We start from the raw sequence: 57,169 nt of genomic DNA, 5'->3' as shown, positions 1-57,169 counted from the left end.
GTGGAACAATGTGTTGCCGACGCGGATCGCGCCAGAGCAGCCGATGGTTTCGGACGGTTTGACGCCCGCTTCCAGCAGCGCCAGCGCCACCATGGGCTTGACCGTCGATCCGGGGGGATAGAGGCCCTGGAGCGTCTTGTTGCGCAGGGGGACGTGATCGTCCTTCGACAGCATTTCCCATTCCAGGCGGCCGATGCCGTCGGAAAAGCTGTTGGGATCGAAACTGGGCATCGACGCCATGGCGAGGACGTCGCCATTGTGGCAGTCGATGATGACGACGGAGCCGCTCTGCGTGGCGAGCCGCCGCCCGGCATATTCCTGCAACCCGGCGTCGATGGTGAGCTTGATGGGGTTGCCCGGCGTGTCGGGCCGGGTGGTCAGTTCGCGCACGATCTTTCCGCGCGCGGTCACCTCCACCCGTTTCGCGCCGGGCTTGCCCGTCAGTTCACGGTCGAAGGATTTTTCCAGCCCGTCCTTGCCGACCTTGAACCCCGGCGTGATCAGCAGCGGGTCCTTGCGCTCCTCATAATCCTTGGCCGATGCCGCGCCCACATATCCCAGCAGATGGCCGACCGTTGCCCCTGCGGGATAGTAGCGGGAAAAGCCCTGGCTGGGCGACACTCCAGGCAGGTCGGGCAGGCGGACGCTGACGGCCGCGAACTGGTCATAGGTCAGCTTTTCGGCGACCTGCACCGGGCGGAATCCCGCCGACTTGTCCAACTCTGTCTTGATGCGCTCCACATCTTCGGGCGAGAGCGAGAGCAACTGCGCCAGGCTGCGGATCGTGCCTTCGGGGTCAGTGACGCGCTCCGGGATCAGGTCGACGCGAAAGTCGGTGCGGTTGTTGGCCAGAGGCCGCCCGTTGCGGTCGATGATCCATCCGCGCCGGGGCGGGATGAGCGTCAGGTTGACGCGATTGCTTTCCGACAGAAGATTGTATTTCTCATTTTCCGCAATGCTGATCCAGGCCATCCGCCCGATCAGCATCGCCCCGAAACCGGCCTGAATGCCGCCGATCACCATCGCCCGGCGCGTGAATGTGAAGGACAGGGCGGCTTCGTTGACGGTCTTCTTCTTGAGCCTGGGCAGCTTCATGCCATTACACGCCAGCGGTCGATCCGGGCGCATTGCCGCACCACGAAGGGGAAAAGCAGGATGGTCCAGAGCATCTGTGGCGCGACAAGATACAGGTTGATGTCTCCTCCGCCAGCCATGCGCGCGAACAGCACCCCGCCCGCGATGCAGAAGATAATCGCCAGCGCCGCGATTAGCCAGTCCTGCCGGTAGCTTCGCCAGACCATGCGATGTTCGATGGCGTCGATCCCGATCAGCGTCACCGTCCACAGGAACATGGCCGATCCGATCGGCTGGCCGCTCATCATGTCATCGAACAGGCCGAGGGGCAGGCCGATCCAGGTGCGCCACAATTCGGGCCGCAGCAGCCGCCAGGACAGCAGCAGCAGCAGCCCGAAGGGGGGCATCACCGGCGCCTGCGCGATCACTGGCAATATTGTGACGGCCGAACCCAGCATCACCGTGATCACCGGCGTCCCGTTCAGGCGGAAAGCCGATGGCTGGCGGCCCAGGCGCGGAACATGGCGTAGGTGCGGGTCGATCATGGCGTGATGGCGTTGGCCGCTGCCCCGGCGTCCACGGGCACCGCGTCTGCCGCCGGATCGGTCCGCGTCACGGCCTCTTCAAAGGAACGTTCGACCACCACCGCATCGACCTTCGACGGGTTGGCGAGGGGAACGCCATAGGCGATCTCGCCCTGCGTCCGCACGACGACGGCGACGGGTATGTTGGGTTGGTAGACGCCGCCGACGCCTGACGTCACCAGCAGGTCGCCCGGATGGAAGGGATTGCGCCCCGCTGCCAGCGCCCTGATTTCCAGCGTGCCGTCGCCCAGCCCCGTGGAAATGGCGGGAACGCTGTCATTGGCGCGGCGCACCGGCACGATATTGCTGGTGTCGGTCAGCAGCAGGACTTCCGCCGTGTTGGGCGTTGTGTTGTGGATGCGGCCGATCAGCCCTTCGGGCGCGCGCACAGGCATGCCCATCCGCACGCCCTGCCAGCGCCCGGCATTGAGGCGGGCGAAGCGGCGCGTGCTGCTGGACGAGGAGGCGATCAGCCGGGCGGTCAGCAGTTCGCTGTCGTCGGTCTCCACCAGTTTCAGCAGCTTTTTGAGGCGGATATTTTCCTGTGCCACCGCCTTGGCTTCGATGATGCGGTTGCGATCCGCCTCCACCTGACGGCGCAGCGCGATATTCTGGGACCCGGCGCGCCAATAGGCGGCCAGCACTTCGTCCAGCGAGCTTGCGCCGCTCACCATGTTGCGCATCGCGATCGACGCCGGACGCGTGATTTCCGCCGTCGCGGTGCGGATCACCGCGAAACCCGTCGGATCGAATATGGCGACAACCACCAGGAGCAGGCCGACGGCGGCGCCCGTCATCGCCACCACATAGCTGGCGAAGAGGCTGTATTGCGCCTTCCGGTTGTGCCCGGGGCGTCGGCTGGGTGGCCGCGCCATCCTGTTTCCCCCTGACCTTAAGCGGTCTGCAACACGCCCCGGAAGATCGGGTCTTCCATCGCCCGGCCCGTGCCGATGGCGACGCAGGTCAGCGGATCTTCTGCGATGGTGACGGGCAGGCCGGTTTCGTCGCGCAGTTCATCGTCCAGCCCTTTCAGCAGCGCGCCGCCGCCGGTCAGCACGATACCCTGATCGACAATGTCCGCCGCCAGTTCCGGCGCGGTATTTTCAAGAGCGATCCGCACGCCTTCCACGATGGTGCTGATGGGTTCCGCCAGCGCATCGGCGATCTGGCCCTGGTTGATGGAGATTTCCTTAGGCACGCCGTTCACGAGATCGCGGCCCTTGATGTGGATCGTCTCGCCGACGCCGTCTTCGGGCGGCTGGGCGACGCCGAACTGCTTCTTGATACGCTCTGCCGTGGCTTCGCCGATCAGCAGGTTGTGATGGCGGCGCACGAAGGACACGATGGCTTCGTCCATCTTGTCGCCGCCCACGCGCACCGATGTCGTGTAGGCGAGGCCGCGCAGCGACAGCACGGCGACTTCGGTCGTGCCGCCGCCGATGTCGACCACCATCGAACCGATCGGCTCCGTCACGGGCATGTCCGCGCCAATGGCGGCGGCCATGGGTTCCTCGATCAGGAAGACCTGGGAAGCACCCGCATTGCTGGCCGCATCGCGAATCGCGCGGCGTTCGACGCTGGTCGAGCCTGACGGGACGCAGATCACGATTTCGGGGAAGCGCCAGGGGCGCGACTTGCCGCCATGCACCTTGGTGATGAAATGCTTGATCATCTGTTCGGCGACGTCGATGTCGGCGATCACGCCGTCGCGCAGGGGGCGGATGGCCTCGATCGAATCAGGGGTCTTGCCCATCATCAGCTTGGCGTCGTCGCCGACCGCCTTCACCCGCTTCACGCCGTTCAGCGTCTCCACCGCCACGACAGACGGTTCGTTCAGCACGATGCCGCGCCCGCGAACATAGACGACGGTGTTCGCCGTGCCGAGATCGATAGCCATATCCTGGGAGGAGAGTTTGAAAAGTCGCGAGAAGATCGACATGCCTGTTCCTGTTCAGCCCGGTCATCCCGGCGACGCGAACCGGGGCGTTCGGAGGTGCCTGCCACGTTCCGCCGCCCCTGTCATCATTCCCTGCGGCGAGGTAAAATTTTCGGGGGGTAACGGCTCGCGGAATGCGCTCGCTTGGGCTAGTCACTAATCAATGTCAATACGCCGTCTGCCCGAACATCTGGTCAACCGCATCGCAGCGGGCGAAGTGGTCGAAAGGCCCGCCAGCGCGCTCAAGGAAATCGTAGAAAATGCGCTGGATGCCGGTGCGCGCCGCATCGCCATCCGCCTGAGCAATGGCGGGCTGGACCGGATAGAGGTGAGCGACGACGGCTGCGGCATGACGCCGGAGGAGATCGCGCTGGCGGTGGAGCGCCATGCGACATCCAAGCTGCCCGATGACGCGATAGAGAATGTGTCCACCCTGGGCTTTCGCGGCGAAGCGCTGCCTTCCATCGCCAGCGTCGCCCGCCTGTCGATCGACAGCCGCCCGGCGGGCAGCGACGGATGGAACCGGACGCTGGACAATGGCGTGCTGGTGTCCGAAGGGCCTGCGGCCCTGCCGCCCGGCACCCGCGTGACGGTGGAGCGACTGTTCGCCCGCGTGCCGGCGCGCCGCAAGTTCCTGCGATCGGCCAAGGCGGAATATGCCGCCTGCATCGATTGCGTCCGCCGCCTTGCCATGGCGCATCCGGCGGTCGCCTTCAGCGTGGAGCATGACGGCCGCCGCGCTCTGGGCGTGCAGGGCGGCGAGGGCAGGGAGGACCGGGTCGCGGCGCTGACCGACCGGGCGCTGGCGGACAATCATGTCGTCGTCAGCCTGGAGCGGGAGGGTATCCGCCTGTCGGGCGTCGCCTCGCTCCCCACCTATAATCGCGGCGTCGGGGACCATCAGTTCCTGTTCGTCAATGGCCGCCCGGTGCGCGACCGCCTGCTGGTGGGGGCGGTGCGCGGAGCCTATGCCGACATGCTGGCGCGGGACCGGCATCCGGTCGTCGCGCTGTTCCTGGACGTTCCGCCGCTGGAGGTGGACGTCAACGTCCACCCCGCCAAGACGGAGGTGCGCTTTCGCGACCCGGCGCTGATCCGTGGCATGATCGTGTCCGGCCTGCGCCGGGCGCTGGATGCGGAAGGATTTCGTTCCGTGCAGCAGGCCGATGCCGCCGGGCTCGCGGCCTGGAAGGCTGAACCCGTGTCGCCAACGCCGATCAGCGCCATGCCGATCTTCGCGGCGGCGGAGGCTTATGCGCCCGTTTCCGCGCCGCCATCGCCGGGGGTTGCCGATCGCCGCGCGTCCTTTCTGACGCCGCCGCCCCAGGCGCGCGCGGAACCTGCGGCCGCGCCCCCGCCGGAAGGACAGAGCTTTCCGCTGGGCGTGGCGCGCGGCCAGGTCGCCCGCACCTATATCGTGGCGGAGGCGGAGGATGGGCTCGTCATCGTCGACCAGCATGCCGCGCATGAACGGCTGATGCTGGAGCGGATGCGCCGTGCGATGGACGGGCAGGGCGTCGCCGCCCAGGCGCTGCTGCTGCCCGAAGTGGTGGAGCTGGACGAACCGGCCTGCGACCGGCTGGAGGCGCGGATCGAGGAGTTGAAGGCTTTTGGTCTGGAGCTGGAGCGCTTTGGCCCTTCCGCCATGCTGGTGCGCGCCACGCCCGCCATGCTGGGGCAAGGCGATGTGCAGGGGCTGGTGTCGGACCTGGCCGATGACCTTGCCGCCTATGACAGCGCGCTGTCGCTCAAGGAGCGCATCGATCTGGTCGCGGCGACGATGGCGTGCCACGGATCCGTCCGGGCCGGGCGGGTGCTGAGCGTCGCGGAAATGAACGCATTGCTGCGCGAGATGGAAGTCACGCCCCGCAGCGGCCAGTGCAATCATGGGCGGCCGACCTGGGTGAAGCTGGGGCATGGGGATATCGAGAAGCTGTTCGGGAGGAAGTAGGGGCCTCGTAATCCTCGCTGCGCCGCAGGCGTCGGAAGGGGGAGGATTTTATCTCCGTCTATCGATGGGCAGGATTTTGGGGCATAGCAGTGGCATGAAACGCATCCTGTTCCTGCTTGCCCTTTGCGCGCTTCCGTTTCCCGTTTCGGCCGCAGCGCCAGCCGCCGATCCGTGCAAGGACGCGCCGTTTCCGCCAGAGCCGTGGACAAGCTGGATGCAGAGCGGTGCGGAAAGGGCGGCGGGAGAGGCGCATTCGGCGCCCCGGCTGATCCTGGGCAAGCCGGTCGTCGCGGCGCTGCGGCCTGCGGTGCAGGTTCAATATGCGGTGAAGCCGGAAAAGCTGCGGCCCAAAAGCTATGGCGGCCTCTTCACCCTGTCGGTCAAGACGGCTGCGCGGGTGGGAGTCGGGCTTTCGGGGTCCGCCTGGGTGGACATCGTCACCGGCGATCAGGCCGTTCCTTCCATAGCCCATGGCCATGGGCCGGAATGTTCCGGCATCCGCAAGATCGTCTGGTTCGACCTGCCCGCTGGCGTCCACCTTTTGCAGATCGCGGACTCGCCGGCGCGGGAAGTGCGGGTGATGGCGGCCGATGCGATCGCCAACCAGCCGCTGCCGCCGCCGCCATCCGGCCGGGATTTTTGACGGCGGAGCAGCCGCTTCGGTCAGGCGGGGCGAGTGCGGAACATGGCGATCGGCATCATCGTCATCACCGTCTCGTCATTCTGGTTGATCAGCGCTGCCCTGCTTTTGACGATGCCCATTTCCGGGCGGCTGCGGGACAGCTTCTTTTCCACTGCTTCCGATGTGCCGCGCAGCGTGTCGCCCGGCCGCACCGGCTTTAGCCAACGCAATTCGTCGACCCCGATCGCGCCCAGACTCGCTTCCTGATGGCCGGACGCCTGCATATGGGTGACGAACATCTTCATGAAGAAGGCCGTGCTGTGCCAGCCGCTGGCGGACAGGCTGCCGAAATGGGTTTGCGCCGCGGCCTCGTCCGACAGGTGGAAAGGCTGGGCGTCATATTCGCGGGCGAAGGCGATGATTTCTTCCCGGCTGATGGTCAGCGGGCCGAATTCGACCCGGTCGCCGATAAGGACGTCTTCGAAATAGATGGTGTCGCCCATAGGCTGGTAACTCCGTTTCGTCTGAAAACGGTCTAGGCACGGCTTACGTTTACGTCAATGTGAAGCTGGGACAATCCACTGGCGCAGCACCCGCCATGCTTCCGCCTTCTTCTCCCGCGACAGCATGGCGTTGGCGCCGCTGCTGGAGGGGAGGTCGATCAGGGTAAGGGCCTGACCGGCCGCGCCGATCTGCCGCCGTCCGTGCAGTGACGCCGCCTTGCCGTTGAAGGCCACGGCGCGCAGCGCGGGGAGCCGGGCGATGAAGGCGTTTAGGTCGCGAAGCTCCGCGTCCCGGATCGCGCTGTCCAGGCTGCCGGGCCGGTCGGCGCTTTCGATGACATCCCACAGCCCGACGCCGCGCGCACGCAGGCGTTTGAGCCGCAGCGCATAGGGGAGGGCGCGCAGATCCTCGTCCAGCACGCCGCCCATCAACGCCCAGAAGGCGTTGCCGCGATGCGCATAATATTCGCCCTGCCTGATCGACGCGTCGCCCGGCAGGCTCCCCAGCACCAGCAGCGTCGTGCCCGCGTCGACGCTGGGCGGAAAGGCGGCCTTGCGCTGCGCGGGCATCTGGCCGGGACGCAGCGCCATGGGTCAGACGTTGAAGCGGAACAGCATGATGTCGCCATCCTGCGTCACATAATCCTTGCCTTCCGACCGCCACTTGCCCGCTTCCTTGGCGCCAGCTTCGCCGTTGAACTGGACATAGTCGGCATAGGCCATGGTTTCGGCGCGGATGAAGCCCTTTTCGAAATCGGAATGGATCGCGCCCGCCGCCTGCGGGGCCTTCGACCCCTTGGTCACTGTCCAGGCGCGCGCTTCCTTGGGGCCTACGGTGAAGAAGGTGATGAGGCCAAGCAGTTCATAGCCCGCGCGGATGATGCGGGCGAGACCTGCTTCCTCAAGGCCCAGCGCTTCCAGATATTCCGCGCGTTCCTCGACCGGCATGGTGATAAGCTCGGCTTCGATCGCGGCGGAGACGATCACGGCCTTGGCCCCTTCGGCCGCCGCTTTCTCGAACACGCGCGCGGAATGGGCATTGCCCTGCGCCGCGCTGTCCTCTTCGACGTTGCAGACATAGAGGACGGGCTTGGCGGTCAGCAACTGGGCCTGGCGGAAGATGCGGTCTTCCTCGTCATCGCGGGGCTGGGTGAGGCGCGCGGGCTTGCCTTCGCGCAGCAGGTCCAGCGCCTGGCCCAGCACGGCGGCGGCGGCCTTCGCTTCCTTGTCGCCCTGCGCAGCCTTCTTGGCGAAGGCGGGAACGCGCTTTTCCAGGCTTTCAAGGTCGGCGAGCATCAATTCGGTCTCGACCGTCTCCGCATCGGCGATGGGATCGACCTTCCCCTCGACATGGGTGATGTCGTCATCCTCGAAACAGCGCAGAACATGGACGATGGCGTCCACTTCGCGGATATTCGCCAGGAACTGGTTGCCCAGCCCTTCGCCCTTCGACGCGCCGCGCACCAGCCCGGCAATGTCGACGAAGGCCAGTTGCGTTTCGATGATCTTGGCCGATCCGCCGATCTTCGCGATCGTTTGCAGCCGCTCGTCGGGCACGGCGACCTGGCCGACATTGGGCTCGATCGTGCAGAAGGGATAGTTCGCCGCCTGCGCCGCCTGCGTCTCCGTCAGTGCATTGAACAGGGTGGACTTGCCCACATTGGGAAGCCCGACGATACCGCAACGAAAACCCATGGAACTGCCTTCACGTCAGAATGATGGGCGCGCCGATAGCCTGTTCCGCGCGCGAAGGCCAGCCTGTGGTCAGCGGCGGAAGAAGAAGGTGACCGCCGCGACGTGGTTCATGCGGCTGGCGCCGCCGCCCTGATGCACATATTGGTTGAGGTAGCCGATTTCGGCGGTGGACTTGCCCATCAGCCCGATTTCCGCGCCCGCGAAGCTGCGCAGTTGTTCAAAGCCCGCCCTTTGTCCCCAATCCGTGCTGTTGAGCGCGGCGAAGCCTTCGGCATAGACCAGCGCGTTGACTGCATCGCTCCCCGGCTTCAGCGGCTTTTCATATCGCAGCATTTCCCGCAGCCGCCATCCCGTGCCGCCGCCGTCGGATCGCCAGCGCTGCTCCAGCCGCGTGCGCGTGGACAGCTCGCCCTGCCATGGCTTGCCGATGGTCCAGCTCACCTGCTGGAAGCTGCGTTCCTCATTGACGTCGCGGCCGTCCCGCACCGGCAGCATCACATGGGCATAGCCCTGATAGACTGACAGGCTGGGCGACAATTTCCATCCGATCGCGCCCCTGAGGATCGTCTGATCGATGCGCGACACGCCGTTGCCGATGCGCGGCTGGATCTCCGTGAAATAGAGCAGGTCCCCCGATACAGGCCCCATCGCCGTCAGGTTCAGCCAGACCTGCTCATCCTGCGTCGTGGCGGCATGGGCAGGCGGCCAAGCCAGCGAGATGAGGCCAAAGGCTGACGTCAGGGCGCGGACAAGTCGAAAGCTGGGCATGGCGGAGGGCTTAGATATCCGGCCTTGCCCCGCCATGTCCCGAAAGTAACTTTTCGTGACGGATCAGGTGATGACGCTGGGGCGGTCCATGCCGGTATAGCCTGCAATGTCCGCCACCTCCTGCGCCGCGCGCACCAGAGGCTCCAGCGCGTCCGCCGTCTGCATCCCCAGATCGCCGTCCGTGCCGACATAACGCTCGATATAGACGCGCAATGTCGCGCCCTCCGTGCCGGTGCCGGACAGGCGGAAGACGATGCGCGATCCATCCTCGAACAGCAGGCGGACGCCCTGATTGCGGCTGACGGACTGGTCAGTGGGGTCGGTATAGGCGAAATCGTCGGCGGCGCTGATGACGCCGCCGCTGTTCGCCGTTCCGGGGAGGCGGGGGATGCTGTCGCGCAATGCCGCCATCAGCGCATCGGCGCGATCCTTGGCGATCGCCTCATAATCATGGCGGGCATAATAGTTGCGGCCATAGGCCGCCCAATGACCGGCCATGATCTCCGCCACGCTCTGGCGGCGGGCGGCAAGGATGTTGAGCCATAGAAGGACCGCCCAGATGCCGTCCTTTTCCCGCACATGGTCCGATCCGGTTCCGGCGCTTTCCTCGCCGCAGATCGTCGCCATGCCAGCGTCGAGCAGATTGCCGAAGAATTTCCACCCCGTGGGCGTTTCATAAAGGGGGATGCCCAGCTTTTCCGCCACGCGGTCGGCAGCGCAGCTTGTCGGCATGGAGCGGGCGATGCCCTTGAGCCCGCTGGCATAGCCGGGCGCGAGATGCGCGTTGGCGGCAAGCACCGCCAGCGAATCCGAAGGCGTCACATAGCAATGCCGCCCGATGATGAGGTTGCGGTCGCCATCGCCATCGGAAGCCGCGCCGAAATCGGGCGCATCGGGGGCCATCATGCGGTCATATAATTCCCTGGCATGGACCAGGTTCGGATCGGGATGATGGTGGCCGAAGTCGGGCAGGGGGATGGCGTTGCGGACGGTCCCCTGCGGCGCGCCCAGGCGCTTTTCGAAAATCTCCACGGCATAGGGCCCGGTGACCGCGCTCATGGAATCGAAGGAGAGGGTGAAGCCTTCGTCCATCATCCGCCGGATGGCGGCGAAGTCGAACAGCGTTTCCATAAGCCCGGCATAGCCAGCGACCGGATCGACGACCTCCACGGTCATGTCACCAAGGCGGCTGGTCCCCAGTGTGTCGATGTCGACATCATCCGCCTCAAGGATGCGGTATGTGTCGATGGAGAGCGTGCGCGCATGGATCGCGTCAGTCACCTTTTCCGGCGCCGGCCCGCCATTGCCGACATTATATTTGATGCCGAAATCCTCGTCCGGCCCGCCCGGATTATGGCTCGCGGAAAGGACGAGGCCGCCGAAAGCGCCCGATGAACGGATGAGATGCGAAGCGGCGGGCGTCGACAAAATGCCGCCCTGTCCCACCAGCACGCGCCCGAAGCCGTTTGCCGCCGCCATCTTGAGCAGGATCTGGATGACTTCGCGGTTCAGGTAGCGTCCGTCGCCGCCCGCAACCAGCGTCTGGCCTTCAAAGCCGGTCAGGCTGTCGAACACCGACTGGATGAAATTTTCCGCATAATGAGGCTGCTGAAAGACCCGGACCTTTTTGCGAAGGCCGGACGTGCCCGGCTTCTGGTCGGTGAAAGGCGTCGTCGCAACGGTCTGGATCACCCGCATCCCCCTGGGAAAATGGAAAGTCGGGTTCCTCTATGGCCCGTCAATGCGACACTGGGCAATCCGCCATTTGCGCTTCACCGCAATGGCGCGCCGGGCAGCCGCTTATTGGGAGGGCTGCCCATGTGGACAGCGATGATCAGGAGTCCGCCAGCCGCAACGCGACCTCGTTCATGAAACGGGCATCATCTCCCTTGGCGAGCCATTCGGCTTCCGCGCCGATCGCGCCCAGCATATCGGCGAGCGCATCCATCTCGCTCTTGTGATAATTGCCCAGCACATAACCATGCACCCGGTCCTTGTGGCCGGGATGGCCGATGCCGATGCGCACCCGCCGGAAATCGGGGCCGATATGCGCGTCGGTAGACCTCAGGCCATTATGCCCCGCATTGCCGCCGCCGCGCTTCACCTTCACCTTCATGGGCGCGAGGTCCAGTTCGTCATGGAAAACGGTGACGTCCTGCGGCGTCAGCTTGTAGAAGCGCATGGCTTCGCCGATCGACCGGCCGCTTTCGTTCATGAAGGTGGCGGGTTTCAGAAGGATGATCTTTTCCGGCCCGATGCGGCCTTCCTGAACCCATCCCTGGAATTGCTTCCTGGGCGCGGAAAAGCGATGCATGTCCGCGATCAGGTCGGCCGCCATGAAGCCGACATTGTGCCGGTGCATCGCATATTGGGTGCCGGGGTTGCCCAGGCCCGCCCAGATTTGCATCCAACATCTCCAAACAAGCAAATCCCCGTCCGCTCTGAGCCTGCCGGAAGCGCCTTCCCCTTCACGTGAGGAAGAGGGAAGGCCTCGACAAGCTCAGCCCGAACGGGGGTGAGCGAACCGCGATAACGGCTGGCGTTAAGCTTATTCGCCTTCCGCCGGAGTTTCGTTGTCGCCTTCGGCGCTCTTGAGCGCGGACGGGGCAACGATGGTGGCGATGGTGAAGTCGCGATCCTCGATCGCCGTCTTCGCGCCCTTGGGCAGGGTGACGGAGCTGATGTGGATCGATTCGCCAACCTCGAAGCCCTTGAGGTCGACAACGACATCATCGGGGATCTCGGCCGCGTCGACGACCAGTTCGATCTCGTGACGGACGATGTTCAGCACGCCGCCCTTCTTGAGGCCGGGCGAAGCGTCTTCATTTTCGAAGCGCACCGGCACGTTGACGCTGACGGTGGCATGTTCCGAAACGCGCAGGAAATCGGCGTGCAGCGGACGATCGGTCACGGGATGGAAGGCAACATCCTTGGGCAGGGTGCGGACCTGCTTGCCGCCGACTTCGACCATGACGACCGAGTTGAAGAAGTGGCCGGTGCCGAGCAGCTTGTTGAGGAGCTTTTCCTCGACATGGATCGACTGCGGTTCTTCATTGTTACCATAGATGACGGCGGGAACGCGGCCCTCACGGCGGAGAGCGCGGGAGGCTCCCTTGCCTGCCCGATCGCGTGCCTCGGCCGACAGCGTAAGCTGCTCGCTCATTGCGTGTCTCCAAAAGCAGATTATCTCAAACTTCCCGCAACGCCTCCAGGGATGACCATCACGGGAAGGCGGCCCTGTAGCAGAAAGGCGGCGGAAGGCAAGGGTAGGAACGATTTATTGCACGCGCGTGACCCGGTAGCCCGCCTTCTGGAGCAAGGTGATCAGATTGTCCCGGCCGGTCAAATGCCCAGCGCCTACGGCTATGAAAGGCCGCCCCTTGAGCCCGCCCACCACCTTGACCCAGTCGCGATTGCGGTCGATCAGCACGGCTTGCTCCACCGCCGGGTCAGGCTGCTCGCCTGCGTGATCCTCGCGCGCGAGAGCCGCCATGTCGCCTGCCAGCCACGCCTTGAGGATGCGGCCGTAAAGCGCCTGCATGCCGTCAGCCTCGCGGACCGTCTGGAGCAGCAGGTGCCGCTGCGCCGTTTCGGGGAGGCCGTCGAACGCGCCGAACTGCCGCGCCACCGTTTCCAGTCCGCCGATCGGCTTGCCCGCATCCCTGAACAGCGCGATCAGCGCCGGTTCGACGCCATCGGCCCCGCTGACGTGCAGCGGCTGCTGCGCGGCGGCGGACAGCAGCATGGCCGCGGCCCAGCTTTCATAGCCGGACAGCATTTGCAGGCTGGTCCCGCTCTGCTGGACGAGGCTCTGCAATTCGTCCCGCTCCCCGGCGGGCAGGCGCGTTTCCAGCGGCGGCAGATTGGGGCTGCGGCCCAGTTTCTCGAAGGCGGCGGTGGTCAGCGCCTGATCCTGAATCTCGGCGGTTTCCAGCACCAGCCGGTCCGCTTGCTCCAAGGCGCGATCGATCGTGGCCGTGCGCCAGGCGACGTTGCGGGGCAGCACATGGATCGTGCCGAACAGCCATCCGTCCAGCGCCTTGCCCTCGATACGCCAAAGGGCAGGGCCGCCCTGCGCCGGGGGGGCAGGCGGCTCCTTCCCGCAGGCCGCAACCAGCAGCAGCGCGCAAAGGCCCAGCCATCGCGCCAGAATGGACAGCAGATTCACTGGGCGACCCTGGCCGATGCTATGCCAAGCACTTTCAGTTGATCCTGCACGCTGCCCTTGCCCGCCAGATGGCCTGCGCCCACGGCCATGAACACCGTCCCCGGCCTCGCCAGCCGGTCCCGCACCCAGCGCGCCCAATTGGCGTTGCGCTGTATCAGCAGCACTTGCGCCAGTTCCGGCGTCGCTTCCAGCGACTCGTTCATTTCCTCTGCCAGCCGTTCGGGATCGCCCTGCTGCCAATGGCCGATCAGCCGCGCGAATTCGCTGTCCATGCCGGGCAAGCCGTCGATGGTGGCCTCCAGGAATTTCAACTGCTGCTCCATCGGCAGGCCAGCAAAATAGCCAAGCTGCCGTTCCACCGTTTCCAGGGCGCCGACTTTCTTGCCAGCGGCCCTGGCGGCGGCGGTCAGCGTCTTTTCCGCGCCAAGGTCGGCGCGATAGCCCAGCTTCTCCAGCGGCTGCACCGACAGGGCCATGCCCGCCATCCAAGGATTGAAGGCTTCGAACATCTGCCAGGGCAGCCCGTTCGCGGTCATCGCCTCCTGATAACGCTGCCTCGCTTCGGGGCTGAGGCGGCTCGACAGGGTGACGCCATCCCTGGCCATCGCCGCATGGGCCATCGCCGCCGCCATCGCTTGCGGGTCGCTGGGCTCCTCAATCTCCAGCACCAGTTCGTCCGACCCGTCGAAAGCGCGCTTGACCCCGCCATCGAACCAGTTGACGCCGGGTTTCAGCACATGGACGGTGCCGAACAGATAGATGGTCGTGTCTTCGTCACTGACGCGCCACAGCGCAGGGCGCACGAGGCTGCTCTGCGCCACGGCGGGGCGGGCGGTGACGGATTGCTCCTGGGCGCAGCCGCTCAGCAGCAACAGGCCAGCAGTCAGGAAGCGCGGGAGGGGCCATTTCATCGTGATGCCGGTTCCATCCAAAGTGTTTGCCAGCATCCATGCGGGGCAGGGGCGTTCAGGGCAAGCGGATTAACCGCCTTCATCGCCCGCTTTTCCTTGACCGTTTCGCCCTGCTGCGCCAATGCGCGCGCGATCAATATAGTCATTTTCGCAAGGGACCGTCCGTGGCGACAGGCAAGCCGCTCTCCTTTCAGGACCTGATCCTGACCCTGCACGCCTATTGGGGCCGCCAAGGCTGCGTCATCCTGCAACCCTATGACATGGAAGTCGGCGCGGGCACCTTTCACCCCGCCACCACCTTGCGCAGCCTTGGCCCCGACGCCTGGAACGCCGCCTATGTGCAGCCCAGCCGCCGCCCCACCGATGGCCGCTACGGCGAAAATCCCAATAGGCTCCAGCATTATTACCAATATCAGGTGATCATGAAGCCGTCCCCGGCGAACCTCCAGGAACTTTATCTGGGGTCGCTGGCGGAAATCGGCATCGACCCGCTGGTCCATGACATCCGCTTTGTGGAGGATGACTGGGAAAGCCCGACGCTGGGCGCGTGGGGCCTCGGCTGGGAAGTGTGGTGCGACGGCATGGAAGTCACGCAGTTCACCTATTTCCAGCAGATGGGCGGGTTCGACTGCAAGCCCGTCGCGGGCGAACTCACCTACGGCCTCGAACGCCTCGCCATGTATATTCAGGGCGTGGACAGCGTCTATGACCTGAAATTCAACGACGCCGGTGTCACCTATGGCGACGTCTTCCTGGCCAATGAGCAGCAGATGTCGAAATGGAATTTCGAGATCGCCGACACGGAAAAGCTGTTCCGCTGGTTCAGGGACGCGGAAGCCGAATGCAAGGCGTCGCTGGAGGCGGGCGTCCCGCTCGCCGCCTATGACCAGGCGATCAAGGCGAGCCATGTCTTCAACCTGCTCCAGGCGCGCGGCGTCATCTCGGTACAGGAACGCGCCAGCTATATCGGCCGGGTGCGCGACCTCGCCAAGGGCGCGTGTGAGAAATGGATGGAAGTGAACGGGTGGGCGGCGTGATGGGGCGTCTCAACAGCCGTTCGTGTCGAGCGAAGTCGAGACACGCTCGCACGACCTGCCCATCACGTCTCTCGACTTCGCTCGAGACGAACGGAAGATTTGAAGCATGACCGACTTCCTCCTCGAACTGCGCTGCGAAGAAATCCCCGCGCGCATGCAGGTCAAAGCGTCGGAAGACCTCGACCGCCTCTTCACCGAGGAACTGGCGAAGGCTGGCCTCAAGCCGGAGAGCATCGACAGCTTCGTCACGCCGCGCCGCCTTGCCCTGATCGCGCGCAACCTTCCGCTGGAAACCGCTGCCGTCAGCGAGGAGTTCAAAGGCCCGCGCACCTCCGCGCCCGCGCAGGCGCTCGAAGGCTTCCTGCGCAAGACCGGCCTTACTCAGAACCAGCTTGAAGACCGCGATGGAATATGGTTCGCCACCGTTAACAAGCCCGGCCGGGCTACTGCGGAAGTCCTTGCCGAAGCTGTCCCTGCCGTTGTCCGCGCCTTCCCCTGGCCCAAGTCCATGCGCTGGGGCGCCGCCTCGCAGACCACCGAGAGCCTTCGCTGGGTCCGCCCGCTCCAGGGCATCGTCGCCATCCTTGGCGAGGAACTGGTGGACATCGAGATAGAAGGCATCCGCAGCGGTTATGCGACGCTCGGCCACCGTTTCCACCATCCCGGCGAGATCACGATCGGCGGCGCGCATGACTATGCCGAAAAGCTGCGCGCCTGCCATGTGATCGTCAGCCATCAGGAACGCCAGGCGATCGTCGAGGCGAAGGCCGCCGAAGCCGCCGCCGCGAAGGGTTACGCCGTCATCGAGGACAAGGGCCTCGTCGCGGAGAATGCCGGGCTCACCGAATGGCCCGTTCCGCTGCTCGGCGATTTCGATCCAGCTTTCCTTGAGGTTCCGCCTGAGGTCATCCAGCTAACCCTTCGGATAAACCAGAAATATTTCGTCCTGCGCGATGCGTCGGGCAAGCTCGCGCCCGCCTTCATCTGCACCGCCAATATCGAGGCGAAGGATGGCGGCGAAGCGATCATAGCAGGCAATCGCAAGGTCCTCGCCGCGCGCCTCTCCGACGCACGATTCTTCTGGGAGCAGGATCGCAGGACCAAGCTCGCGGACCATGCCAGGAAACTGGAACGCATCACCTTCCACGAAAAGCTCGGCACCGTCGCCGACAAGGTGGAGCGTGTGGCCAAGCTCGCCCGCTGGCTGGTGGAAGAAGGCATCGTCACTGGCGACGCGCTCCCCTCCGTCCGTGTCGAGCATAGTCCGGACACGGTTAGCGCATCCGATGGTCTCTCGACCCTTCGACAAGGCTCAGGACAGGCTTCGCTCGAAACGAACGGCTCTCTTGCCGACCTGGCCGAACAGGCCGCCCGCCTCGCCAAGGCCGATCTCGTCACCGAGATGGTCGGAGAGTTCCCCGAACTTCAAGGCGTTATGGGCGGATATTACGCCCGTGCCGAAGGTCTGCCCGACGCAGTGGCCGATGCGATCCGCGATCATTACAAACCGGTAGGGCAGGGCGATGACGTTCCGGCCGCGCCGGTGACGGTTGCGGTGGCGCTTGCTGACAAGCTGGACACGCTGCGCTCCTTTTTCGGCATCGATGAAAAGCCCACTGGCTCGCGTGATCCTTTCGCGCTGCGCCGGGCTGCGCTTGGCGTCATCCAGATCGTGACCGCCAATAATCTGCGGATGGCTGTCGCTGAGGGCGATCTCCTCGACTTCTTCGCCGACCGCCTTAAGGTCCAGCAGAAGGAGGCTGGCGTCCGTCACGATCTCATCGACGCCGTGTTCGCGCTGGGGGGCGAGGACGACCTCGTCCGCCTGCTCGCCCGCGTGAAAGCGCTCCAATCCTTCATCGCGACCGATGATGGCACGAACCTGCTCGCCGGGTACAAGCGCGCGGCTAACATCTTGAAGAAGGAAGAACCTGCGTCCGTTCGTGTCGAGCGTAGTCGAGACACGGATAGCGCAGCCGATGGTTCTTCGACTGCGCTGGGAACGAACGAAGGCTCCAGCCTCCCCTACACCCCCGAACCCGCCGAAGCGGACCTCATCGCCGCGCTCGACACCGCCGAACCCCGCGCCACCGCAGCCGTGCTGGCGGAGGATTTCGAAGGCGCGATGGCGGCGCTTGCGACTCTCCGCGCCCCGATCGACGCTTTCTTCGACAAGGTCACGGTCAATGACGCGGACCCGGCCAAGCGCGCCGCTCGTCTGGCGCTACTTGCGCGGGTGCGGGATGCCGTTCACGCCGTGGCCGATTTCTCGAAAATTGCGGGTTAGCGCCGGAATATATCCGCCGGCCGGGAAAAACCGGTGAACTAGAAACGCAATCATCGTAAAAGCGGGTGCTTTCGCCGCCCGCCAGTTGTTAGTATATTGTTGCATCGCACAAACACACGGCAATCAGTGCAGGAGAGCCGCGACTATGTTGACAAGGGAAGAGGCCAGCATGAGCACCACGCAGACACGCTATGTCTATCGCTTCGGCGGCGGGGTCGATGACGGCGGCAAGGGTGACAAGAATCTGCTGGGCGGCAAGGGCGCCAATCTGGACGGCATGGCCGCCATCGGCCTGCCCGTTCCTCCGGGCTTCACCATCACGACCGAAATGTGCACCCGCTATTATGAGGATGGCGGCGTCTTCCCCGAAAGCCTGAAGGCGGAAGTCGCCAGCGGCATTGCCCATATCGAAGGCGTGACGGGCAAGAAGTTCGGCGATGCGGCCGACCCGCTGCTGGTTTCGGTCCGCTCCGGCGCGCGTATCTCCATGCCCGGCATGATGGACACGGTCCTCAACCTCGGCCTCAATGACGAAACCGTCCTCGGCCTCGCCGTCGCGAGCGGTGACGAGCGTTTCGCCTGGGACAGCTATCGCCGCTTCATCCAGATGTATTCGGACGTGGTGCTGGAACTCGACCATGGCGCGTTCGAGGAAGCCCTTGAAATCGCCAAGGAAGATCAGGGCTATACGCTCGACACGGAAATGACCGCCGACGATTGGAAGGCGCTCGTATCTGAATATAAGTCCCTTGTTTCAAAGCTTTGGAACAAGCCTTTCCCGCAAGATGTGAACGATCAGCTCTGGGGGGCGATCAGCGCCGTATTCGGTAGCTGGCAGGCCGATCGCGCCAAGGTCTATCGCCGTCTGAACTCCATCCCGCATGATTGGGGCACCGCCGTCAATGTGCAGGCGATGGTCTTCGGCAATATGGGCGATACCTCGGCCACGGGCGTGGCGTTCACTCGTGATCCAGCCACCGGCGAGAACGCCTATTATGGCGAATATCTGATCAACGCCCAGGGCGAGGATGTCGTCGCGGGCATCCGCACGCCGCAGTACCTGACCAAGCAGGCGCGCGAACGGGCAGGGGCCAAGCCGCTGTCGATGGAAGAAGCGATGCCGGAAACCTACGCCGAACTGGCGCGGGTCTTCCAGATCCTCGAAACCCATTATCGCGACATGCAGGACATCGAGTTCACGGTGCAGCAGGGCAAGCTCTGGATGCTCCAGACCCGTTCCGGCAAGCGCACCGCGAAGGCCGCGCTCAAGATCGCCGTCGATATGGCGAACGAGGGCCTGATCAGCGAGGAGGAAGCCGTCGCCCGTGTCGATCCCGCCGCGCTCGACCAGCTCCTGCATCCCACGCTCGATCCCAAGGCGCCGCGCGATGTGCTGACCAAGGGGCTTCCCGCCTCGCCGGGCGCGGCTTCGGGCGCGATCGTGTTCGACGCCGATACTGCCGAACGCCGCAATGAGCTGGGCGAGTCCGTGATTCTCGTCCGTGTCGAAACCAGCCCGGAAGATATTCACGGCATGCACGCGGCCAAGGGCATCCTGACCGCGCGCGGCGGCATGACGTCACACGCCGCCGTTGTGGCGCGCGGCATGGGCCGCCCCTGCGTTTCCGGCGCGGGCAGCCTGTCGATCGATAATGCCGCGAAGACGCTGCGCATCGAAGGCCGCACGCTCAAGGAAGGCGACATCCTCACCATCGACGGTTCGACCGGCGAAGTGATGGCGGGCGAAGTGCCGACCGTGCAGCCTGAACTGGCGGGCGACTTCGGCACGCTGATGGGCTGGGCTGACAAGGTCCGCCGCCTCAAGGTTCGCGCAAACGCCGAAACCCCGCTCGACTGCCAGACAGCGCGCGATTTCGGCGCGGAGGGCGTGGGTCTGTGCCGCACCGAACATATGTTCTTCGACGCGGCCCGCATCACCGCTGTCCGCGAAATGATCCTCGCGGATTCGGAAAAGGGCCGCCGCGCCGCGCTTGAGAAGCTGCTGCCCGAGCAGCGCGACGACTTTGCGCAGATCTTCATGGTGATGGCGGGCCTGCCCGTCACCATTCGCCTGCTCGATCCGCCGCTGCACGAGTTCCTTCCCCATGGAGAGGCGGAGTTCGAGGAAGTGGCCAAGGCCGCGGGCGTCGGCGTGGACGCGCTCAAGCGCCGCGCTGCCGAACTGCATGAATTCAACCCGATGCTCGGCCATCGCGGTTGCCGCCTCGGCGTCACCTACCCCGAAATCTACGAGATGCAGGCGCGCGCGATCTTCGAAGCCGCGCTCCTCATCAAGCAGCGTTCGGGCGAGGCGCCGATCCCGGAAATCATGATCCCGCTCGTCGCCACCAAAAAGGAACTGGAGCTGATGAAGGCGATCGTCGATCGCGTCGCCAGCGAAGTCTTTGCGGAACAGGGCGCGACCGTCGATTATCTGGTCGGCACCATGATCGAACTGCCGCGCGCTGCGCTCAAGGCGGGCGAGATCGCCGAAGTGGGCGAATTCTTTTCCTTCGGCACCAACGACCTGACGCAGACCACCATCGGCATCAGCCGTGACGACGCCGGGCGCTTCCTGACGCAATATGTGGACAAGGGTATCTTCGCCCGCGATCCGTTCGTCAGTATCGATGTGGAGGGCGTGGGACAGCTCATCGAACTGGCCGCCGAACGTGGCCGCACGACCCGTCCGGGGATCAAGCTCGGCATCTGCGGCGAACATGGCGGCGATCCCGCCTCGATCGCCTTTTGCGAGGCTACGGGCCTGGATTATGTCTCGGCCTCGCCATACCGCGTTCCCATCGCCCGCCTCGCTGCCGCCCAGGCTGCGCTGGCCAAGAAATAGCGCTCATCCCCTGACCTCTCCCGCTGCGGGTGGGGTCAGGGGAGGCCCTGTCACCGCGTTTCTATATACCGCCGCTCATGCTCGCGGACCTTGCCGGTTTCGAGCAGCCGCGCCTGTGTGCGCCATTCCTCGCGCGCGATGACGCCAGGTTCGCGGCCCAGCCGCGCTTCCAGCGTCGCCTGCTGCTCATCCGTCATCGCGCCGATCTGCGCGTAGCTGTGATAGCCTGCCTCGTTCAGCGCCGCCGCGTCCCCGGCCGAAATTCCCCTGATCCGGGTCAGGTCGTCCTGCGTCCGTGCACCGTCAGCCCGGACAGCCGAGGGCGCAGCGGTGGCTGCGACATGGGCGTCACGGTCCTTGATCGTCTGCCGGTGGGCCAACTGCTCATCGCGCCAGAGCCGCTTATATTTGCCCCGGCCGCTCATCATCAGGCCCAGGACAAGCCCGATAAGCAGCGCGATGAGGAGCAGTGCAATCTCGTTCAAGGTGAAAGCCATTCCGGGCCTCCTTTCCTCCGCGAAACGAGCGGCACGGCGTAAAGTTGCCCTGTCCGGCCCGCTGCGGCACTGCCGTAAAAAAAGTGAAAAAGGGGGTTGCCCAATCATCCGCCCCCCTCTATCTGCCGCTCCACAACGCGCCCGTAGCTCAGCTGGATAGAGCATCAGACTACGAATCTGAGGGTCGGACGTTCGAATCGTTCCGGGCGCGCCATTTTCTTTTCTCAAGAAAATCAGCAGCTTGATCTTGGATGTTGATGAGGCTTCCAAGCTGATGCGTTGTGCCTTGGGCGGGGGCTTATGGCTTTCCGCGTGCTCGCTTCATTAAGGGAAATGAGGCGAGGTTCTCGGCCTGGCCTTGGCTGACAGGCTACAGCGCGCTGCGTTGACGAGAACCAGCCTCAACTCATTCCATCCCGCGCCAGTGTAACCATCGCGTCGATGTCGACATGCTTCTCCAGTTCTCTGGCGATCTCGTCGAGCGCATCTTCGATCGAAACAGCATAGTCCAAGAAGGACGAACCTGATCCCAGCCTGTCCATGACTGCCGCGCGCAGCCCGGTGCTGGTGAACAGGCCGTGGACATAGGTGCCCCATATCAGGCCATCAGCGCTGATCGCCCCGTCCGAGCGCATTTCGTCGAGCATCGCGAAGGGCCGGGCACAGCCGGGGCCGGCACTTGTCCCGACATGCATTTCATAGCCGGAGAAGGATTGGCCGAACGCTATGCCTTCCACCCGTTCCAGCGCCTTGCTGCCGGTCAGCCGCGTCTCCATGTCGAGCAGCCCCAGGCCTTCGACTGAACCCGGCGGCCCTTCCATGCCGTCCGGGTCGGCGATGCGGCGGCCCAGCATCTGGTAGCCGCCGCAAATGCCCAGCACCGGCTTTCCCTGCCTGTGATGCGCACGGATATCCACATCCCAGCCCTGCGAGCGCAGCGCATGCATGTCGGCGATGGTCGCCTTTGATCCGGGCAGCACGATCAGCGCAGCTTCCGCCGGGATAGGCCGACCGGGCGGCACCATGACGAGGTCCACGGCCGGTTCCAGCTTGAAAGGGTCCAGATCATCGAAATTGGCGATGCGCGGAAGGATGGGGCAGGCGATCATCACCTGATCGCCCTTGCGCGCCCTGGAGCGTTCCAGCACCACCGCATCCTCGCTGGGCAGGCGCGCCGTGGCGCTGAGCCAGGGGACGACGCCAAAGCCGCGCCAGCCCGTCAGCCGCTCGATCTGGCGGTAGCCGTCTTCGAACAGGGCGGGATCGCCGCGAAACTTGTTGATCAGGAAGCCGCGGATCATGGCCGCGTCCTGCGGGTCGATCACCGCCCGCGTTCCGGCGAGCGCCGCGATCACGCCGCCCCGGTCTATGTCCCCCACAAGGATCACCGGCACATTGGCGGCGCGCGCAAAGCCCATATTGGCGATGTCGCCTGCGCGCAGATTGATTTCCGCAGGCGATCCCGCGCCCTCCACGACCACCATGTCGCATTGAGCCTTCAGCCGCCGATAGCTTTCCAGAACGGCGTCGAGCAGTTGTCCCCGCGCGGTCCTGAAATTGCCAGCGCCCAAGGCGCCGCGCACCTTTCCATGGACCACCAGCTGCGACGTGCGGTCGGCCTGGGGTTTCAGGAGGACAGGATTCATGTCTGTATGCGGTGGCACGCCTGCGGCAATGGCCTGTAGCGCCTGTGCCCGGCCGATCTCTCCGCCATCCATGGTGACGGCGGCGTTGTTCGACATATTCTGCGGCTTGAACGGGCGGACGCTGTAACCGCGCCGGGTGAGGGCGCGGCAAAGCCCTGCGACCAGCACGGACTTGCCGACATCGGACCCTGTTCCCTGAAGCATGATCGCGCTCATGCGCCGCTCCTGCATGCGGGGCAGGCCGGGGTCAACAGGTCAGGCGGACAGGATCAGGCGGAATAGCGCCGCTGATATTCCACTGCGTCCAATATCTTGCCGCCAGCCATGAAGACCGCGCCGGTGCAGGCAAGCGCCAGCAGATGGCCGCCGGTGCCGGGATATTGCTGCATATAGACGGCGCCCCGCTCGGTGGCGCCGAGCGCAAGGGCATAGATGACGAGAAACGCCTCGAACTTGGTCTTGATCGTGAAGAGGCGTTTGATCCGGTCCATACCGCCATGCTCTGGGAATATCGTATCAAGGCATGAGGTCGCCCGAAAGTTGCAAATGGTCAACCAGCGTTAACCACGATTGTTCAATCCGCGCGATAAGGCGGGTGTCGGCCAGGTCCCCTGGCGCGATTTCCTCCGGCCAATATTGATCGACAATGGCCGCGATCTGATCCAGCTTTGCCTCGTTCACCAGAAAGCGCGGGTCGATATTCGCCGGGTCGGCCACGACGCGCAGGCGCAGGCAGGCCGGGCCGCCGCCATTGGCCATGGACTGGCGCACATCCACGGGGATGAGGCGGCGGATGGGGCCGTTGCCCGCCAAGAGATGTTGCAGCCAGTTCCACACGGCGGGGATCGCCTGCGCCTCTGTCGGCAGGATCAGCGCCATGCCCCCTTCGGGCAGCGTCACAAGCTGAGCGTTGAAGAGGTAGCTGCGAATGGCGTCGTTAAGGCTGATCGCACTGCTGGGCACCTCGATGATCTGCACTGAAGGAAGGAGGTCGCGAAGCTGCGCATAGAAGCGATCCTTGTCCGCAAAGGCAAGCTCATGCGCGAACAGCAGATTTTCATTGGCGACGGCGACGACGTCATTGTGGAAAGCCCCCGCCGCGATCGCCTGATCCGATTGCTGGACGAACAGGGTCTTTGCGGGATCGAGGCGGTGGAGGCGGGCGACGGCCTTGCTGGCTTCCAGATGCTGGCGGGCAGGGAAGGGCGCGCCGGACTCGCCGTGGACGAATATTTCCACGCCGGGCGCATCATGGCTGTCGCAAAGGCGCATATGGTTGGCCGCGCCTTCATCGCCGAACGGTGCCGGGATGGGCATGTGCACGGCAAAGGCGTTCTGATCGGAAAAGGCGATGCGCAACTGCGTCAGCGTCTGCGGCCATTCATGGCTGCGATGCGGCATGGTGACCAGATTGGCGACGGTCAGGTGGGTTCGTCCATCCGCCGTATCCGCCGCTGGCGAGACGGTCGCCGCATTGGCCGCCCACATGGATGAAGCCGACATGGCGGCGGCGCGAATGTGCGGTTCGGCATCGCCAATGCCGGTGCCCAGCGCCGCCAGCCATCGCCCATCAGGCCGCCACTGTGGCAGGAATATGCCCTGGCTCAGGCCCAGGCGGTTATTCGTCCGCATCTTCTCAATGCCTTGCAGCGCGGCGGCGCGCGGTTGCGACACCTGCCCGGCATTGCTGGTGGAGGCGAGATTGCCGACGCTCAGCCCCGCATAATTGTGGCTGGGGCCGATCAGCCCGTCAAAGTTGATCTCCCTGACGCTCATGTCCGCGCCGCCATGGTGAAGGTATCGCCCGGTTCGATCCCCAATATCGCGGCGCTGGCCCGGTCCAGCGATACCGATCCATCCTCGTCCTGATCGATGAAGCCATAGGCGCAGCGATAGCTGCCCAGCCGCCCGGCCGCGACCAGCATCTTCTTCCCCCCTTCGGAATGGATGGCGGATAGAGCGACGTCTTGCGCATCGGCCACGGTGCGGAGCGAATTGGTCTGCCCGACCATGGTCGGCCCTCCATCGAAAATGTCGATATAGCCGGGGGAGGTGAAGCCTTCGGTTTCCAGCATGCGCATCGCCGCGCGGCCGTTGGGATGGGGCAGGCCGATGACGGCGCGCGCGGTGTCGCTCAGCATGGCGGTATAGATGGGCGTCTTGGGCATCAGGTCGGCGATGAACTGGTTGCCATGGACGGCATTGAATTCGTCTGCTTCCTGAAAGCTCATGCCGAAGAAGCGCCCGGCCAGCCCGTCCCAGAAAGGCGATCCGCCCGCTTCGTCAATGACGCCGCGCAGTTCGGCGATGACACGGTCGCCGAAGCGGGATCGATGGTTGCGAATGTAGAGATAGCGGCTGCGCGCCAGCAGCAGGCCCAGCCCCTCGGCACGCTCGCGCGGATGCAGGAACAGGCCGCCCACCTCCGTCGCGCCCTCCAGGTCAGTGACCAGCGACAGCATTTCGGCGCGGAAGGTGCGCGACAGTTCGCGGCTGTGCTGGGTCAGCACCCCCAGCCGATAGGAGTAGAAGGGCCAGTTCCGTCCGACCACCGCATGAATCTGGCAGGTCCCGCGAACCTGACCCGTCGCGCCATTTTCCAGCACCATGACGATCAGTTCATCCTCCAGCCCCTCGCTTTGGCGGGCGAGCGCCTGGCCGGTCCGCTCCAGCTTGGCCGCCAGCGCCCCCCGGTCCGCGGGCAGGTTGGTGAAGCCGCCGCCGGTCAGCTTCGCCATTTCGTACAAAGTCTGCAAATCGTCCGCGCGCGCCGGGCGCATGAAAAAGCTCAAACCATGCCTCCTGCTGGGGAAAAGCGTCCCTGCGCCATGCGGAGGAGGGCGAGCGCGGAAAGCTGCGCCCGTTCGGCAAGGCTGGGGACGATCAGATATTCGGCGTCACTGTGGATATCGCCGCCACGCACGCCCATCGTATCCACCACCGGCACCCCGCAGGCGGCGATATTGTTGCCGTCGCACACGCCGCCCGTGTCGCGCCAGCCGACTGGCAGGCCCAGTTCGGCGCCGCAGTCGCGCACGAAGGCGAACAGGCTGGCCGCGCGCGCATCCATCGGCCTGGGCGGACGGCCAAAGCCGCCATGGATGTGGATCGACAGGTCGTGATCGCGCGCCACGGCTTCGGCAAGGCTTGCTATGGCGGCGCGGGCCTGCTGCTCCCCTTCCAGGCTGCGAGGGCGGAAATTGACCCGCAGGACCGCGTGATCGGGAACCACATTGTTGGGCGACCCTCCATCGATCCGCGCTGGATTGCAGGTGAAGCCGGGGCCGCTGGCCGCCTTCAGCCGCAGCGCCAGATCGGCGGCCGCCAGCAGGGCGTTGCGTCCTTCCTCCGGGTTACGGCCCGCATGCGCGCTTCGCCCCGTCACGATGAAGGAGAAATTGCCGCTGCCGGCCCGCGCTCCCGCCAGCGTGCCGTCGGGAAGGCAGGGCTCATAGGTCAGCGCCGCCAGCTTTCCCCGTGCGCTGTCACGGATAAGGGCGGCGGAGGAGGGGCTTCCCACCTCCTCATCGCTGTTGATCACCACCTCATAGCCGACCCGCGATGCTTCACCGGACGTTTCGAATGCCTGGAGCGCGGCGAGCATCACGGCCAGCCCGCCCTTCATGTCCGCCACGCCGGGACCGTTCAGCCGCTCCTCATCGATCCAGCGGATCGACTGGAAGCTGTGACCAGCGGGAAAAACCGTGTCCATATGCCCGGTCAGCAGCAAGCGGACAGGCGCATCCGGCCGTACCGACAGATGGAGGTGCCTGCCATGCGGGACCTGCTCGGTCCGCCCATCGGCAGCAATGGCGTCGACCGGATCGGCATCCACCAGCCTGATCTCGCCCGGCAGCGCGGCGAAGCTGTCCGCCAGCATGGCCGCCGTGGCGGCAAGGCCATCCAGATTGCGCGACCCGCTGTTCACGGTCGCCCAGCGCTGCACCAGCGCCAGCATGGGGAAGGCTGCGGCGCGGTCCAGAAGATCACGATCGGAGGACGAAAGGCCCTTCATCCCAGAAGCCTATCAGAGGCCGGGCCGCGCCTCCACCCCTCCCCGGACGTTGCTCTGCCCTAGAAGTCGTAGGTCAGCGTCAGGCGGCTCAGCGTATCGAAGTCCCGCGCCGACAACAGCGTTTCCGATTCATATTGCACATTATAGGACAGGGCGGCGGACCAGCGCGTGGCCACCTTTGTTTCGATCGAGGTCAGCGAATTGAGCGTATAGACGTCGCTTTCGGCATAGCCCGACGCCAGTTGCTTCAACGTAAGGCCGGGAGCCAGCCGCCAGACGAGGTCCATCGATCCGCGAGCGCCCAGCTTGGTTTCCCGCTCACCGCTGATATATTTGGCGTGGCGGACCGATGGGCCCATGTCCACGGACAGGTCCAGCGGGGTGCTGAGGATGAGTTTGTAACCGATGCCCGCCGACGCGGTATAGCGCTCGTCATAGCCGATCGACGTGTCCCGCTCGAACTGCGCCAGCCCATAGGAAAAGCCGCGCGAATTGAACTCGTATCGGGGTTCGTAGCTCGCCGTGTAGCGCTCGCGGGAGGTTACGCCATTGGCCCGGCGGTAATCGGCGCTGGCGCTCAGCTTGTGCGACCACTGGATGCCGGTGCGCTTGAGCGACAGATTGCCGCTGAGCCCGATTTCGCTGGTGGAGCCGGTGGACCGGAATCCTCCCGCCTCCACCCTGCCGGTCCAAAGCTCCGAAAAGCGCGCCTCGCGGATGATCGTGTCATGCGTCGCCTTGGTCCGGTCCTTCCAGCTGTTGACCAGGCGCTGGATTTCCTCGGCCGAAGCGGGGTTGGTCTGCTTGGCGATCTTGGCAACGGTCGCGATCTCGCTCTCATTCCCGTTGGCGATCGCTGCTTCCAGCATCTCCCGCACGGAAGACGGCAGCAATGGCGGAGCGTCCGCCCATGCCGGGAAGGGAATGAGCAGCAAGAGAAAAGCGAGATAGCGGTGCATGACGCATGTGACGTAGCCCAGGAGGCCCGCCGAATTAACCCTTTTTCAGATCAAGGTCCTGAATTCCTGTAGAATATCCCGGTACAGCTTGCGCTTGAACGGCACGATGATGTCGGGCAGCGTTTCGGGATCGACCCATTTCCAGTCGCGGAATTCAGGATGCTCCGTCTGGATGTTGATGTCCGCGTCACTCGCCAGAAAACGGGCGAGGAACCATATCTGCCGCTGGCCGCGATAGGCGCCGCCCCAAAGCTTGCCCATCAACTCTGGCGGCAGGTCGTAGAAATGTTCGTCCCTTGCCTTGGCGATGATTTCGACATGGTCGTGGCTGATGCCCGTTTCCTCGCCAAGCTCGCGCAGCGCGGCGGCCTTGACGTCTTCGCCTTCATCGATGCCGCCTTGCGGCATCTGCCAGGCTTCGACCTTGTTATCGAGGCGCTGGCCAACGAAAACCTTGCCATCCATGTTGACCAGCATCACCCCGACGCACGGCCTGTATCCCATTTCCGAATCATTTGGCATCGACGCCATGACGTCCCCTGATCATTGTTCCGGCGAAGGATGTCCGCCGCCATTTGCTATGCGCCGAGGATAAGCGGCGAACAGCCTTTCGTCCAATAATCAAAATCAGTCGCCGCCACGTGCGGAAGGCTTTTTGCGCTGAAACGGGCGGGGGATGGACTTACGCGGGGCAGGTGGCATTTGTGGGAAATGCCCGATCCCGTCCTTGTCTGGTTCCGCCAGGACCTGCGCCTGTCCGATCAAGCCGCGCTCGCGGCAGCGATGCGGGAAGGGCCGGTCATTCCGGTCTATATCCTGGACGATGCCGCCCCCGGAGAGTGGAAGATCGGGGCGGCGCAGCGCTGGTGGCTGCACCATAGCCTGGAGAGCCTGGCCAAGGATCTGGAGGACCGCGGGTCCCGCCTGATCCTGCGGCGCGGGAACAGCGCGGAGGAGCTGGAGCGGCTGGCGAAGGAGACCGGGGCCTGCGCCGTTCACGCCCTGTCGCATCTGGAACCCTGGTGGCGCAATGCCGAGCGAGCGGTCGCGCGCAGGCTCCCGCTCCACCTTCACGACGGCGCGCTGCTGCTGCCGCCCGAATGCCTCAAGACTGGCGGCGGCACGCCTTACCGCATCTTCACGCCTTTTGCCCGCGCGGTGATGGAGCATATGCCCCCCGCAAAGCCCATGCCTGCGCCAAAGCGTATCGATGGGCCTGCGAAATGGCCCCCTAGCGAGAGGCTTTCCGGCTGGGGCCTGCTGCCAGCGCAGCCGGATTGGGCAAACGGCTTTGCGAAGGAATGGACGCCGGGTGAGGCGGGGGCGGCGAAGCGGCTGCGCGACTTCGATGACGAGGTGAGCGGCTATGACCCGGCGCGCAATCTGCCCTCTTGCGAAGGCACGTCGCGCCTGTCGCCCCATTTGCATTTCGGCGAGATTTCTCCAGCCGAGATATGGCATCGGGTCAGCGGCAAGGGCGAAGGCGCGGCGGTGTTCCTGAAGGAACTGATCTGGCGCGATTACGCCCATGTCCAGATCTGGGTCATGCCGGAATATGGATCGAAAAACGCCCGCGGCACCTTTGACAACATGCCCTGGCGCGACCTGCGCGAGGCAAAGGGCGACTTTGCCGCATGGAAACTGGGACGGACCGGCTATCCGATCGTGGACGCGGGCATGCGCCAGCTATGGGCGACCGGATGGATGCACAACAGGGTGCGGATGATCGCGGCGAGCTTCCTGATCAAGCATCTGCTGATCGACTGGCGTCATGGCGCGCGCTGGTTCTGGGACACGCTGGTGGATGCCGATTACGCCAACAACAGTGTCAACTGGCAGTGGGTCGCGGGCAGCGGGGTCGACGCGAATATCTTTTCCCGGATCATGGCGCCGCTCGTCCAGTCTCCAAAATTCGAGGCGGCGGACTATATCAGGCAATGGGTGCCCGAATTGGCGCAGCTTGACGACAAGGTCATTCATGATCCCGATGCCTATGATGCCCGCCCACGGGATTATCCAGCCAAGCGCGTGGGCCACAGGCAGGGGCGCGAGCGGGCCCTGGCGGCTTACCGGCACGTCAAGCGGTGATTGCGTGCCGGGCCGTGAGCGGGCAGAGGTGACAGGATGAACGCTATCGATCCCCGGCGCGGGCGGCGCGCTTTGTCCGTGCGGAAGCTTTCCCGTCCGCAGCGCGGCCGCTGGGCCTCGCGGCTGATCGGCCCGCAATTCCATCGCCTGCTGAACCGGATCGACGCCGGTCTGGAAAAGGGCAGGCTGGAAGCCGTGCTGCCTGATGGAACGATGCGGATATTGGGCGGGCGCATGCCCGGCCCGGTGTGCGAAGTGCATCTGATCCGCTGGCGGGCGTTGCTGCGGCTGGCCCTAGGCGGGTCGGCGGGCTGGTATCAGGCCTGGGCGGCTGGCGAGTGGACCAGTCCCGATCCGGTGCCCCTGTTCGAACTGTTCATGGCCAATGCGGTGGCGCTGGGCAATGTGGCGCGGCCGCGCGGGCCGGGGCGCTGGCTGGGCAAGGCGGTGCATTGGGCCCGGCGGAACAGCCATCGCGGATCGCGGCGGAACATCGCCTATCATTATGATCTGGGCAACGACTTCTACAGCCTGTGGCTAGACCGGAACATGCATTATTCCAGCGCCCTGTTCCGCGATCCAGCCGACCGGATAGAAAGCCTGGAACGGGCGCAGCAGCGCAAGGCCGACGCGATATTGGACCGGCTGAACCTGAAGGACGGCAGCGCTCTGCTGGAAATCGGGTGCGGCTGGGGCGGGCTGGCCGAACAGGCGATGGAGCGTTGCGCCATCCGCTATGACGGGCTTACGCTGTCGGTGGAGCAGGCGGAATATGCACGGGACCGGCTGGGGTCAGGCGCAAATATCCTGCTCACCGACTATCGCGATGCGCAGGGACAATATGACGCCATCGCCAGCGTGGAGATGGTGGAGGCGGTGGGGCAGCGTTACTGGCCCGCTTATCTGGCGGCGATCGAGCGGCTGCTGAAACCCGGCGGCCGGGCGGCCATCCAATATATATTGATCGACGACGCGATCTTCGACAGCTATGCGCGCGGCGCGGACTTCATCCAGAGCTATATCTTCCCCGGCGGCATGCTGATTTCGGAAAGCCGTTTCCGTGTGCTGGCGGAGCAGAAGGGGCTGGAGTGGCGCGACGTCCATTATTTCGGCCTGCACTATGCCGAAACGTTGAAACGATGGCGCGAACGTTTTGACCGGGCCGTTGATCAGGGCCTGCTGCCCGCCAGCTTCGACCAGCATTTCGTCGCGCTGTGGCGCTACTACCTCATGTATTGCGAGGGCGGCTTTCGTGGCGGCACGATCAACGTCGCGCAGGTGACGCTGGTCAAGCCCGGCTGACGATCAGCCGATGCGGCAGCGATAGCCGCTGGGATGATCGGCCTGCACCAGATTGGCGATCGCCTGGCCTACGACCTCGGGTTCCTTGAGCGTCGCCGGGTCTTCGCCGGGGAAGGCGCGGGCGCGCATCGCCGTGCGGGTCGCGCCGGGGTCGACGATGTGGGTGCGGATGGCGGAGATATTCTTCACTTCCTCGCCATAGGCGCTGACCAGCACTTCCAGCGCCGCCTTGGACGCGCCATAAGCGCCCCAATAAGCACGTGGAGCGGCCGCAACGGAGGATGTGAGCGCAACGACGCGCGCGTCGGCGCTGGCCCGCAACATGCCGTCGAAGGCTGCGATCAGGGCCTGGGGCGCCGCGATGTTGAGCGTCAACTGGCGGGCGAATTCCTTGGCGTCGATCGCCGGAACCGCGGCCAGGCTGCCCAGCGTGGCGGCGTTCAGCACCAATATGTCCAGCGCCTGCCAGCGGCCGGAAATCGCCTGGGCAAGGCGGCCGATGCTTTCGCCGTCGATCAGGTCCAGCGGCGCGATCGTCGCGCTGCCTCCGGCCTGATGGATACGTTCCTCGACCTCCTCAAGCCCTCCGGCAGTGCGCGCGGTCAGGATGACGTGTGCGCCCGCCGCGCCCAGCGCCTGCGCCGTCGCCGCGCCGATGCCCCTGCTGGCGCCCGTGACCAGGGCGAGCTTACCGGAAAGAGGAAGGGTCGACATGAGGCATCCCGTTCGCCCCTTGGTGACGCGGGGCCTTTTTTGAGGTGAGAAAGGCGAAAGCGGCGGCCCTTCATCAAGGCCGCCGCCACGCAGCGCTGCCGGTCAGACGACCCGTTCGGCGAGCAGTTCGAACTGGTTCCTGACCGCCACCTCATCCTGGTCGGTGAGGGTGGTCGGATAATCGCCGGTAAAGCAGGCGTCGCAATATTGCGGGCGGATGTCCGCGCGCTTCGCTTCGCCCAGCGCCTTGTAGAGGCCATCGATCGAAATGAAGGACAGGCTGTCGGCGTGGATGAAATCCTGCATGCCACCAATGTCCATCCGATGCGCCAGCAGCTTGGTGCGTTCGGGCGTGTCCACGCCGTAGAAGCAGCTATGTTTGGTCGGCGGGCTGGCGATGCGCATATGCACCTCCGCCGCGCCTGCTTCCCGCATCATCTGCACGATTTTCAGGCTGGTGGTGCCGCGCACGATCGAATCGTCGATCAGGACGATGCGCTTGCCCGCGATCAGCGCCCGGTTGGCGTTGTGCTTGAGCTTCACGCCCAGGTGGCGGACCTTGTCGCCCGGCTGGATGAAGGTGCGGCCGATATAGTGCGACCGGATGATGCCGAGTTCGAAGGGGATGCCCGACTGCTGGGCATAGCCGATCGCGGCGGGCACGCCGCTGTCCGGCACCGGTATGACGAGATCGGCCTCCACCGGATTTTCGATCGCGAGCTGCGCGCCGATCGCCTTGCGGACCGAATAGACGCTGGACCCGTCGACGATCGAATCGGGGCGGCTGAAATAGACATGCTCGAAGATGCAGGGGCGGGGATGATTGTCGCCGAAGGGGCGATGGCTGCGCACTTCCCCGTCATGGGTGACGATGACCAGTTCGCCGGGGTCGATCGAGCGGATATAGTCGGCGCCGACCACGTCGAACGCGACTGTTTCCGAAGCGAAGATGGTCGCGTCGCCCAGCTTGCCCATCACCAGCGGGCGGATGCCCAGCGGATCGCGGCAGGCGATCATGCCTTCGGGCGTCATCACGATCAGCGAATAGGCGCCCTCGACCTGCTTCAAGGCGTCGATGAACTTGTCGAGCAGCGTCCGGTAGGTCGATGTCGCGACCAGATGGATGATGACTTCGGTATCGGAGGTGGACTGGAAGATGGATCCGCGGCGGATGAGTTCGCGGCGCAGCTTCATCGCGTTGGAGATATTGCCGTTATGCGCGACGGCGAATCCGCCTGAGCTAAGCTCCGCATAGAGCGGCTGGACATTGCGCAGCGACGTTTCGCCGGTGGTGGAATAGCGCACATGGCCGCAGGCGGCGTTGCCGGGCAGGCCGCGAATCACATCGTCACGGTCGAAATTGCCCGCGACATGCCCCATCGCCCGGTGGGTGTGGAAATCATGGCCGTCCCAGCTGGTGATTCCGGCCGCTTCCTGTCCGCGATGCTGAAGTGCATGGAGGCCAAGGGCAGTGATGGCCGAAGCGGTTTCGGCCTGAAAAACGCCGAAAATGCCGCATTCCTCACGCAGCTTGTCGTCGTCGAACGGGTTGGTCGTAAACATGGGTGCGAGCGGGTCCATAGCCGATCCTGTCGCCTCATTGGGCGCGATGGCGCGCATATAGTGCTTCGATACCCGTTTGTCGCCTGCCTGTCACAAAAAAGCCGGTGGTCCGGGCGAAACCCAGCGTTTCCGGTGACGGAGCAGGTAAAAGCCCTACTGGCCTTGACGCACTGGCGCGGCTAAAGAGCGTCGCGAAATGCATCGCTTCGCCAATCCCGCCCGTTTCCTGAAAATAGCACGGCCGCTCACCGGCTGGCTGTTCTGGCCGGGGCTCCTGCTGCTGACGGCGGGGGCGCTGTGCGGCCTGTTCGTGACGCCGCCCGATTATCTCCAGGGTGAAACGGTGCGCATCCTCTATATCCATGTGCCCGCCGCCTGGCTGGGGATGGGGGGATGGAGCGGGATCGCGATCGCGGCGGTCATGCAACTGGTGTGGCGTCATCCGCTGGCCGCCGTCGCCGGACGGGCGATCGCGGCGCCGGGCGCGCTGTTCACTGCCATATGCCTGATCACCGGCTCCATCTGGGGGCGGCCGACATGGGGCACCTGGTGGGAATGGGACGGCCGCATGACGTCGATGCTGGTGCTGCTGTTCCTCTATCTCGGCTATATGGCGCTCGCCAATGCCAGCGCGCGGCAGGCGCAGGGCGGCGTCAGTCCCGTCACGGCCATTTTCGGGCTGGTCGGCGCGGTCAATATCCCGATCATCAACCGCTCCGTGGTGTGGTGGAACAGCCTGCATCAGGGACCCAGCATCACCATGCGCGGATCGAGCATCGACATGACGCTGCTGTGGCCGCTTGGCTTCACGCTCGCCGGCTTCACCCTGCTGTTCGCCGCGATCGTGCTGATGCGGATGCGCACCATCCTGGCGCAGGCCAAGGTCGAGGCGCGCATGCAGCGGATGGCGCGGGGATAGACGGCATGAACCAGTGGGCCTTCGTCATCGGCGCCTATGCGCTGACTTTTGCAGCGACATTCCTGCTGTGCCTGCGATGCTGGCGCGCGATGCGCAGCGCGGAAACCGCTGCCCAGAAGCTATCGGAGCGGCCATGAAGGCGAAGCATCAACGGCTAATATTGGCCATTGCAGCGCTCGTGGCGCTGATCGGCGCGGGCCTGCTCGCGGCCTCCGCGCTACGCGACGAGGCGGCCTATTTCTACGCGCCCGCGGACGTTCATAGCAAAGGGGTCGAGCCCGGAAAGGCCATCCGCCTTGGAGGAATGGTCGTCAAGGGCACCCTCAAGCACGCGCCCGATGGCGTCACCATCCGGTTCGACGTGACGGATGGCAAGGCGACGGTGCCCGCATCCTTCAAGGGGATAGCGCCCGACCTGTTCCGCGAAGGGTCCGGCGTCGTGGCGGAGGGTGCCTTCGACACATCCGGCACCTTCATCGCGACCAACCTGCTCGCCAAGCATGACGAACGCTACATGCCCCGCGAACTGGAAGGCATGAACTATGATGAGAAGACGCACGAGATGAAGGCAGAGCGTTGAGGATGGGCCTCATCATCGCCGCGCGCAGAGCGGGCGGGGCGCGTCCATGATCGCGGAGGCGGGCCTGATCGCGCTGTGGCTGGCGTTCGCGCTGGCGCTGCTGCAATTGACGCTCGCGGGCTTTGGCCTTGCGGGCGGGAAGCCGGAATTGCTGGGGTCGGTACGGCCCGTCGCCGTGGCGCAGGGCGTGCTGGTCGGGATCGCCTTCGCCCTGCTGATCACGTTGTTCCTGCGGTCGGATATGTCCGTGGCGCTGGTGGTGACCAACAGCCATTCGATGAAGCCATGGCTCTACAAGTTCGCCGGAACCTGGGGCAATCATGAAGGATCGATGCTGCTCTGGGTCACGGTGATGGGCGTTGCAGGCGCGGCCGTGGCGCTGTTCGAGCGGGCCTTGCGCCGCGATACGCATATGGCGACGCTGGGCGGGCAGGCGGCGATCAGCCTTGGCTTTTATGCCTTCCTGCTTTTCTCTTCCAATCCCTTCGCCCGTGTCGATCCCCCGGCGCCGGACGGGCAGGGGTTGAATCCCCTGCTCCAGGACCCAGGTCTCGCCTTCCATCCGCCCACGCTTTATCTTGGCTATGTCGGACTGTCGGTCGCCTTTTCCTTCGCGATCGGGGCGCTGCTGACGCGGCGGGTCGATGCGGCCTTCGCCCGCGCCATGCGGCCATGGGTGCTCGCCGCATGGGTCCTTTTGACGCTGGGCATCACGGCGGGCAGCTATTGGGCCTATTATGAGCTTGGCTGGGGCGGCTGGTGGTTCTGGGACCCGGTGGAAAATGCGTCGCTGATGCCCTGGCTGGCGGCGACGGCGCTGTTGCACAGCGTCACCGTGCTGGCGACGCGGGACGCCCTGCGCGCCTGGACGGTGATGCTGGCGGTCATCGCCTTTTCCATGTCGATGGTCGGCACCTTCCTCGTACGGTCGGGCATTTTGACCAGCGTCCATGCCTTCGCCGTCGATCCTGAGCGCGGGACCTTCATCCTTGTCCTGCTCGGCTTCTACATTGGCGGCGCATTGGCGCTGTTCGGCTGGCGGGTGGGGGCCGTGCGCGAGGGCGCGCCGTTCGAACTGGTCAGCCGCGAAACCATGCTGGTCGTGAACAACCTGCTGCTGTCCGTCATTCTGGGGCTGGTGCTCATCGGCACGCTCTATCCGCTGATGACCGAAGCCTTTGGGCATAAGGTGTCGGTGGGCGCGCCTTATTTCGACCGGATCGCCGGGCCGGTCGCGCTCATCCTGATGCTCGTCATGGCGGCGGGGCCGCTGACGCGCTGGCGGCGAGACAAACTGGGCTTAGTAGCGCGGCGGCTGCTGGTTCCGGGCGCGATCGCCCTGCTGGTGGCGGTGGTGCTGGCGACTGTGGCGTGGGGGCGGATCGGCGTCCTGCCCTTACTTGGCCTGACTGTCGCGCTGTCGGTGGGGGCGGCGAGTGTCGCTCCCCTGTGGAAGCGCAATCTTCGCCGCACTCCCTTGTTCACCTGGGGCATGGTGATCGCCCATCTCGGCTGCGCTGTCAGTCTGGCGGGGATGGCGTGCGATTCGGCCTTCACCGTGGAAAAGCTGGCGGCGGTGCGGGTGGGCGATACGGTGCAGGCGGGCGACTGGAAGCTGCGCCTGCTCCAGATCTCGCCCATTGCGGGCGATAACTGGACGGCGTTGCAGGCGGATATGGAAGCGGTGCGGGGCGGCGGCAGGGCTGTCACGCTGCATCCGCAATCGCGCTTCTTCGCTTCGCCTGCGACGGCCACGACGGAAGCGGCGCTGCTGACGCGCTGGAACGGCCAACTCTATGTGGTTCTGGGGCAGGAGGCGGAGGATGGCCGCTGGCAGCTGCGCATCTGGTGGAAGCCCTTCGTGACGCTGATCTGGCTGGGCGGCGTGATGATCGCCCTGGGCGGAGCGCTGGCGCTGGTCGGGCGGGAAAGGCGCGGCTGGCTGCTCAAGTGGCGGGGAAGGGCGCTGGCATGAAAAGGCTGCTAATCTGGCTGCCGCTGGCGATATTCCTCGGCTTCTTCGCCCTGTTCGCCAGCGGTCTGCTGAAACCGGATGACCGGGTGATCACGTCGAAGCTGGTGGGCAAGACTCTCCCCGCCTTCTCCCTGCCCGCCGCCGCGAGCGACAGGCCGGGCCTTGCCAGCACGGAACTGGCGACCGGCAAGCCGCGCCTGCTGAATATCTTCGCCAGCTGGTGCCTGCCTTGTGCCGCCGAAGCGCCTCAGTTGATGGCGCTTGCGCAGCAGGGGGTGAATATCGACGCGATCGCCATCCGCGACGCGCGGGCCGATGTCGACCGCTTCCTTGCGCGCTACGGCAATCCCTATGCGCGCATTGGGCTGGACGCGCGCAGCAATGTCCAGATCGCGCTCGGCTCGTCCGGCGTTCCCGAAAGCTTCGTGATCGATGGCAAGGGGCGCATCGTCTATCAGCATGTGGGCGACATCCGCGCCGACGATGTGCCGATGATCCTCCAGCGGTTGAAGGATGCGCAATGAGGATGCTCGCCGCCCTGATCGCGATGCTGCTGAGCGCGCCGGTGCTGGCGCAATCCGCTCTGCCGCCCGCACCCTATGCGAACCGGCAGATCAGCGATCCGGCACAGGAGCGCAAGGCCAAGGCGCTGATGGAAACGATCCGCTGCCTCACCTGCCAGAGCCAGTCGATCGCCGACAGCGACGCCAGCCTGGCGGGCGACATGCGTTCGCAGATACGCGAGCGGATCATGGCGGGGGAGGAGCCCGAACATATCCGCGCCTGGCTGATCGAGCGCTATGGCGATTGGGTGAGCTATGAGCCGACGGCCGATCCGATCCTGTGGCCATTATGGGGCGCGCCGGTCCTGCTGATCGGCCTTGGCCTGCTGGTGCTGCGCGGCCGTATCAGGAGGAAGCGGTCATGACGGGATGGATCATCGCCCTGACGCTCGCCGCGTTGCTGATGCTGGCGCTGATCGTCATCGGCCGCATGCCGCGCAAGACGTGGGAGATTGCGGCCGCCGCCCTGCTGCTGGGCCTTGCGGGCTATGCGTGGCAGGGCAATCCGGGCCTTGCCGGTGCCCCGCGCCACGCCGCCAGCGCCGCGCCCGAAAAGTTTGACGAGCAACTGGCCGAGCGGCGGCGCGGCCTGGCGGAGCGTTTCGGCCCGGCCGGTCAATGGCTGCTGCTGTCGGACGGGCTTGGCAGGCAGGGCAAGACGAAGGAAGCGGCCAATGTGCTGCTGTCCGGGCTCAAGCAGATGCCCAACGATCCCAACCTCTGGCTGGGACTGGGCAACGCTCTCGTCGCCCATGCCGATGGCGTCGTGCCGCCCAGCGCCGATTTCGCTTATCGCCGGGCCATGGCCATCGATCCGAAGGCTCCCGGCCCCCGCTATTTCTACGGTCTGGCGCTCGCGCGATCTGGCCAGCTGCAGGCGGCCAAGGATATGTGGACCCCGCTGGTCGAAAGCGCGCCGGACGGGTCGGGCATCAAGGCGGAACTTCAATTCGCCATCGCGCGTATCGACATCCTGCTCGCGGCAGATGGCGCGGGGCGATAGCGAAGGGCTGTACGGCGTTGCGCGGGCCTTGCACCCATGATAGGGCGCGCCGGATTTGCGGGCTAGGCCAGTAATATGGCCAGCTCACCCTTGCTTGGGTGTCGGAAGCTTATGACGATTCGGCGTGTCCTTAATGGCTGACGCGACAGTAAGCATGGAATCGCACCCTGCGGACGGTCAAGAGCAGGAACATGGGCATGCGGGGCAGAAGGCCACGCTGAAGCTGGTGGTGGGCGCGATCGGCATCGTCTTCGGCGATATCGGCACCAGCCCGCTCTACGCCTTCCGCGAAACCTTTGCCGGGCATCATCATCTGGCGCTCGACCCCGATCATATATTGGGCGTGATCAGCCTGATGTTCTGGTCGATGATGCTGGTCGTGACGTTGAAATATGTCACCATCATCATGCGCGCCGACAATAAGGGCGAAGGCGGCAGCCTGGCGCTGCTGGCGCTGATCAACGGGCAGACCAAGACGCAGCGATGGTCGCGCGGCATCATCTTGCTGGGCGTGTTCGCCACCTCGCTTTTCTACGGCGATTCGATGATCACCCCGGCGGTTTCAGTGCTGTCGGCGGTGGAAGGGCTGGCGGTCTATAATTCAAGCCTTGAGCCCGTGATCCTGCCCGCGGCGGTGGTGATCCTGGTCGGGCTTTTCTGGATACAGGGGCTGGGCACCAACCGGGTGGCGTCGCTGTTCGGGCCGATCATGCTGATCTATTTCGTGACGATCGCGACGCTGGGCGTGATCAGCATCGTGCAGACGCCGGGCATCCTCTATGCCTTCAACCCCTATTGGGCGGTCATGTTCTTCGTCACGGACCCGTTGCCTGCCTTCCTCGCCCTTGGCGCGGTCGTGCTGGCGGTGACGGGGGCGGAGGCGCTCTATGCCGATATGGGTCATTTCGGCCGCAGCCCCATACGCGTTTCGTGGCTGAGCTTCGTGCTGCCTGCCCTCATGATGAACTATATGGGGCAGGGCGCGCTGCTGTTCCGCGAAGGGGCGTCCGCGCTGCACAGTCCCTTCTACCACCTCGCCCCGCAATGGGCGCAGCTTCCGCTGGTCGGCCTGGCGACGATGGCCGCGATCATTGCCAGCCAGGCGGTGATTTCGGGCGCCTTTTCCGTGACCCAGCAGGCGATCCAGCTCGGCTTCATGCCGCGCCTGCGCATTTCGCATACCAGCGCGTCCACCGCCGGGCAGATCTACATCCCCCTGATCAACTGGGGGTTGATGGTCATGGTCATCCTGCTGGTGCTGGTGTTCCAGACATCGTCCAACCTCACTGCCGCCTATGGCATCGCGGTGACGGGGGCCATGTTCATCGACAATCTGCTGCTGACGGTGCTGCTCTACCGGCTGTGGAAATGGCGCTGGTATTATTCCGCGCCGCTGCTGGCGATCTTCTTCCTGGTGGACGGCGCCTATCTGGCGGCCAATTTCACCAAGGTGCCCGATGGCGGCTGGTTCCCGCTGCTGATCGGCTTCGTCGTCTTCACGCTGCTGACCACATGGTCGCGCGGGCGCAGGCTGGTTCAGGACCGGCTGCGCGAGGCGGCCATGCCGATCCCTGTGTTCGTGGCGTCGGCGGCGAACAGCGCCGTGCGGGTGCCCGGCACCGCCGTCTTCATGACATCGACGCCCGATGGCGTCCCCCATGCGCTGCTGCATAATTTGAAGCACAACAAGGTGCTGCATGAACGGGTGATCCTGCTGACGGTCAAGATCAGGGACGTTCCGGTCGTGGAAGATGACGGCCGCTGCAAGCTGGAGGATCTGGGGCGCGGCTTCTTCCGTCTCGTGCTGCAATATGGCTTCATGCAGGAACCGGACGTGCCCGCCGCGCTCAAAAACGTTTCGGGCTGCGGCCAGGCGTTCAAGATGATGGACACCAGCTTCTTCCTCGCCCGCCAGACGCTGCTGCCATCGGCCAAGCCCGGCATGCCCCTGTGGCGGGAGAAGATTTTCGCCTGGATGCTCCGCAACGCGGAAAGCGCGATGGAGTTTTTCCGCCTGCCCACGAACCGGGTGGTGGAACTGGGCAGTCAGGTCGAAATCTGAGCTTGAGCTTGCCCGGCGCAAAAAGGGCGCGGCCTTGCGACCGCGCCCCGCATCATTTCCGTCCTTTGCCAGCCTGATCAGGCGGCGTCGCGATCCTTGCTGATGTCGACGATCTGGCCGCCATTGATGGCGATCTTCTTCGGCTTCATCGCTTCGGGGACTTCGCGGACCAGTTCGATCGTCAGCAGCCCATCGGCAAGGTCGGCCTTTTCCACCCGCACGAAGTCGGCCAGTTCGAAGCGGCGTTCGAAACTGCGGTTGGCGATGCCGACATGCAGGAACTTGCTGCGGTCATTGGATGCGGACTCATCCTTGCGGCCGATCACCTGCAACAGGTTCTGCTGGGCGGTGATGTCGATCTCATCCGGGCGGAAGCCAGCGACGGCCAGCGTCACGCGATAGCGATCCTCGGACAGGCGTTCGATATTGAACGGGGGGTAATTGTCGCTCTGCTGCAACCTCGTATTATTTTCGATCAGGTCGAAAAGGCGATCGAAACCAACGGTCGAGCGGCGATAGGGGGTCAGGTCAAATCCACGCATTGTCATCATCTCCGACAGAGCAAAATGAACATGCCGGACCCGAAAAGGCATCCGGCGATACGATGCCCGGCCCCATGCGGCGGCCGTGCCACGCGGATATGGTTGAGCGATTTTCGGGATTCAAGATGATGCACGCATGCAATGCCACTGGAATCAAAAGTGCCCGGACCGTGTTTTCACGATCCGGGCACTGATGGACGATTGCTCGTCTCCCCCTTGGTCTGCCTCAACCGCTTTTCAGCCCCCTAAGCTCAAAGCGGGATGCAGTATCCCTGAACCACGGCCATTTTTACCTGTGCTTCGACAAACTTGCTATGGCTCCAGCAGCCCGCTGTCACGGGCTATTTCCGGCCGCAGCCATTTTCCTCACGGCCCTGTGGCTGACTTGCAACAATCCGTGGCGCTTGCCGTTACCCGATACCCTGCTAGACGGGCAGGGCACATCCTTCCTCAAGGGGCCGTTCGCGCCACATGATATTATCTCGCTATGAACGCATGATCGCCAAGCGCTATCTGCTGCCCGGCAAAGGCGAAGGCTTCATCTTCCTTGTCGCTGGGATCAGCCTGGCCGCCGTGATGCTTGGCGTCGCCGCGCTCATCATCGTGATGAGCGTCATGAACGGCTTTCGCGCCGAACTGTTCGACAAGATCGTCGGCTTGAACGGCCATGCCGTGGTCCAGGGCTATGGCGGCCGCCTGCCCGACTGGCGGGCCGTGCTGAAGGAAGCGCAGGCGACGCCCGGCGTCACCAGCGCGACGCCGCTGATCGAACAGCCGCTGCTGGGCAGCTTCCAGGGCCGGGTCGAAGCGGTGCTGGTGCGCGGCATGACCGTAAGGGACATCCGCAGCAATGCGACGCTCAAGGGCAAGGTGCTGGCCGGCAGCCTCGATGACCTGACGCCCAATGGCGGGAAGGTGGCCATCGGATCGCGCCTCGCCGAAAATCTGGGTGTCCAGCTCGGCGACAGCCTGACCATCATCAATCCGGCGGGACGGTCCACCCCCTTCGGTACGGTGCCGCGCCAGGTCGCCTATCAGGTCGCGGCGATCTTCGAAGTGGGCGTCTATGACTATGACAAGGCGTTCGTCGTCATGCCCATGGAGGACGCGCAGACGCTGCTGCTGCTCGGCGATGTCGTGGGGATGATAGAGGTGGAGACGGTCGATGCGGACAAGGTCGGCGCGATCCTCCAGCCGCTGGCCGCCAAGGTCGCCGGACGCGCGGTCGTCACCGACTGGCGGCAGATGAACGCATCGCTGTTCGAAGCGCTCGCGGTCGAGCGGGTCGCGATGTTCGTGGTGCTCTCGATCATCGTTCTGGTGGCGGTGTTCAACATATTGTCGTCGCTGATCATGCTGGTCCGTGCCAAGACGCGTGACATAGCCATTTTGCGCACGATGGGCGCGAGCCGGGCGGGGCTGGTCAAGATCTTCATGACGGTGGGCGTCACCATCGGGTCGCTCGGCATGGCGGCGGGCATGGTGCTTGGCTTCACCTTCCTCTTCTTCCGGCAGAGCGTGGTGAACGCGATCCAGTTCCTGACCGGCCAGAATCTCTGGGACCCCTCGATCCGATTCCTGACGGAACTTCCCGCCAAGCCGGACCCGGTGGAGATTGCCATCATCTGCCTGATGGCGCTGATCTTCAGCTTCCTCGCCACGCTCTATCCGGCCTTCAAAGCCGCCAATACCGATCCTGTGCAGGTGCTGCGCTATGAATGACATTTTGAAGGTCGCGGGGCTGCGGCGCAGCTTCACCCAGGGCGGCGTCACCATCGACGTGCTGCGGGGCATCGATCTTAACATCGCGCAGGGAGAGATCGTTGCGCTGCTCGGCCCTTCCGGGTCGGGCAAGTCCACGTTGCTCCAGGCGGTGGGGCTGCTGGAAGGCGGCTTCGACGGGTCGATCCGCATCGATGGAGAGGAAGCGGCCAGGCTGGATAATGACGGCCGCACCCGGTTGCGGCGGGATGCGCTGGGCTTCGTCTATCAGTTCCATCACCTGCTGCCCGACTTCAACGCGGCCGAAAATGTCATCCTGCCGCAGGTCATTCGCGACCGGACCATGGATGAAGCGCGGGCGCGCGCGGAATCGCTCCTGACCTCGCTCGGCCTTGGCCACCGGCTGGACCACCGTCCAAGTCAGTTGTCGGGAGGCGAGCAGCAGCGCGTCGCCGTCGCCCGCGCGCTCGCCAACCGCCCCGCACTGGTGCTGGCGGACGAGCCGACCGGCAATCTGGACGAACGCACCGCCGACATCGTGCTGGCCGAATTCCTCCGCCTCGTGCGCGAAGAAGGCTCGGCGGCCCTCGTCGCGACGCATAATGAACGGCTCGCGGAAAAGATGGACCGCGTCGTGCGGCTGCACGAGGGCCTGCTGGAGGATGGATCAGGCCAGGGCTGACGCCCCGTCCCTGACCGCCGCGACGACGATCTGGTCGCGGCCCTGCGCCTTGGCGCGCAGCAGGGCGGCGTCGGCGGTCTGCACCAATGTTTCCGCGCGGCCATGGTCGGGGAAGACCGCAAGCCCGAAGGAGGCGGTCACCGGGCCGACTTCCTGCCGCCGATGCTCGACGCGCAGCTTGCGGATATGCTCCTGCACCTGCCGCGCCCGCGCCATCGCCTGCTCCAGGTTGAAGCCGGGCATCAGCAGCACGAACTCCTCCCCGCCCAGGCGGAAGGCATATCCATCCTCGCGCAGGGCATCGTTCAGCACGCCGCCCACCGCGCGCAGCACCGCGTCGCCCGCGTCATGGCCATGGCTGTCGTTGAACCGCTTGAAATGGTCGATATCGACCATCAGGCAGGCGAGGGGCGACTTGTTGCGCTCCGCCCGCATGGTCTCATCGGCCAGCGCCGTATCGAACCGCCGCCGGTTCGACAGGCCGGTGAGCGCGTCGACCATCGCCATTTCGCGCAACGCATCGCGCAGCCGCAGGTTGGCGAGCGCAAGCCCGATATTCTCGGCCAGCATCTCCAGATATTTCTCGGCCCGTTCCCGTTGCGCGGGCAGGACGCTCGCCGGTTCCTCGAAATAGAGCAGCCCGATGCTTTCCCCCTGAACGGACAGGGGAACGCAGATGGTCGGCCGGGTCATCCCTTCGCCCAGATGCTCGCAGGGAATGTCGATCATCTCGCCGCTGGGCTTGTGCAACTGGCCACGGCGCAGCGCCCAGCAGGCTCCGGGCGAAAATTCCAGGGCCGACGCAGCGGGGGACAGCCATTCGCAGGCCTGCCGCATGGCGTTGCGCCGGGCGTCATGGATGTAGAGCCTTCCCGCAAAGCCGGTCGCGATCTCCGGCGCGAAACGGCGGACCACTTCGACAAGGTCGCTGGTGCTGTCGCAGCCCTGGAGCCGCTGGGTCATGCGCGACAGCAGATCGCGCATGATCCGGTCGGCGTCGCGTTCCTGCTCCAGCCGCTGCCTTTCCAGGCCGTTTTCCCGGAAGATGCGGATGGCCTGCGCCATGTCGCCGATTTCGTCCACCTGCGGGAAGTCGGGCGGGATCGCCTCGAAATCATGGGCGGCAAGGCGCGTCACGACATCGCTCAGCCGGACGACGGGGCGCAGGATGCGCTGCTTGAGGATGAAGTAGAGCACGCACAGGAACAGCAATGCCGTCGCGCCCAGCATGAATTCCGACATGCGCCGCCATTCGCGCGCGGCGTCGGTGGCGCGGGAAACGGCCGCTTCGGTGCGCTGGTCCAGAATATATTGGAACTTCGCGACCTGAGCCGCCGCATTGTCCAGCTCACGCCCATATTCATTGCCGAACAGGATGGCGCGGGCGGTATCGCCGTTGCCCGCCTGCGCCGCGGACAAGGCGGCCTCCTGCTCCTCAGTCAGCCCGTCTACCCAATGCAGCGCCTGTTGCAGGGCACTGAGTTCGCCCGGCGTCGCCCCGGCGTCCTTGAAGTTCGCGATGCGCTGCTCGACGGAGCGGAGCGCGGCCTTGTCCCGGCGGTAGGCGATCAGATGGGTGGGGTCCCCCGTAATGGCATAGGCGCGGGCCTGCTCGGTCTGGCGATAGCTGTCCTCCAGCAGCGCACTGGTCATCTGGTCCAGCGTGGCGCGCTGCTGGACGGCGGCGCGTTCGGCCTGCTCGGCGCTGGACGCCATCAGCATGGTCGCGCCCGACGCCAGCGTCAGCGCGACAGTGGCGCCATAGGCCCAGTTGGTAATCGTGGATAAACGCATCCCTCAGCCTTAAGCCCAAGAAGTTTGGGCTTGCTTAACCGATTGCACCATGAAGGGGGAAGGGCGCGGCTGCCGGTCCCTCACGCTCATGCGCCGCGCGGCTTGGCCGGGCGCTTACTCACAGCTTTTCTGTCGCCGGGGACTGGCGTCGAATCATGTTCCGCGCCTATCACGGCACCATGCCCCATGCCGGTTTCGTACCCCTCCGCGTCTTTTCCTCCTTCACCATGCTGGAAGGCGCGATCGAGCCGAAGAAGATCGCGAAGCAGGCGCGCACGCTGGGCTTCCCCGCTGCGGCCATAACGGACCGGAATGGCCTCTATGGTTCGATGGCCTTTTCCGACGCCTGCAAGAGCGAAGGGGTTCAGCCCATCATCGGCGCGATGCTGGGCGTGCTGCGGCCGGGGCGGCCCGCCAACGCGGCGGCGGTGCATGACTGGATCGCCCTCTATGCGCAGGATGAAGCGGGCTACGACAATCTGTGCGCCCTTGTGTCCATGGCCCATCTCGACCGGCCGGTGGACGAAGCGCCGCATGTCACCCTGGATGCGATGGAAGGGCGGACGGATGGGCTGATTGCCCTGACCGCCGGGGGCGAGGGGGCGGTGGCCCGCCTGTTCGCGGAAGACCAGCCGGGCGCTGCCTTGGCCTATACGGAAAGGCTGGAGGCGCTTTTCCCCGGCCGGCTCTATATTGAAATCTGCCGCCGCTCGGACGCGATTGAGGAAAAGGCGGAGGCCGGCCTCATCGATCTGGCCTATGATCGCGACCTGCCGCTGGTCGCGACCAACCCCACCTGCTTTGCCGAACCGCATTTCCATGAAGCGCATGACGTGATGCTGTGCATCGCCGACGGCGCTTATGTGGAAACGGCGGACCGGCGCAAAAGCTGCCCCCACGCATGGATGAAACCGGCTGCGGAAATGAGCCGCCTGTTCGAGGACCTGCCCGAAGCCCTGGCGAACACGCTGGTGGTCGCGCAGCGCTGCGCCGTCGCCGCCCCCAAGCGCAAGCCGATCCTGCCCAGCCTTGCGGGCGACCGCGAAGGGGAGGAGCGGCTGCTGCGCGAACAGGCGATGGCGGGACTGGAAGCGCGGCTGGAGAAGCAGGGCATAGGGGACGAGGAAAGCCGCAAGCCCTATTTCGAGCGGTTGAAGTTCGAAACCGACATCATCGTCCAGATGGGCTTTCCCGGCTACTTCCTGATCGTTGCCGACTTCATTCAGTGGGCCAAGGCGCAGGACATTCCCGTAGGTCCCGGCCGCGGTTCGGGCGCTGGATCGGTCGTCGCCTGGGCGCTTACCATCACTGACCTCGATCCGTTGCAACTGGGGCTGCTGTTCGAACGCTTCCTCAATCCGGAGCGCGTTTCGATGCCGGACTTCGACATCGACTTTTGCGAAACGCGGCGCGGCGAGGTCATCCGCTATGTGCAGCAGAAATATGGATCCGATCACGTCGCGCAGATCATCACCTTCGGAAAGCTGAAGGCGCGCGCCGTGCTCAAGGACACGGGCCGCGTGCTGCAAATGAGCTATGGCCAGGTCGACCGCCTCGCCAAGCTGGTGCCCAACCACCCGACCGATCCCTGGACGCTGGAGCGGTCGCTGAACGGCGTGGCCGAATTCCGGGCGGAATATGACAATGACGGGCAGGTCAAGCGCCTGATCGATTATGCGATGAAGCTGGAGGGCTTTCCGCGTCACAGTTCCACCCACGCGGCTGGCGTGGTGATCGGCGATCGCCCGCTTTCGCAACTTGTGCCGCTATATCGCGACCCCCGGTCGGACATGCCGGTCACCCAGTTCGACATGAAATATGTCGAGGGCGCGGGACTGGTGAAGTTCGACTTCCTTGGCCTCAAGACGCTGTCGGTGCTGCAAAAGGCGGTGCAGTTGCTTGCCGGGCGGGGCGTTACCGTAGATCTCGACAGCCTCGGCTGGGATGATCCGGCCGTCTATGAACTGCTTCAACGCGGCGATACGGTGGGCGTGTTCCAGCTGGAATCCGAAGGCATGCGCAAGACGCTCGCCGCCGTACGCCCCACCAACTTCGCCGACATCATCGCGCTCGTCTCGCTCTACCGGCCGGGGCCGATGGACAACATCCCCATGTTCGGGCGGCGCAAAAACGGGCAGGAACAGATTGAATATCCGCACATCCTGCTGAAACCCATCCTGGAAGAAACCTACGGCATCTTCGTCTATCAGGAACAGGTGATGCAGGCCGCGCAGATCCTGGCGGGCTACAGCCTTGGCGACGCCGACCTCTTGCGCCGCGCCATGGGCAAGAAGATCAAGGCGGAGATGGACGCGCAGCGCGCCCGCTTCGTTGAAGGCTGCGCCAGGAGCGACATTTCGGCGGGCAAGGCCAACGAACTGTTCGATTTGATCGACAAGTTCGCTGGCTACGGCTTCAACAAATCCCACGCCGCCGCCTATGCCCTGCTCGCCTATCAGACGGCATGGCTGAAAGCGCATTATCCGGCGGAATTCTATGCCGCGTCGATGGCGTTCGATATCCATCTGACTGACAAGCTCACCGTCTTCGTTGACGATATGCGGCGCATGGGGCTGACCTGCCTGCCCCCCGACATCAACCGCAGCCTTGCCGATTTCTCGGTCGAAGCGATCGAACATGAAGGCGGCGACCCGCGCCTTGGCTTTGCCGTCCGTTACGCGCTGGGCGGTCTTAAGGGCGTGGGCGAAAAGGCGATGGAGCAGCTTGTCGCCGAACGGGACATGGGCGGGCCTTTCACGTCGCTGGACGATTTTGCCGACCGCATCGAACCGCGCCTTCTGAACCGGCGGCAGCTGGAAAGCCTGGCCGCGTCGGGCGCGTTCGACGGCATTCACCCCGATCGCGCTGGCGTCCACGCCGCCGCCGACACGATATTGAGCGTCGCGGCCAGCGCCGCCGAGGCGCGCGAAAGCGGGCAGGGCGGGCTTTTCGGCGATGTCGAAACGCCTCATGCCGACGTCCGCATTCCGCCGCATCAGACCTGGTCCACCGCTGATCGCATGGCGCAGGAAAAGGAAGCGTTCGGCTTCTATTTCTCCGCCCACCCGGTCGATCGCTATCGTCACCTTGCCGAAGCGCGGGGGGCGAAAAGCTATGGCGCGATCTGTGCCGAGCCGGTGGCGGAAGGCGGCCGCGCCAGCGCCGTGATGGCGGCCATGGTCGAAGAGGTGCGCTGGCGCGAAACCCGGCGCGGCGCGCGTTATGCCGCCGCGACCTTCTCCGACAGCAGCGGCCAGTTTCAGGCGAGCTGCTTCGAAGATGATGCGTGCAAGGCCATCGAGGATATGGCGCGCGAAGGCGACTGCGCGCTGCTGATGGTGGAACTGGACCGCTTGCCGGGGGAGGAAACGCCCCGCGTGACGATCAGGGGCGTCGAACCCTTCCACCAGCTTGCCAGCGCCTCTCGGATGAAGCTGGTGATCGACGCCAGCGATCCGGGCGCGGTGGATGCTCTGGCGCAACTGCTGACGCGCGCGCGCGGCGGACGCAGCGAAGTGTTCCTGCGCGCGCCTGTACGGGGTGGTCGTGCGGCGAAGCTGTTCCTGGGCGACGATTATCTGATCGGCGCGGATCAGGTCGACGCCATCGCCCTGCTGCCGGGCCTCACCATCCACTCATTCGAAAGGATGGATGCCAAGGCGGATGGTTACAGAGCCCAGAACCGCCGGTCGGGATTGAGGCTGGTGGCAAGCTGACCGGCGCGAGGCAGTGACGCGCGTCCGGGCCAGCGCTTGACGCCGGATCGCGGCGGTCATAGCGTCCGGCCCACGTCAGCGCTCTATTCGGAGACATACTCCCATGGAAGAAATCGCCACGGAGCGTCCGCCCGGATACCGCTACTCGCGGCGTGGCACGCTGGCGCTGATCCGGGAACTTTCGGTGATCGACGACCGGCGCAATGCGCTGCTGCTCCTTTTGCAATGGGTGATCGCCATCGGGGCCGGGGCGATCGCGATTCATGTCGACCGGGTTCCGGTTTACCTGCTTGCCGGGCTCGTCATCGGGTCGCGCATTCAGTGCCTGGCGGTGATGATGCACGACGCCTGTCACGGGATGCTGTTCAGCAACCGCCGCATCAACGACCTGATCGGCGATATATTCGTCGCTTACCCGCTCGGTTTCAGCATTCACCTGTACCGCGCGAACCATATGTATCACCACCGCTACACCAACACCCTGCGCGACCGCGACTATCGCGTCCAACGGAGGGACCCTGACCAGCATTTCCCCAAAAGCGGCCCCGCCATGACCTGGCTGCTGGTCCGCAGTGCGCTTGGCCTCAATTTCCATCGGATGGCGCGGGACAGCCGGGTCTGGGCGCCCTTCGCTAACTTCCACAATCCCGGACGTTTCGGCTACGACTTTCCGCTGAGCCTGCGCATTCGTTATGTGGTCTGGGCGCTGTGTTTTTACGGCCTGATGCTGTGGTCGCCCTGGCGCTGGCAGATATTGTGCCTCTTGCTGATCCCTCAATTCCTCTGGGCCAATGTCTTCAACCGGATTCGGGCGATGGCCGAACATAACGGCGTCGCCAATGAGCGGGAACTTAACGGCACGCGCACCGTCATCCCCACGCTTCTCGACCGGTTCCTGATCGCGCCCTTCAATGTGAGCTATCATCTGGAACATCATCTGTTCCCATCGGTGCCCTGGACCAACCTGCTCCGGTTGCACAGGCATTTGATGACCGACCCGGTCTATGCGGCGGACGCGCACATCACGCGCGGCTATTGGGGCGTGATCAGGGAATTGATGCCCCCTGCGGCAGCAAAGGACACCACGCTGGCCACGCCCGCCGAGGCGAAGCCGTAACCTCTGCATTCATCCAGGGCCTGCCTCCAGCGTGGCGCACCGCCAGTCCACCGCCAGCATTTTCCCCATGATGTGGAAATTTCATTCAAGGCGTCCCATCTGAGACATGCTGTCCAAGCATCCGCAGGCATGCCAAGACTGAACCCATTTTTCGCTGGAAATGGTTGGATTCATTATCATGTCGAACCATAGCGCGCCACCGCCCGGAGCGGCTACCGACTGGACCATTCCGCAGGATTGGGCCTCCTACTCTGCGGAGGAGCATGCGACATGGGACCGCCTGTTTGCGCGCCAGGCCGGGATGCTGCCGGACCGCGTGGTCCCGGCATTTATCGAAGGCCTGGACGTCCTGCGCATGACCAGGCCCGGCATTCCCGATTTCGATGAACTGAACGATCGCCTGTTCAGGGCCACCGGCTGGCAGGTTGTCGCTGTGCCGGGCCTCGTCCCCGACGAGACGTTTTTCGACCATCTCGCTCATCGCCGCTTCGTGGCCGGGCGCTTCATTCGGACGCCTGAACAACTTGATTACCTGAAAGAGCCGGACATCTTCCATGATGTGTTCGGGCATGTGCCGCTGCTCGTCCACCCGGCCTTTGCCGACTATATGCAGGCCTATGGCGAGGGCGGCCTGCGCGCCGCCAAGCTTGGCATGATCGAGGCGTTGGCGCGCCTCTACTGGTATACGGTCGAATTCGGCCTCATCCGGGATGGAGGTGGAGGCGGCCTGAAGCTCTATGGCGCCGGAATCGTCTCATCCTATGGCGAAAGCCTGTTCGCGCTTGACGATCCGTCCCCGAACCGGATCGCCTTCGACCTGGAGCGGGTCATGCGCACGCGCTACCGGATCGACGATTATCAGCAGAACTACTTCGTGATCGACAGCTTCGAAGATCTCCTCCGGCAGACCCGCGACGCTGACCTGGGGCCCGTCTATGAGCGGCTGCGCGGCCACCAACCGATCGACGCCGGTGCCCTCATGCCTGCGGACCGGGTCCTTCACGCAGGCACCCAGGCCCGTGCCGAAGCAAGAGCAAGGGTATGAATCACTCATCATTTCGCTCCCGGAAAATCTTGAGAGGAACCGGTCCATGACCCTGTTCGACAATCCCCTCGGCCTCGACGGTTTCGAATTTGTCGAATTCAGCGCGCCCGCTAAAGGCATGCTTGAACCGGTGTTCGCCGCCATGGGCTTCGTCATGATCGCCCGGCACCGGTCGAAGGACGTGCAACTGTGGCGGCAGGGCGGCATCAACCTGATCGCCAATTACGAGCCGCGCAGCCCCGCCGCCTATTTCGCGGCCGAACATGGTCCATCGGCCTGCGGCATGGGCTGGCGCGTGCGCAACGCGGCCAAGGCTTATGAACTGGCGGTCGAACGAGGCGCCGAGCCGGTGGATGTCAAGACCGGCCCCATGGAATTGCGCCTGCCTGCAATCCGCGGCATCGGCGGATCGATCATCTATCTCATCGACCGCTACGAAGATGAGGATGGCGGCCTGTCCATCTATGATATCGACTTCGTGTACGAACCGGGCGTCGACCGGCACCCCGAAGGCGCCGGTTTCAAGATAATCGATCACCTGACCCACAATGTCTATGGCGGCCGCATGGCCCATTGGGCGAGCTTCTACGAGCGCGTCTTCGGCTTCCGCGAGATTCGCTATTTCGACATCAAGGGGGAATATACCGGCCTCACCAGCAAGGCGATGACCGCGCCCGACGGCAAGATCCGTATCCCCTTGAACGAAGAGGGCAAGGCTGGCGGCGGCCAGATCGAAGAATTCCTGCGCGCCTATAATGGCGAAGGCATCCAGCATATCGCCTTCCTGTGCGACGACCTCATCGCCGCGTGGGACAAGCTCAAGGCGCTGGGCACCCCGTTGATGACCGCACCGCCCGCCACCTATTATGAGATGCTTGACGAACGCCTGCCCGGCCATGGCGAGCCGGTCGCGGAATTGCAGAAGCGCGGTATCCTGCTCGACGGTTCGACGCAGCAGGGCGATCCTCGCTTGCTGCTCCAGATCTTCGGGCAAGCCACGATCGGGCCGGTCTTCTTCGAATTCATTCAACGCAAGAAGGATGAAGGGTTCGGCGAAGGAAACTTCACCGCCCTGTTCGAGAGCATGGAGCGCGATCAGTTGCGCCGTGGCACCTTGAATGCAGGGGAGTCGGCGTGAGGTAGGGGGCGAAGCCCGCCGTGACGAGCCCGAACGTTTCGCGCTGATCCTGCCCGAAAACGAGATGCCAGTCGCGCCCACCAACTGGTCGTTCGGCCAATTGTGCAGCCTGGTCGGCGCGCCCCCCTACTACATGCGCGATCTGCCCGCGCCGCTGGCCGGCATCAATCTCCAATATGGCTTGGCATTCATCTGAACCGCCAGCCGCGGTTATGGCGCGAGTCTCGTGCTCCAATTGGCTCTCCAGCGGACTGCTTGCGCTTTCGAGGAGGAGCGCGCCGGCGCCTGCGATGGAAGCGGTCGCGCTGTGGGCCAGCATTTGCGCAGTGCGTGCCCCCTCCTCCGCGAAATCGGCGTCCGGCACCGTCCGCGTGACCATGCCGATGGTGGCGGCATCTTCAGCCGACACGCGGCGATTGGTAATGATGATTTCCTGCGCGCGGCGCAGCCCGACGTGACGCGGCAGCAGCCAGGACATGCCGCCGTCGGGGGTTAAGCCGACGCTGCCATAGGCGGCGGTGAAGTGCGCCGATTCCGCCGCGATCACGACGTCGCCCGAAATGGCGAGACTGAGCCCGGCGCCGGCCGCAGGGCCATTCACCAGCACCAGCAAGGGCTTGGGCATGCGCAGAAGCCGCGTCACTGCCATGTGCAGCGTTCCCGCCAGCCTATTGAGAAAGACCGGGACCTGGTCACCCGCGTCGGCAAAGGCGCTGATGTCCCCGCCGCCGCAGAACAGCTTCCCCATGCCTGTCAGCACGACGCAGCGGATTGCCGGATCGGTGTCGCACCGCATGGCCGCGTCCAGAAGCGCGTCCGCCATTGGCTGGTTCACTGTGTTGCCCGCCGCAGGGCGGTTCAGCGTCAGCGTCGCGATCGCGCCGTCGATCTCAAACAGAACGGGCAGGTCGCTCACTTGCATTTCTCCATCGCCTGGCGTGCCAGAGCGGACAGGCGGGGCAGGGCTTGGGCGCGTTCGCGTGCATGGGCTGATGCGGCGGTGCCGCGTATCACGCGCCCCTTGATGCCGTGGAAGATTGCCGCCAGCCGGAAAAAGTTGAAGGCGACGTAGAAATCCCAATTGGGAATGCCGGTGCGGCCGGTGCGTGCGCAATAGGCGGCGACATAATCCGCCTCTGACGGGATGTTCAGCGCCTGAAGGTCCGTTCCGCCCAGCCCCGCGACGATATCGGGAGGCATCTGGTACATCATCGCGTGATTGGCGAAGTCGGCAAGCGGATGCCCAAGCGTCGAGAGTTCCCAGTCGAGCACTGCCAGCACGCGCGGCTCGGTGGGGTGGAAGATCATATTGTCGCAGCGGAAATCCCCATGGACGATGCTGCTTTCCTCGCCAGCGGGAATATGATCCGGCAGCCAGGCGATCAGCGCGTCCATGTCCGGGTCGCGCCCGGCATCCTGATCTTCCAGATATTGGCGCGACCAGCGGCCGATCTGCCGCGTGAAATAGTTGCCCGGCCTGCCATAATCTTCCAGGCCAATCGCCGCATAGTCGACGCCGTGCAACTGCGCGATCGTGGCGTTCATCGCGTCGAAATAGGCGGGGCGCTCGTCGCGGGCCACGGAGGGGAAGGTGGCATCCCAGAAGATGCGCCCTTGGACCATTTCCATGACATAGAACCAGCTGCCGATGACGCTTTCGTCAGTGCACAGGCCATAGACCCGCGCCACCGGGAAGCCGGTGCCGCCTAGCGCCGTCAGCACCCGCGCCTCGCGATCGACCGCATGCGCGCCCTTCAGCGTAGTTCCCGGCGGCTTGCGCCTGAGCACATAGCTGCGGCCCGGAGTCACCAGCTTGTAGGTCGGATTGGATTGCCCGCCCTTGAACTGCTCGACCGTCAGCGGCCCGCGATAGCCCTCGACATGCGCCGTCATCCAGCGCTCCAGCGCCTCCTCGTCAAAACGATGGGCGTCGCGCACCGGGCTTGTCCCGGCATTGACCTCCTGCCCCAGGGCGCTCACGGCTGTTCCGTCCCGGCTTGCGCCGCTTTCCATTCGCGCTTGATCTTCTTGGCGAGGCTCCATTTATGGACCTCGGTCGGGCCATCATAGATGCGGAAGGCCCGGATCTCACGGAATACCTGCTCCACGATCGTGTCCTTGGTGACGCCCATGCCCCCCATTACCTGGACGCAGCGATCGGCGACCCGCATCAGCGCTTCGGACACCGCGACCTTGGTCATGGAGCTTTCGGCCGTGCCAAGCGATCCCGTGTCCAGCACATCCGCGCACCAATCGATCATCAGTTCGGCCTGTTTCAGGTCGATCAGGTTTTCCGCGAGCATGAAACCCACGCCTTCGTGGTCGATCAGCGTCTTGCCGAAGGCCATGCGCCGGTTGGCGTAGTCGGTGGCGATCTCATTCGCGCGAATGCAAGCGCCCAGCCATCGCATGCAGTGCGACAGCCGCGCCGGGCTGAGGCGCACCTGCGCATATTGGAAGCCTTCGCCAGAATTCCCCAGCATCTGATCGGCGGGCACCCGCAGATTGTCGATGGTCAGCACGGCATGGCCGCCGGGCATCGAACTGTCGATCGTGCCGGGGATATGGTCGATGCGGATCGCCGGATCGGGCAGGTCGACCAGGAACATGCAGGCGCCGTCCGCCGACTTGGCCATGACGATGCCGATGCCCGCGCCCTTCGCCCCGGTGATGAATGCCTTGCGCCCGTTGATGACCCAGTGATTGCCGTCCTGATGGCAGGCTGTCATCATCATCGACGGGTCGGAGCCAGCGCCGCCCTCCAGCGCCGGTTCGGTCATGAAGAAGGCGGACCGGGTGCGTCCTTCGACCAGGGGCCTCAGGAACCGCTCCCTGATCTGCGGGCTGCCCACCTTGCCCAGCAGATACATATTGCCCTCGTCGGGCGCGGCCGTGTTGCAGGCGAGCGGGCCCAGGGGCGACAGGCCCGTCTTTGCAAGCACGATCGCGGTCTCGCGCTGGGTGAGGTGACTGCCGTCCGGCAGGATGTGCGGCGTCAGAACCCCGGCTTCGCGCGCCTTCTGCTTGAGTTCGGCGACCAGTTCCTCCGCCGGACAGTCATGATGGTCGCGGCGGGGGTCGGTTTCATAGGCCGCCACCACATCGCGGACGAAGGCTTCCACCCTGGCCGCGATGGCGGCGGTGCGCTCTGGTCCGGCGCCGCTCATTTCGGCGCCATCCTGATCGCGCCGTCCAGGCGGATGACCTCGCCGTTCAGCATCGGATTGGCGACGATCTGCTCGACCATCAGCGCATATTCGTCAGGCTGGCCGAGACGGGCGGGGAAGGGGACCTGGCTGCCCAGCGAATCCTGCGCCTCCTGCGGCAGGCTGGCGAGCAGGGGGGTGAGGAAGATGCCCGGCGCGATGGTCATCACCCGGATGCCGTAGCGGGCGAACTCGCGCGCGATCGGCAGGGTCATGCCGACGACCCCGCCCTTGGACGCGGAGTAGGCGGCCTGGCCGATCTGGCCGTCGAAGGCGGCGACGCTGGCGGTGTTGACGATGACGCCGCGTTCCTCGACGCCCACCGTGTCGGCATCGTGGATGCGCGCCGCGAACTTTGAAAGGACGTTGAAGCTGCCGATCAGGTTGATGGTCACGATCTTCGAAAAGTCCGCGAGCGGGATTGCCTTGCCGTCGCGGCCGATGACTTTCGCCGGAGGGCCGATGCCAGCGCAGTTGACGAGGATGCGCGCTTTCCCGTTTAGCGCCTCGGCTTCCTCGATCGCGGTTTCGACGGCGGTTTCGTCAGTGACGTCGACCTGTGCGAAACGGCCGCCGATCGCCTTCGCATGCGCTTCGCCCAGTTCGGCGTTCAGGTCGAAGATCGTCACCTTCGCGCCTGCCCTCGCGAGTCGCGCTGCGGTCGCGCCGCCCAGGCCCGATGCGCCGCCGGTCACGATGGCGGCAACTCCTTCGATAATCATGCAAACCCCTTTTCGGACGATCAGTTGAGTTCGATAGCCATGGCGGTCGCTTCGCCGCCGCCGATGCACAGCGACGCCACGCCCCGCTTGAGACCGCGATTTTGAAGCGCGGCAATCAACGTCGCCACGATGCGCGCGCCGCTCGCGCCGATCGGATGACCAAGAGCGGTCGCGCCGCCGTTGACGTTGAGCTTGTCCGCCGGGATTCCGAGGTCTCTCGCCGCGATCATGGCGACGACGGCGAAGGCCTCATTCACCTCGAACAGATCGACATCGTCCACCGACCAGCCAGCCTTGTCCAGTACCTTGCGGATCGCGGGCACGGGCGCGGTCGTGAACAGCGCGGGCTCATGCGCGTGGGCGGCTGTGGCGGCAACCGTGGCGACGATGGGCAATCCGTGGCTTTCGGCGACGCTTTTGCGCGTCAGCACGAGCGCGGCTGCGCCATCGGAGATGGACGAGGCATTCGCGGCGGTGATCGTGCCGTCCTTGACGAATGCTGGTTTGAGGCCGGGAATCTTGTCCGGCTTCGCCTTGCCCGGCTGTTCGTCGGTATCGACGATCGTGCCGCCGTTCCGGCCGGGGACGGTGACGGGCGCGATCTCGCGCACGAAAGCGCCAGCCTCGATCGCCGCTCTGGCCCGGTTGAGCGAGCGGATCGCATAATCATCCTGCTCCTCGCGCGTGAACTGATAGTCGCGCACGGCCTGTTCGGCGAAGACGCCCATGGCCTTGCCCGGTTCATAGGCGTCCTCAAGCCCGTCCATCATCATCGTGTCGATGACGCGGTCATGGCCGATGCGCGCGCCGGAGCGGTGCTTGGGCAGGGCATAGGGGGCGTTCGTCATGCTTTCCATGCCGCCCGCGACGATGATCCCGGCCCCGCCCGCGGCAATCGCTTCGGCCGCCATGATCGCCGCCTGCATGCCCGATCCGCACATCTTGTTGACCGTGGTGGCTTCGACCGACCGGGGAAGGCCAGCGCCCAGCGCCGCCTGCCGTGCGGGCGCCTGACCAAGCCCGGCGGGAAGCACGCAGCCCATATAGATGCGGTCCACAGCGTCCGGCTGCACGCCCGCGCGCTCGACAGCGGCCTTGACCGCCACCGTGCCGAGTTCAGTGGCCTTGAGCGCCGAAAGCGCGCCCTGGAAACCCCCCATCGGGGTGCGGGCATAGCCAGCGATAACGACAGGATCGTCCTGCATCCTTGCTCTCCTA

General features: G+C 64.8%; 51 protein-coding genes and 1 tRNA gene (1 of these 52 cut by a window edge). 22 read left to right on the top strand and 30 right to left on the bottom strand.

The window, feature by feature from the left end:
• The 4 genes in view from mrdA to L288_RS38725 are tightly spaced (at most 17 nt apart) and all read right to left on the bottom strand, a layout consistent with a single transcriptional unit that may run on beyond the window.
• On the bottom strand, positions 1-1,095 hold the 5' portion of the coding sequence (gene mrdA / locus L288_RS38740; protein WP_021239535.1) for a penicillin-binding protein 2. 996 nt of this gene lie to the left of the window's left edge; 1,095 of the gene's 2,091 nt are visible here — the first part of the coding sequence; the start codon lies at positions 1,093-1,095; the stop codon falls past the left edge of the window.
• Positions 1,092-1,619, bottom strand: a complete 528-nt coding sequence (gene mreD / locus L288_RS38735) for a rod shape-determining protein MreD (protein WP_021239534.1) — start codon at positions 1,617-1,619, stop codon at positions 1,092-1,094. The genes mrdA and mreD overlap by 4 nt, the downstream gene beginning before the upstream one ends.
• The gene (mreC, locus tag L288_RS38730; RefSeq protein ID WP_021239533.1) at positions 1,616-2,533 is read right to left on the bottom strand and encodes a rod shape-determining protein MreC; all 918 of its coding nucleotides are present in this window, start codon (positions 2,531-2,533) and stop codon (positions 1,616-1,618) included. Before mreC ends, mreD begins: the two co-directional genes overlap by 4 nt.
• A gap of 17 nt (positions 2,534-2,550) precedes the next feature.
• Positions 2,551-3,597: a rod shape-determining protein gene (locus L288_RS38725; protein WP_007685698.1), complete on the bottom strand. Its 1,047-nt coding sequence runs from the start codon at positions 3,595-3,597 to the stop codon at positions 2,551-2,553.
• Between the two features lie 160 nt (positions 3,598-3,757).
• On the opposite strand from L288_RS38725, the gene mutL reads away from it, so the two are divergent.
• Both mutL and L288_RS38715 read left to right on the top strand, forming a co-directional pair.
• A complete protein-coding gene (gene mutL, locus L288_RS38720; protein WP_021239532.1) occupies positions 3,758-5,545 on the top strand; it encodes a DNA mismatch repair endonuclease MutL in 1,788 nt (595 codons plus the stop codon).
• A gap of 94 nt (positions 5,546-5,639) precedes the next feature.
• The gene (locus tag L288_RS38715; protein ID WP_021239531.1) at positions 5,640-6,188 is read left to right on the top strand and encodes a hypothetical protein; all 549 of its coding nucleotides are present in this window, start codon (positions 5,640-5,642) and stop codon (positions 6,186-6,188) included.
• A 20-nt stretch (positions 6,189-6,208) separates the two neighbouring features.
• Here the strand turns inward: L288_RS38715 and L288_RS38710 are convergent, their stop codons facing one another.
• The 9 genes from L288_RS38710 to L288_RS38670 form a co-directional block, all read right to left on the bottom strand.
• The gene (locus tag L288_RS38710) at positions 6,209-6,670 is read right to left on the bottom strand and encodes a MaoC family dehydratase (RefSeq protein WP_021239530.1); all 462 of its coding nucleotides are present in this window, start codon (positions 6,668-6,670) and stop codon (positions 6,209-6,211) included.
• Between the two features lie 54 nt (positions 6,671-6,724).
• Positions 6,725-7,261, bottom strand: coding sequence for a DNA-deoxyinosine glycosylase (locus tag L288_RS38705; protein ID WP_021239529.1), 537 nt, complete (start codon positions 7,259-7,261; stop codon positions 6,725-6,727).
• Positions 7,262-7,264: 3 nt separating this feature from the next.
• Positions 7,265-8,365: a redox-regulated ATPase YchF gene (gene ychF / locus L288_RS38700; protein WP_021239528.1), complete on the bottom strand. Its 1,101-nt coding sequence runs from the start codon at positions 8,363-8,365 to the stop codon at positions 7,265-7,267.
• 69 nt (positions 8,366-8,434) lie between these two features.
• Positions 8,435-9,133 carry a DUF2490 domain-containing protein gene (locus L288_RS38695; RefSeq protein ID WP_021239527.1) on the bottom strand — a complete coding sequence of 233 codons (699 nt, stop codon included), beginning with the start codon at positions 9,131-9,133 and terminating at the stop codon, positions 8,435-8,437.
• Between the two features lie 63 nt (positions 9,134-9,196).
• Positions 9,197-10,825, bottom strand: coding sequence for an alpha-D-glucose phosphate-specific phosphoglucomutase (locus L288_RS38690; RefSeq protein WP_031304787.1), 1,629 nt, complete (start codon positions 10,823-10,825; stop codon positions 9,197-9,199).
• A 142-nt stretch (positions 10,826-10,967) separates the two neighbouring features.
• On the bottom strand, positions 10,968-11,540 hold the full coding sequence (pth, locus tag L288_RS38685; RefSeq protein WP_021239525.1) for an aminoacyl-tRNA hydrolase: 573 nt from the start codon (positions 11,538-11,540) through the stop codon (positions 10,968-10,970).
• A gap of 141 nt (positions 11,541-11,681) precedes the next feature.
• Positions 11,682-12,296, bottom strand: coding sequence for a 50S ribosomal protein L25/general stress protein Ctc (locus tag L288_RS38680; RefSeq protein WP_021239524.1), 615 nt, complete (start codon positions 12,294-12,296; stop codon positions 11,682-11,684).
• Positions 12,297-12,410: 114 nt separating this feature from the next.
• Positions 12,411-13,295 (bottom strand): TraB/GumN family protein, encoded by an 885-nt coding sequence (locus tag L288_RS38675; protein WP_031304786.1) that lies wholly within the window; start codon positions 13,293-13,295, stop codon positions 12,411-12,413.
• A gap of 2 nt (positions 13,296-13,297) precedes the next feature.
• Positions 13,298-14,212, bottom strand: a complete 915-nt coding sequence (locus tag L288_RS38670) for a TraB/GumN family protein (RefSeq protein ID WP_031304784.1) — start codon at positions 14,210-14,212, stop codon at positions 13,298-13,300.
• A 164-nt stretch (positions 14,213-14,376) separates the two neighbouring features.
• Between L288_RS38670 and L288_RS38665 the strand changes: the two genes are divergently transcribed.
• From L288_RS38665 to ppdK, 3 genes are all read left to right on the top strand, one after another.
• Positions 14,377-15,249 (top strand): glycine--tRNA ligase subunit alpha, encoded by an 873-nt coding sequence (locus L288_RS38665; RefSeq protein WP_030540617.1) that lies wholly within the window; start codon positions 14,377-14,379, stop codon positions 15,247-15,249.
• A gap of 106 nt (positions 15,250-15,355) precedes the next feature.
• Complete coding sequence (gene glyS, locus L288_RS38660; protein WP_021239520.1) at positions 15,356-17,536, top strand: glycine--tRNA ligase subunit beta; 2,181 nt, start codon at positions 15,356-15,358, stop codon at positions 17,534-17,536.
• A 145-nt stretch (positions 17,537-17,681) separates the two neighbouring features.
• Positions 17,682-20,381 (top strand): pyruvate, phosphate dikinase, encoded by a 2,700-nt coding sequence (ppdK, locus tag L288_RS38655; protein WP_031304783.1) that lies wholly within the window; start codon positions 17,682-17,684, stop codon positions 20,379-20,381.
• A 50-nt stretch (positions 20,382-20,431) separates the two neighbouring features.
• On the opposite strand, the gene L288_RS38650 is transcribed toward ppdK, so the two are convergent.
• Entirely contained in the window at positions 20,432-20,878 is a 447-nt protein-coding gene (locus L288_RS38650; protein ID WP_021239518.1) for a hypothetical protein, read from the bottom strand.
• Positions 20,879-21,015: 137 nt separating this feature from the next.
• On the opposite strand from L288_RS38650, the gene L288_RS38645 reads away from it, so the two are divergent.
• Positions 21,016-21,092, top strand: a tRNA-Arg gene (locus L288_RS38645).
• A gap of 187 nt (positions 21,093-21,279) precedes the next feature.
• Here L288_RS38645 and L288_RS38640 read toward each other — a convergent pair.
• The 7 genes from L288_RS38640 to L288_RS38610 are packed head-to-tail and all read right to left on the bottom strand — an operon-like array spanning position 21,280 to position 28,029.
• Positions 21,280-22,740, bottom strand: a complete 1,461-nt coding sequence (locus L288_RS38640) for a cobyric acid synthase (protein WP_021239517.1) — start codon at positions 22,738-22,740, stop codon at positions 21,280-21,282.
• Between the two features lie 53 nt (positions 22,741-22,793).
• Entirely contained in the window at positions 22,794-23,015 is a 222-nt protein-coding gene (locus L288_RS38635; protein ID WP_021239516.1) for a hypothetical protein, read from the bottom strand.
• Between the two features lie 25 nt (positions 23,016-23,040).
• The gene (locus L288_RS38630; RefSeq protein WP_021239515.1) at positions 23,041-24,300 is read right to left on the bottom strand and encodes an N-succinylarginine dihydrolase; all 1,260 of its coding nucleotides are present in this window, start codon (positions 24,298-24,300) and stop codon (positions 23,041-23,043) included.
• Complete coding sequence (locus tag L288_RS38625) at positions 24,297-25,316, bottom strand: arginine N-succinyltransferase (RefSeq protein ID WP_021239514.1); 1,020 nt, start codon at positions 25,314-25,316, stop codon at positions 24,297-24,299. The genes L288_RS38630 and L288_RS38625 overlap by 4 nt, the downstream gene beginning before the upstream one ends.
• Positions 25,313-26,539, bottom strand: a complete 1,227-nt coding sequence (locus L288_RS38620) for a hydrolase (protein ID WP_021239513.1) — start codon at positions 26,537-26,539, stop codon at positions 25,313-25,315. Before L288_RS38620 ends, L288_RS38625 begins: the two co-directional genes overlap by 4 nt.
• Before the next feature lie 59 nt (positions 26,540-26,598).
• Positions 26,599-27,498, bottom strand: a complete 900-nt coding sequence (locus tag L288_RS38615) for a DUF481 domain-containing protein (protein ID WP_021239512.1) — start codon at positions 27,496-27,498, stop codon at positions 26,599-26,601.
• A gap of 45 nt (positions 27,499-27,543) precedes the next feature.
• Positions 27,544-28,029 (bottom strand): RNA pyrophosphohydrolase, encoded by a 486-nt coding sequence (locus L288_RS38610; protein WP_021239511.1) that lies wholly within the window; start codon positions 28,027-28,029, stop codon positions 27,544-27,546.
• A 180-nt stretch (positions 28,030-28,209) separates the two neighbouring features.
• Between L288_RS38610 and L288_RS38605 the strand changes: the two genes are divergently transcribed.
• Both L288_RS38605 and L288_RS38600 read left to right on the top strand, forming a co-directional pair.
• Positions 28,210-29,586, top strand: coding sequence for a cryptochrome/photolyase family protein (locus L288_RS38605; protein ID WP_021239510.1), 1,377 nt, complete (start codon positions 28,210-28,212; stop codon positions 29,584-29,586).
• 36 nt (positions 29,587-29,622) lie between these two features.
• On the top strand, positions 29,623-30,888 hold the full coding sequence (locus tag L288_RS38600) for a class I SAM-dependent methyltransferase (RefSeq protein WP_021239509.1): 1,266 nt from the start codon (positions 29,623-29,625) through the stop codon (positions 30,886-30,888).
• Positions 30,889-30,891: 3 nt separating this feature from the next.
• On the opposite strand, the gene L288_RS38595 is transcribed toward L288_RS38600, so the two are convergent.
• Entirely contained in the window at positions 30,892-31,602 is a 711-nt protein-coding gene (locus L288_RS38595; RefSeq protein WP_021239508.1) for an SDR family NAD(P)-dependent oxidoreductase, read from the bottom strand.
• 102 nt (positions 31,603-31,704) lie between these two features.
• Complete coding sequence (gene purF / locus L288_RS38590) at positions 31,705-33,183, bottom strand: amidophosphoribosyltransferase (protein WP_021239507.1); 1,479 nt, start codon at positions 33,181-33,183, stop codon at positions 31,705-31,707.
• 178 nt (positions 33,184-33,361) lie between these two features.
• On the opposite strand from purF, the gene ccmC reads away from it, so the two are divergent.
• The 8 genes from ccmC (at position 33,362) to L288_RS38555 (ending at position 40,267) form a co-directional block, all read left to right on the top strand.
• Positions 33,362-34,084 carry a heme ABC transporter permease CcmC gene (gene ccmC / locus L288_RS38585; RefSeq protein ID WP_021239506.1) on the top strand — a complete coding sequence of 241 codons (723 nt, stop codon included), beginning with the start codon at positions 33,362-33,364 and terminating at the stop codon, positions 34,082-34,084.
• A gap of 5 nt (positions 34,085-34,089) precedes the next feature.
• Positions 34,090-34,221, top strand: coding sequence for a hypothetical protein (locus L288_RS44160; protein ID WP_021239505.1), 132 nt, complete (start codon positions 34,090-34,092; stop codon positions 34,219-34,221).
• The gene (gene ccmE, locus L288_RS38580; protein WP_021239504.1) at positions 34,218-34,664 is read left to right on the top strand and encodes a cytochrome c maturation protein CcmE; all 447 of its coding nucleotides are present in this window, start codon (positions 34,218-34,220) and stop codon (positions 34,662-34,664) included. The genes L288_RS44160 and ccmE overlap by 4 nt, the downstream gene beginning before the upstream one ends.
• 46 nt (positions 34,665-34,710) lie before the next feature.
• A complete protein-coding gene (locus L288_RS38575) occupies positions 34,711-36,639 on the top strand; it encodes a heme lyase CcmF/NrfE family subunit (RefSeq protein WP_021239503.1) in 1,929 nt (642 codons plus the stop codon).
• Entirely contained in the window at positions 36,636-37,163 is a 528-nt protein-coding gene (locus L288_RS38570; protein WP_021239502.1) for a DsbE family thiol:disulfide interchange protein, read from the top strand. The genes L288_RS38575 and L288_RS38570 overlap by 4 nt, the downstream gene beginning before the upstream one ends.
• On the top strand, positions 37,160-37,567 hold the full coding sequence (locus L288_RS38565; protein WP_021239501.1) for a cytochrome c-type biogenesis protein: 408 nt from the start codon (positions 37,160-37,162) through the stop codon (positions 37,565-37,567). The genes L288_RS38570 and L288_RS38565 overlap by 4 nt, the downstream gene beginning before the upstream one ends.
• A complete protein-coding gene (locus L288_RS38560; RefSeq protein WP_021239500.1) occupies positions 37,564-38,205 on the top strand; it encodes a tetratricopeptide repeat protein in 642 nt (213 codons plus the stop codon). Before L288_RS38565 ends, L288_RS38560 begins: the two co-directional genes overlap by 4 nt.
• Positions 38,206-38,359: 154 nt before the next feature.
• Positions 38,360-40,267: a potassium transporter Kup gene (locus L288_RS38555; protein WP_021239499.1), complete on the top strand. Its 1,908-nt coding sequence runs from the start codon at positions 38,360-38,362 to the stop codon at positions 40,265-40,267.
• Between the two features lie 77 nt (positions 40,268-40,344).
• Here the strand turns inward: L288_RS38555 and L288_RS38550 are convergent, their stop codons facing one another.
• Positions 40,345-40,809 (bottom strand): Hsp20 family protein, encoded by a 465-nt coding sequence (locus tag L288_RS38550; RefSeq protein ID WP_021239498.1) that lies wholly within the window; start codon positions 40,807-40,809, stop codon positions 40,345-40,347.
• Positions 40,810-41,280: 471 nt separating this feature from the next.
• On the opposite strand from L288_RS38550, the gene L288_RS38545 reads away from it, so the two are divergent.
• Together L288_RS38545 and L288_RS38540 are read left to right on the top strand one after the other, a co-directional pair.
• The gene (locus tag L288_RS38545) at positions 41,281-42,531 is read left to right on the top strand and encodes a lipoprotein-releasing ABC transporter permease subunit (protein ID WP_030540597.1); all 1,251 of its coding nucleotides are present in this window, start codon (positions 41,281-41,283) and stop codon (positions 42,529-42,531) included.
• Complete coding sequence (locus tag L288_RS38540) at positions 42,524-43,213, top strand: ABC transporter ATP-binding protein (RefSeq protein ID WP_021239496.1); 690 nt, start codon at positions 42,524-42,526, stop codon at positions 43,211-43,213. The genes L288_RS38545 and L288_RS38540 overlap by 8 nt, the downstream gene beginning before the upstream one ends.
• Here the strand turns inward: L288_RS38540 and L288_RS38535 are convergent.
• A complete protein-coding gene (locus tag L288_RS38535; protein WP_021239495.1) occupies positions 43,199-45,007 on the bottom strand; it encodes a diguanylate cyclase in 1,809 nt (602 codons plus the stop codon). The genes L288_RS38540 and L288_RS38535 overlap by 15 nt on opposite strands.
• Before the next feature lie 179 nt (positions 45,008-45,186).
• Here L288_RS38535 and dnaE point away from each other — a divergent pair, with 179 nt between their 5' ends.
• From dnaE to hppD, 4 genes are all read left to right on the top strand, one after another.
• Positions 45,187-48,723: a DNA polymerase III subunit alpha gene (gene dnaE, locus L288_RS38530; protein ID WP_031304779.1), complete on the top strand. Its 3,537-nt coding sequence runs from the start codon at positions 45,187-45,189 to the stop codon at positions 48,721-48,723.
• 103 nt (positions 48,724-48,826) lie between these two features.
• Positions 48,827-49,840, top strand: a complete 1,014-nt coding sequence (locus L288_RS38525; protein WP_021239493.1) for a fatty acid desaturase family protein — start codon at positions 48,827-48,829, stop codon at positions 49,838-49,840.
• Positions 49,841-50,018: 178 nt separating this feature from the next.
• Positions 50,019-50,885, top strand: coding sequence for a phenylalanine 4-monooxygenase (gene phhA / locus L288_RS38520; RefSeq protein WP_031304778.1), 867 nt, complete (start codon positions 50,019-50,021; stop codon positions 50,883-50,885).
• A gap of 46 nt (positions 50,886-50,931) precedes the next feature.
• Positions 50,932-52,023 carry a 4-hydroxyphenylpyruvate dioxygenase gene (gene hppD, locus L288_RS38515; protein WP_021239491.1) on the top strand — a complete coding sequence of 364 codons (1,092 nt, stop codon included), beginning with the start codon at positions 50,932-50,934 and terminating at the stop codon, positions 52,021-52,023.
• Here the strand turns inward: hppD and L288_RS0122105 are convergent.
• Genes L288_RS0122105 through L288_RS38495 form a run of 5 tightly spaced genes read right to left on the bottom strand, consistent with a single transcriptional unit; the run spans position 51,950 to position 57,156 of the window.
• A complete protein-coding gene (locus L288_RS0122105) occupies positions 51,950-52,939 on the bottom strand; it encodes an enoyl-CoA hydratase/isomerase family protein (RefSeq protein WP_021239490.1) in 990 nt (329 codons plus the stop codon). The genes hppD and L288_RS0122105 overlap by 74 nt on opposite strands.
• Positions 52,936-54,036, bottom strand: coding sequence for a phosphotransferase (locus tag L288_RS38510; protein WP_021239489.1), 1,101 nt, complete (start codon positions 54,034-54,036; stop codon positions 52,936-52,938). Before L288_RS38510 ends, L288_RS0122105 begins: the two co-directional genes overlap by 4 nt.
• Complete coding sequence (locus L288_RS38505; RefSeq protein WP_021239488.1) at positions 54,000-55,190, bottom strand: acyl-CoA dehydrogenase family protein; 1,191 nt, start codon at positions 55,188-55,190, stop codon at positions 54,000-54,002. The genes L288_RS38510 and L288_RS38505 overlap by 37 nt, the downstream gene beginning before the upstream one ends.
• Complete coding sequence (locus L288_RS38500) at positions 55,187-55,951, bottom strand: SDR family NAD(P)-dependent oxidoreductase (protein ID WP_021239487.1); 765 nt, start codon at positions 55,949-55,951, stop codon at positions 55,187-55,189. Before L288_RS38500 ends, L288_RS38505 begins: the two co-directional genes overlap by 4 nt.
• 20 nt (positions 55,952-55,971) lie before the next feature.
• Positions 55,972-57,156, bottom strand: coding sequence for an acetyl-CoA C-acyltransferase (locus tag L288_RS38495; protein ID WP_021239486.1), 1,185 nt, complete (start codon positions 57,154-57,156; stop codon positions 55,972-55,974).
• Positions 57,157-57,169: the final 13 nt, after the last annotated feature.

Origin of the sequence: Sphingobium quisquiliarum P25, from assembly GCF_000445065.1 — a bacterium.
Classification (GTDB): domain Bacteria; phylum Pseudomonadota; class Alphaproteobacteria; order Sphingomonadales; family Sphingomonadaceae; genus Sphingobium; species Sphingobium quisquiliarum.
The sequence above is the reverse complement of the archived record's forward strand: the minus strand, read 5'-3'. Positions and strand labels throughout refer to the sequence as shown.

Coding starts and splice junctions, on each gene's coding strand:
- mreD (WP_021239534.1), bottom strand. CDS start 1,619: ATGATCGACCCGCACCTACGCCATGTTCCGCGCCTGGGCCGCCAGCCA.
- mreC (WP_021239533.1), bottom strand. CDS start 2,533: ATGGCGCGGCCACCCAGCCGACGCCCCGGGCACAACCGGAAGGCGCAA.
- L288_RS38725 (WP_007685698.1), bottom strand. CDS start 3,597: ATGTCGATCTTCTCGCGACTTTTCAAACTCTCCTCCCAGGATATGGCT.
- mutL (WP_021239532.1), top strand. CDS start 3,758: ATGTCAATACGCCGTCTGCCCGAACATCTGGTCAACCGCATCGCAGCG.
- L288_RS38715 (WP_021239531.1), top strand. CDS start 5,640: ATGAAACGCATCCTGTTCCTGCTTGCCCTTTGCGCGCTTCCGTTTCCC.
- L288_RS38710 (WP_021239530.1), bottom strand. CDS start 6,670: ATGGGCGACACCATCTATTTCGAAGACGTCCTTATCGGCGACCGGGTC.
- L288_RS38705 (WP_021239529.1), bottom strand. CDS start 7,261: ATGGCGCTGCGTCCCGGCCAGATGCCCGCGCAGCGCAAGGCCGCCTTT.
- ychF (WP_021239528.1), bottom strand. CDS start 8,365: ATGGGTTTTCGTTGCGGTATCGTCGGGCTTCCCAATGTGGGCAAGTCC.
- L288_RS38695 (WP_021239527.1), bottom strand. CDS start 9,133: ATGCCCAGCTTTCGACTTGTCCGCGCCCTGACGTCAGCCTTTGGCCTC.
- pth (WP_021239525.1), bottom strand. CDS start 11,540: ATGCAAATCTGGGCGGGCCTGGGCAACCCCGGCACCCAATATGCGATG.
- L288_RS38680 (WP_021239524.1), bottom strand. CDS start 12,296: ATGAGCGAGCAGCTTACGCTGTCGGCCGAGGCACGCGATCGGGCAGGC.
- L288_RS38670 (WP_031304784.1), bottom strand. CDS start 14,212: ATGAAATGGCCCCTCCCGCGCTTCCTGACTGCTGGCCTGTTGCTGCTG.
- glyS (WP_021239520.1), top strand. CDS start 15,356: ATGACCGACTTCCTCCTCGAACTGCGCTGCGAAGAAATCCCCGCGCGC.
- ppdK (WP_031304783.1), top strand. CDS start 17,682: ATGTTGACAAGGGAAGAGGCCAGCATGAGCACCACGCAGACACGCTAT.
- L288_RS38650 (WP_021239518.1), bottom strand. CDS start 20,878: ATGGCTTTCACCTTGAACGAGATTGCACTGCTCCTCATCGCGCTGCTT.
- L288_RS38640 (WP_021239517.1), bottom strand. CDS start 22,740: ATGAGCGCGATCATGCTTCAGGGAACAGGGTCCGATGTCGGCAAGTCC.
- L288_RS38635 (WP_021239516.1), bottom strand. CDS start 23,015: ATGGACCGGATCAAACGCCTCTTCACGATCAAGACCAAGTTCGAGGCG.
- L288_RS38630 (WP_021239515.1), bottom strand. CDS start 24,300: ATGAGCGTCAGGGAGATCAACTTTGACGGGCTGATCGGCCCCAGCCAC.
- L288_RS38620 (WP_021239513.1), bottom strand. CDS start 26,539: ATGAAGGGCCTTTCGTCCTCCGATCGTGATCTTCTGGACCGCGCCGCA.
- L288_RS38615 (WP_021239512.1), bottom strand. CDS start 27,498: ATGCACCGCTATCTCGCTTTTCTCTTGCTGCTCATTCCCTTCCCGGCA.
- L288_RS38610 (WP_021239511.1), bottom strand. CDS start 28,029: ATGGCGTCGATGCCAAATGATTCGGAAATGGGATACAGGCCGTGCGTC.
- L288_RS38605 (WP_021239510.1), top strand. CDS start 28,210: ATGCCCGATCCCGTCCTTGTCTGGTTCCGCCAGGACCTGCGCCTGTCC.
- L288_RS38600 (WP_021239509.1), top strand. CDS start 29,623: ATGAACGCTATCGATCCCCGGCGCGGGCGGCGCGCTTTGTCCGTGCGG.
- L288_RS38595 (WP_021239508.1), bottom strand. CDS start 31,602: ATGTCGACCCTTCCTCTTTCCGGTAAGCTCGCCCTGGTCACGGGCGCC.
- purF (WP_021239507.1), bottom strand. CDS start 33,183: ATGGACCCGCTCGCACCCATGTTTACGACCAACCCGTTCGACGACGAC.
- ccmC (WP_021239506.1), top strand. CDS start 33,362: ATGCATCGCTTCGCCAATCCCGCCCGTTTCCTGAAAATAGCACGGCCG.
- L288_RS44160 (WP_021239505.1), top strand. CDS start 34,090: ATGAACCAGTGGGCCTTCGTCATCGGCGCCTATGCGCTGACTTTTGCA.
- ccmE (WP_021239504.1), top strand. CDS start 34,218: ATGAAGGCGAAGCATCAACGGCTAATATTGGCCATTGCAGCGCTCGTG.
- L288_RS38575 (WP_021239503.1), top strand. CDS start 34,711: ATGATCGCGGAGGCGGGCCTGATCGCGCTGTGGCTGGCGTTCGCGCTG.
- L288_RS38570 (WP_021239502.1), top strand. CDS start 36,636: ATGAAAAGGCTGCTAATCTGGCTGCCGCTGGCGATATTCCTCGGCTTC.
- L288_RS38565 (WP_021239501.1), top strand. CDS start 37,160: ATGAGGATGCTCGCCGCCCTGATCGCGATGCTGCTGAGCGCGCCGGTG.
- L288_RS38560 (WP_021239500.1), top strand. CDS start 37,564: ATGACGGGATGGATCATCGCCCTGACGCTCGCCGCGTTGCTGATGCTG.
- L288_RS38555 (WP_021239499.1), top strand. CDS start 38,360: ATGGAATCGCACCCTGCGGACGGTCAAGAGCAGGAACATGGGCATGCG.
- L288_RS38550 (WP_021239498.1), bottom strand. CDS start 40,809: ATGCGTGGATTTGACCTGACCCCCTATCGCCGCTCGACCGTTGGTTTC.
- L288_RS38545 (WP_030540597.1), top strand. CDS start 41,281: ATGATATTATCTCGCTATGAACGCATGATCGCCAAGCGCTATCTGCTG.
- L288_RS38540 (WP_021239496.1), top strand. CDS start 42,524: ATGAATGACATTTTGAAGGTCGCGGGGCTGCGGCGCAGCTTCACCCAG.
- L288_RS38535 (WP_021239495.1), bottom strand. CDS start 45,007: ATGCGTTTATCCACGATTACCAACTGGGCCTATGGCGCCACTGTCGCG.
- dnaE (WP_031304779.1), top strand. CDS start 45,187: ATGCCCCATGCCGGTTTCGTACCCCTCCGCGTCTTTTCCTCCTTCACC.
- L288_RS38525 (WP_021239493.1), top strand. CDS start 48,827: ATGGAAGAAATCGCCACGGAGCGTCCGCCCGGATACCGCTACTCGCGG.
- phhA (WP_031304778.1), top strand. CDS start 50,019: ATGTCGAACCATAGCGCGCCACCGCCCGGAGCGGCTACCGACTGGACC.
- hppD (WP_021239491.1), top strand. CDS start 50,932: ATGACCCTGTTCGACAATCCCCTCGGCCTCGACGGTTTCGAATTTGTC.
- L288_RS38510 (WP_021239489.1), bottom strand. CDS start 54,036: ATGGAAAGCGGCGCAAGCCGGGACGGAACAGCCGTGAGCGCCCTGGGG.
- L288_RS38505 (WP_021239488.1), bottom strand. CDS start 55,190: ATGAGCGGCGCCGGACCAGAGCGCACCGCCGCCATCGCGGCCAGGGTG.
- L288_RS38500 (WP_021239487.1), bottom strand. CDS start 55,951: ATGATTATCGAAGGAGTTGCCGCCATCGTGACCGGCGGCGCATCGGGC.
- L288_RS38495 (WP_021239486.1), bottom strand. CDS start 57,156: ATGCAGGACGATCCTGTCGTTATCGCTGGCTATGCCCGCACCCCGATG.